The organism is Patescibacteria group bacterium (assembly GCA_028707495.1).
Lineage (GTDB): Bacteria > Patescibacteriota > Patescibacteriia > UBA2591 > JAQWAS01 > JAQWAS01.
In genome coordinates this window covers 1-57,671 of record JAQWAS010000001.1, presented here as the reverse complement: position 1 = coordinate 57,671, position 57,671 = coordinate 1, and the positions used below count along the sequence as shown (strand labels likewise).

Below are 57,671 nucleotides of genomic sequence, written 5' to 3'. Positions count from 1 at the left end.
CGTCTTTTGGCTCAAGAAATTGAAAAAACCCGCCGCCGGGTCAATGCCTTAGAATATGTTTTTATTCCTCAGATGCAATCAACTATTAAATATATTACTAATAAACTTGATGAACAGGAAAGAAGCGCCTTAACTTCTTTAATGCGTGTTAAGGAAAAGATTGCTTAAAATATTTTTAAAACTTGAATAAACAAGGGCCGAGGATTTCCCTCGGCCTTAAAATCGTTGTTATTTTGTTATCCAAGAGCCAATCTTTTTACTAGATTCTACAATAAAACGACTGATCTTTTTGTAGACTCCTTCAATAAAATGACCGATTTTCTTGCAGAATTCTCTAGTAAAAAGATATTTTAGCCCGACACCTATCCCAAAACCCAACCCGGCAACTGGAACCAAGGCTGGCATGTAAAACAACCCTATATTTAGACCGATGCCTAGCATACAAGCTAGGCTGAAGCCTAGCCCGCCAACTGGTCCCCAAAATAGGCCGACAGCTAGTCCGCAAAGTAATCCGACGCCTAGCCCGGCACCTAAATCACACGCACTGCAAATTAGCCCAGCACCCAGCCCGACAATTATCCCGTAAAGAAACCCTACGTACAGAGTGACCACATAATCATATTCCCATTCGATTTCGTCGGCGTAACGCTTGTGCCATCCCTTATTAGTAAACAACAGAACTAATAAACAAGCAAATATGCCGGCTAGGGGAATGTCAGTCCAGCGCGGAATGGCAAAGGGCAGAATGATACTCCAGCCTTCCGTCATCTTGATAGTTTCGACCGAAGGTATGCTACCGGTAATCAAATACCAAGCACCCCAAAACAAAGTAAAGGCAATCATAGCGATCAAAGCTACTTTAATCATGATTCTTAGGATTTTTTTAGCTTCCACTTTTTCCTCCTTTAGGAAAATTTGTTTTGTAAATAATTGCGAAAAGAGTAGACCACTAAGGCAATCAGTCAGATAACCAACCAACCGCATTAACAGTCTGTTCTTTTCGCAATTAAATATGATATTAAAGAACCATAATTATTATCTATCTATATACTAGCATAAATTAAATTTCTTGTCAAGGTATATTGGTAATGTGTACACACATATTGCACTTTTTGTTGATTATCGATGTCATCCTGAATTTTTGTATTGTCATCCTGAATTTATTTCAGGATCTGTAAACACTCATGACGTCTATTTAAAATAACAAATTTTAACTCAACTACAGATGCTGAAACAAGTTCAGCATAACACTTCTTTTGTTAACAGATGCTGAAACATCCTCCGATTTGGCGGACTAGAGTTCAGCATGACATTTATTCTGTCATCCTGAATTTATTTCAGGATCTGTAGTCGAAAAAAAACATTTTTTAAGAATCAACATTTTAGGCGCTAACAGATGCTGAAACAAGTTCAGTATGACACTTTAGGTATGTGTCATTGCGAGGAGGAGTCTGCCGACTCGGCAGACGACGACGCCTGCCCGCCGCAGGCAGGTGGCAATCCCGTAAATCAACGCTTCAATTATATTCTTAACTTTAAAGCTTTTTACAAAAATAACTATATAAAAAAATCCGCTATCTACGGATTTTATTTTTAAAAAAATTTTTAATAACTAAATCTTACTGTCTTCATTACCATTGTTACCATTACCGTTGCCATTGCCATTATTAAACATTTTAATAAATAAATTTTTAATTAATTTAATTCCAAAATGCGATAAGAAAATTAAACCAATGATAACTTCGATAACAAAAAAACAACGAGTTAATAAACTAAAGGCCATACCGACCGAAGCGCTAACTCCAAAAATGATAAAAGCCAAAATATTACCCCCCTCAGAAATACCTAAGGCTGCCGGAATTGGCACTAAAGTCGCCGCCATAGTCATGGCACGTAAAAAAATTAATTGCATCACATTTAAATCATAACCGAGAGCTAAAATTATTATTTTAAATAAAATCAAAGATAAAACTATTTCTAAAGTCATAATTAAAAAAACGACAATTAAATTTTTCCTTTGGTGCCAAAAAAAATTACTTAAATTTTCTTCGATGCGTTGTAAACGATCACTCCGCTCCTGAATATATTTAATTTTGTGCAAGCCAATTAATTTGGTAAATTTACTAATAAATCTTTTTCTATTTTTTAAACTTTTAAAAAACCAGAAAACAACAGCTACGATGCCAGCTAAAATTAAAATACTAATAATTAATAATTGGGCTGAAATGGGTCGAGTAATTAAATAAAAAAAAGAAATTAAAAATAACAAAGCTCCCATTAATAAATCGATAATTTTTTCAATAAAAATTGAGCTTAAACTTTGATGAATAGCTATCCCCTCTTCTTGCTTTAAAAAATAAGCTCGCCAAGGTTCACCGCCAAAAAAACTCATGGGAGTTAAATATGAAACCGAAAAACCAGATGTTCTTGCCATAAAAATTTTTCCAAAACTAACAAGGTAACCCATATTTTTTAGAATTATTTTCCAACGTAAACTCTGCAAACACACCATAATAAAAAAAACGATACCCGCTGATAAGGCAGGGATAGGCTTTAATAAAGTCAACGTGTCAATAATGTTGCCAGCGCCAATTTTAATTAAAATAAAAACAAATAAAAAAATTCCAATAACCGTTGAAAAAATAAAGGGTAAAAGTTTAACTTTTTTCATAACCTGTATATAATTTTATTTTTTTAACTTAAAACGCTTAACCCGAATCAAACCAGAAACTGGAATAATTTCAATACCTTTTTGCTCTAATTGATCTAAAAATAAATTCATCCCAATTGAATCTGAAGCGATATGACCAGCGATAACCACATTAATATGAGCTTTGTAGGCTTCTTTACGATGCTCCTCGCCAATGTGCATACCGACTACCGTGCCTACCCCAGCTTGAGCTAATTTAGTATAAACTTTGGGTGAACTTTCAGTACCACCCGTAATCTCTAATAAACCGATTTTACCGGTACGGTTACCCATTTTTCCACTAAATAATTTTGGACCAGCTCCGATTTGAATAGCTTGTTTATACTCTGGAACTTCTTTAAGTAAATCGATTAAATCTTCAACATAAGTTGGTTTATTTTTAGCAATTAATTTATCTAAAAAATTAGCCACTAAATTGTCACAAGGCGTATGTACGCACATATAATTTATATGCAACATTTTTGCCATATCCACCGCTCGATTATGATTAACAGCTGATATGCCCCTACCAACTTCTTCTAATCTTTCAGTAATTAAAGCTTCAGCAATGTTAATTGGCACACCATATTGACTCATCACATCAGCCTGCAAACGCATCACATCATCTAAACAAGCCAAAGCCTTACCCTGGGGATGATGAGCTAAAACCAAATCAATATCGCCCAACTTATCAGCTAACATTAATTCTGCCACATCCATATCAATGCCAGTTAAAATTTTCTTAATTTGTTTGCCATTGTCATTTAAAATCCGTGTATCTGAAAAAGGATTAACTAATCTTTCTTGATCAAATTCCTGTTTTTGTCTAACTGACATTTTACTATATCGACTCTTTAAACGTCGTAGCATTTCTTGAATATCTTTTTGACCACGAAAATCAGCTCGAATTCCTTCCTTAATAGCTAAATCGTAAATTTGTTTAACGGTCATATATTTAGTTAATTTAAATTGATAATACTATATTTTAACTTATCTAAAAAAATTTATCAAGACAAAAAAATAACACCCAAGTTAGATGTCTTACTTAAAAAATTAAATTTGAATAGAACGTTTTAAAAAATTTATTTAATTTATGTAAAATGACTCTAGATTAAAAATTTAATTGTTCTAAAATTTTTAATTCGGCCTGACCTGTTTGTGTGTCATAAATAGCGAAACTAGCCTTATAAAACATGCCTGCCAAAGTACCAGGATTTAACAATAAACAATTATTAATTTTTTCCTCCCAGGGTTTATGAGTGTGGCCATAAAAAACCAAATTATAATCTCCTGTCTGAGCCAAAGCCTTGGCAAAGTCTGGCATATGGCAAAAAGCTATTTTTTGATTGTCTAGTTCTATTTTACCTAATTCACCGTGAATTTTAAATTTATCTTCATAGCGCTGTGCTAAATTGGTTATTCTAAATTCATCGCCATCAACATTACCAAAAACCAAATCCAATCGACCGTCGAATTGACAATCTTCTATTATAAATTTTATAACCGCTGGCGCACACACATCACCGCAATGAATTACATTTTTAATATCATGTTGCTTAAGCCACTCAAAACATTTTTTAATATTAACTAAATTATCATGAGTATCTGAAATAATAGCTATGCGCATAGATTTATAAATTAATTATCTTTATTCTTTATTATATCAAGTTTTTGCTTTAAAACCAAAAGACGATTCTATGAATCGTCTTTTGTAAAAACATTATTTTATAAATGCTTTAAAATCTAGCGTTCTTCGCGTGGACGAGCTTCATTGACTTTAATGGTACGTCCATCCATGTCCTGACCATTAAACATTTCAATTGCTTTCTGAGCTTCTTCTTCGGTTGACATTTCGACAAAACCAAAACCTTTTGAACGGCCTGACATTTTGTCAATAATAATGGTGGCTGATTCAACTGTTCCAGCTTGAGAAAAATGATTTTTCAAGCTATCGTCTGTAGCTGAATAAGAGATTCCACCAACATATAATTTCTTTGCCATAGTAACTAATGTTTACACAATTTAAATACGCAAGTCGACCCTTTGGCTTTTCTTGACTCACACATTAAAACTGTGTAAGAAGCATAGAAAAATACTTGCTTTAATATCTTAGCATAGTTTTAAAAAATAAGCAATAGCCCAACTGTTGATATTTTTTTATTAAGATTTTTATGCTATAATACATTAACTATTTTTAAAATTAGTTATGAAAAAAATATCATTATCTTGGTTTTTTATAATTTTATGTGCTGTTGTCGGCGGTGGAGTTATTTTATTAAATTTATATTTTAAAATTATAAGATTTAAAACAACTCCTATAATTAATTCCAGCGAATCACTCATTGTTGAAAATAATAATTTTTTAATCGCCTCGCCAGCAGAAAATTCCGCTCCGGCGGAAAATTTATTTTTACCTACACCCCAAAAAGTCAAAGCTATCTATATGACCGGTTATTCCTTTACTCATTCAGATCTAAGACAAAACTTAATCGACCTAGTCGAAACCTCTGAATTAAATTCACTCGTGATTGATGTTAAAGATCCAAATAATAAATTTATTTTTTATCCGCAATCTGAAATTTTAAAAAATCAACCCATCTCTCCCACCGCCATTAGCAATCAGGATGTTAAAAATATTTTAAAAGATTTACAAGATAAGGATATTTATACCATTGCCCGAATAGTCACCTTTCAAGATAACACTATCGCCGAAGTCTTACCTCAATACGCCTTAAAGGCCAAAAATGGACGTTTATGGCGTGACTATGGTGGACATGCCTGGCTAGATATGACTAATCCTCAAGTTTGGCAATTACCAGTAAATCAAGCTAAAGAAGCTTTTGATTTGGGCTTTGATGAAGTTCAATTTGATTATATTCGCTTTCCTTCTGATGGTAATATTAATAATATAGACTATCATCAACTTTCTGATAATCGCAAACGTTATCAAGTTTTAAACGAATTTTTTAAATATCTAAAAACCGAATTAAGTTCTTACAAACAACCAATCTCTCTTGATTTGTTTGGTTTAACTTATAAAAATTGGGCTGACCCAGAATATGACTTAGGTATTGGCCAACGCTTAATTGATGCGCTCCCCTATTTTGATTATATTTCACCGATGGTTTATCCATCGCATTATCCTAATGGCTATTTGGGTTATTCTAATCCAGCCGCTCATCCTTATGAAATAGTTAATGACAGTCTAATTGAGGGTAATCAAATTGTTCAAAATTCTAATTTAGCCAATCCGGCCAGTACTCGTCCCTGGTTGCAAGATTTTGATATGGGTGCCAATTACACCGCCAAGATGATTGATGCGCAAATTAAGGCTTGCGATGAAAACAACACTAATGGCTGGATCTTGTGGAATCCACGCAATCAATATACGGTTGAAGCTTCTGAAATCAAAAATAAAATACAATTATCGGAAAAATAAACAACCCTTGACATTTTTTTTAAAATAAACTAGTATATTAAAAAACAGTTTGTGTTTTTTAAAAATTTTCAACCCAAGGAGGAAAAATGCCAAAAAATCAAGAAATTGAAAGAAAATTTCTGTTGAGAGGTTTGCCACCAGGCCTCGAAAATGACAATGCAATTCTTATTGTTCAAGAGTATCTTCTGACTGGCGACCCTGAAATCCGCATCCGAGCCAAGGGGAAAAAGTTTATGTTAACCCAAAAAACCGGCTCGGGATTAACACGGACAGAAACAGAAATCGAAATTCCTTATGAGGTTTACGAAATTCTCGAAAACCTCTCATCTAGCAGTCGTCTCGTTAAATATCGATACAAAATTCAGGGTGACGACGGGCTAACTTGGGAGATCGACGAATATCAGGGTGCTCTTCTTGAGGATCTTGTCATCGCCGAGGTAGAATTACCATCAGAAGACACCAGTCCACAAATGCCCCAATGCATTTCAGATGTTTTTGTTAAGCAGGTAACCGATGACCCGGCTTACAAAAATCAAAGCTTGGCCACCAACGGCTTACCACTATAACACTAAAAAGCCAGCGCAATGCAATGTGCTGGCTTATTTTTTTATGGAAAAAACTACGATCTTTTAAAATTTTTTAATAAACCCATCAAACCCAAAACACAGATTATCACGCCCAACAACTGCCCGCCAGGACTATCATCATGCCCACCGTATATAAACATAAAAATCCCGAATAAAATGGCAAATATTGCTAAAATAAAAGATAGTATTTTTCTTTTTTTCATAATTAAAAATTACCAACAGATTTTAATCTCTTCTCCTAATTTTTCTTTTAAATATTTTCTAACTTCATATTCATCGCCTATTTGATCAATCAAGCCTTTTTCTAAAGCCATCTCACCCAACATACTTGAACCATCAGCTAATTTTCTAACTTGATCAATATCCATCTGTCTATTCTCGGCCACATCTTTAATAAAATTCTCGTGTAAAATGTTTATATCCCGCATAATTAATGTCTTCTCTTCGGTAGTTAAAGGCTTATCATAATCAAACATATCTTTAAATTTGCCTGAGCTGAGCTGATTATAAGTAATGCCTTCTTGCTGGTTTTGTTGAGAATAATCTAAATATGACGCAGTCGCGCCAATACAGCCAATATCGGAATTTTTAGAAGCAAAAATCACATCCGCGCCGGTGGCCGCGCAATAAGCGGCTGAATCGCCATATCCCCTAATTAAAGCCACTGTGGGCTTGGTTACGCGCTTTAAAGCGTTAGCTACTTCCTCGCCAGCCACTGGATCTCCACCCAATGAATCTATTTCTAAAATAATCGCCTTAACATCCTCGTTTTTTGCTAAATCTTCAAGAGTATAAACAATATTCTCGGAGGTCGTCTGATTACTCTCAGAGTCATCGCTATCTGCGATATATGTCACCAACTCGCCATGCAAGATGACACCAACCACATTACAATCAGACGATAAGTCGTCGCTTTCATAATAATCGTCGCCTATATCTAATTGATATTTTACTTCGTCTTTAATGATAATATAGGCGGCGATGAAGATGATTATGATAAAAATAATTTTAAAAAACTTCTTAAAATTAAAACCCAAGGTTTTAGTAAGAATTTTTTTAAATGTTGGAAAATAGTTAGACATAGAATTTAATTTTTTAAAAAATAATCATCAATAAATAATTTTAAAGCATTTGACATTGTGGATAACTTTATTAAATTTTATCAAATTTAGTCTAATTTAAGCTAAAAAATAAATTGTTGACAGAAAGATATATTTTGCTATAATTAAGTTATTAAGACAAAAGGCTCCCAGCGATCGTAAGATCAAAGGTCGCCTTTTTCATTTTGTCCAATTATACTTTTTAAGTTAATCATATAATCAAAATATATCCTGGTAATACTTTTATACAATGATGACGCAAACTGTTTATTGGGAAAAAGTATCTTTTTAAATCTGTTTTCTTCAATCAAAAAATCAACTAACTTTTTATAGTCTCCGTCTCCAGTCACTAGAACTATTTTATCAAATAGTTCTTTTTTATATATTCTTTTCATCACATCAAAAACAATATCCGTATCAACGTTGCCTTTTTTCTTACTCATCATAACAGAACTATGCTCCTTAAATTTTAAAATAAATCCAGCTTCTTGAATTTGATCATATAAATCTTGATTATCTTCATTCACAAAACCTAAAAAATAATATGCTTTTTGAACAGAATATTTTCTGGTTAAATATTGACGAAATTTGGCCAGATCAACCTCCCAAGCTGGATCTTCTGGGTCTTCTGAATTTGTCCCCATATATAAATTTTGTCCGTCAATAAAAGCTAAATTATTTTCTTGGTTTTTGTTTTGATTCATATTTTATTTTTTTAAATATTGGAAAATAGTTGGACATAGAAATTAATTTTAGTATTTATATTCTTAGCCAGTCATCTCGGCAGACACAATAAGAAAAACCCCCTCAACAGAAGTATCTATCCTTAGTTTAGTATTTTTAGAATGATACCAAAAACATTTATATTTTTCATCAATTTCAAATTCAATATTTTTCTTAATGTAAACATAGTTTCCAAAACCACCACTATAATTAACAAAGAGATCTAAATTTTGTTCAATTCGTTCTACTGCAGAATCAAAAGATTCTTGATCTTTAAATACATTAGTCTCATAAGTAATCAGATTATCTTCACTATTCAATACATAAATTAGAATTCCACCCTCATTGCCCATAGCACCTTTTGGGCTAATTTCACAATAGATTACTTTATCAAAATCAATAGAATTTAAATTCTCAGCCGTAATAATTATGCTTTCAGAAAAAACTATTGGTTTTTCTAATGTTGCTCTGTACAATTTCATAAAATTATTTTAATTTTTTGTTATCATATTTTTATTATTAAAACTTATTATGATTTATCTTTACTTTCATGTGTAAAAATTTTAACTAAAACAGAAACGGTATCTTTATAATCAAGTGTATCTTTTATAATTTTATATGCAAAATTTATAAATACTAGATTATTTTCTTCATTAATATTTTTTGCTATATCTTGGACTACTTTATTGTATGCATCTTTAATAAATTTTTTATTTGCACCTGGGTGCATACTTTCATATTCATTAAAAGTAATAGCAAAATTATTTTTGAATTGATCTATCAGTTCACTTTCAAATTTTTTTTCCTTTTGTAAATCATTGGGTTTCTTAAAAACCGACAAAAAAACTCTAGTAGAATAAGAACTCATTTTATCAACCAAAGCATTAATTATTACAAAAGTGGTCTCTTCTCTAAAATTTAGCTCAAATCTAAGAATTACAGAAAAAATATAAATAAAAAATAGTTCAATTTCGTTAAAAATAACATTAAATTCATCAAACCCCTTTATTTGATCATTAGAATATTTATTATTGATAAAACCAGAAAAAGAACCTAAACATTGGGAAACCTTTGACGGGATTGTTGCATTCAATATTGTTTTTATAAGATTAAATGATTCCAATATATTAGAAATTAAATCTTTATATTCAGACACATTTAAAATCTGCATTACGATACGTATATGCTCCCAAAACAGAAGACCAACCGGATCATCTAAAATTTTAGCTATTTCGTCTTGTAAACAATTCACCAATCCTTTACTGGTCATCTCCGCTGCGCATTTATCCGCGTAAGCAAAATCTTCTTTGTCGCTCACCATAAATGTTGTGCATTTACTATAATTATTAATAGCAATATCAAGCTTATCATTAAAAATGTCTAAAATTTTTAATTTATATTCTTCGCTTGATTCTGTAAATACCATATCAATTAATTTTTTACCAACACGAGAAATCAATTCATCGGGTAAAAATTTTTCGGAATTTTGGTCCATTGATATTGCTAATCTTATCGACTGATCTATAAAAAAATATACAAACTGAAATAAAATATCTAAATATTTCTCTTGAAACTCAGCACTATCTCTTTTAAACTTTTCTTCCAATTTCTTGTTTTCTTCTTTTACACAAAGACGCGCATCTAAAATTATCCTTTCGACAATTTCATTTATTTTATTTTCATATAAATTAATCTTTGCCATATTATTCATAAATTTAATTTAAAATATATTTTTAATATTTATTATATTTTACCATTTTCTTACATAAAACTAAACAATAAATTTTATATTCTATAATAAAAACTCATTAATCTTTATTATTATTATTCGACGATTCATTCTCCAACCTCTTGATATTGTCTGATTCTTGTGGTTTGTTAAAATTTCCCCCGTCTCGACCAAACGGACGAAATACTACGCTTATCTGCGATTCTGTCGTAGATTGTGAGTCCGTCATCCCGTCCGTAACCGATATGCCATGTTTCCCTAGGACCTCTTGAGACCTCTTCAAAAATGTTTCAAAATTCCAAATCTTTGGCGAGTTCTTTTGTTTGTTGTTTAAATTTTTCATATATTTTAAATTAAAAAATCTTTCCCTAAACCAGGAAAGATATTTTATATAAATATAAAAACGACCTTTTATCTTTCCTACCTTAAGGCATGGATTTAGCACCTTCTTGAAGTGTCACCTTCAAGGGTTGCTGGCAAAGTTACGGAGCCATGTCTCTACTTTGCACTCTTGATAATTAATTTTTTCAATTGTATAGTTGCTACTTTTATATTATAACTCAAATTTATTATAACACAAGTGGATAACCTTTAAACAAAGCAAAAACAGAGGTTTTAGCCTCTGTTCGTACATACTTGGCTCGGAGGGAGGGAATCGAACCCCCATTGACAGGACCAGAACCTGCTGTCCTACCATTAGACGACCCCCGAACGTAATTTTAATTTCTAATATCTAATTCCTAATTTCCAATGAATTTCTAATTTTTAAATTTCTAATGTCTAGTTTTAAATGTTTGGTTAAAAATACTAAAATATTAAAAATTAATTCATTAAAAATTCAATAAAAATTTAAAATTGTAAATTGCTAATTGTAGTATTAAACCCTCAAATATCTTCTTATAGCGATCGTACAACTCACCATCCCCAATAAAATTACCAAAATCAATTGCCAACCGAAAACCATACCAAAATTAGCTAAATAATGTTCAAGTAGACTAAAATCTGCATTACCGATAAAAGTACTAATTTGTAGCTGAGTTGTCTTAGCTAAAACAAAAAACAAAGTTGTATTAATCACCCAAGCTATAATAATAAACACTATTGTCTCAACTAAAAAGGGTGCACGAACAAAATTACTTTTAGCCCCAACTAATTTCATTACACCGATTTCCTCTCGATAAGTATAAATACCAATACGAATAGTATTAAAAATAATCAAGAAAGCGATAATCACAAACAAAGCAATAATGAAAAAACCAATCTGTTCAATGCGTGACGAAACCGATTCTAATTTATCAACAATCTCGTTATAATCTTCATCAAACTCTTGATTCCAAATTTTAGCTTCATAATCGGCGTTCCCACTGATATATAAAATAATTTCTTTATAATCCTCAATGTTGCGCGCTTTAATTGTTAAACTGTCTCCCAGTGGATTTTCATCTAATTCCTGAATTGATTTTATAATTAAATCATTTCCTTTTTGTTTTTCTTTTAAATCATTTAAAGCTTGATCTCGGGAAATAAAATTAATACTCTCGACTTCAACTAAATTTTCTAATTCTGATTTAATTTTAACCACTTCTTCCTGTGTCACTTCAGATTTAAAATATAAACTCAAATCAACCTTTTCTTTAATACTCTCAATTGAAACATCCACTAAGATATTTAAATTCACCAACATTGAAATAGAAAACAACGCCAAAAAAATAATAAAAATAGTAATTAATGACAACCAAATATTACGCCAGAAACTTTGAAAAGATAATTTTAAAATTCGTCTTAAAGTGATTAACATGGGTTTATGTTTATATTTATATTTATATTTATATTTAAATTGAATAGCAACCCTTCTCTTGATCAGCTATAATTATGCCATTTTTTAAAGTAATAACTCTCTTTTTTAAATAATTAACAATTTCTGAATCATGACTAACTAAAACCACCGTTGTACCTAATTCATTAATTTTTTCTAATAAATCAACAATCTCCTTGGTATTAATTCCGTCCAAATTACCAGTCGGCTCGTCGGCAATTAAAATTTTAGGTTGATGAACTAATGCTCGAGCAATGGCAGCACGTTGAGCTTCCCCTCCTGACAGTTGATATGGAAAACGTTTTGTTTTGCTTTCCAAACCTACAATCTTTAATAATTCCGGTACAACTTGTTTAATTTCATTATCATTCGCTCCACTAACTTCTAAAGCAAAAGCTACATTTTCAAAAACTGTTTTTTTAGGTAATAATTTTATATCCTGAAAAACTACGCCTAATTGGCGACGCAACAATGGCACGTCATTGTGTTTAATTTTAGTAATATCCCAACCACCAATACTGATTTGACCTTGATCTGGTTTCTCCTCGGCAATTAATAATTTAATAATTGTTGATTTACCTGCCCCACTGCGACCAATAACCGATACAAACTCTCCTGGCTTAATACATAAATTAACATTATTTAAAGCATAGGTGTCTGGCGGATAAAATTTGGTAATATTTTTTAAAGTTATCATGTTTTTATTTTTATTCTAATATTGTACACTTTTTATTCATTTAATTCTAGTTGATCAATTTTTTCAACTTTAACATTAATTACGCCCCAACTTAAAGGTGCTAATTGTTTAAAAGCTTGTGAATCTAAATCAATCACCCGCTCCGGAAAAATAGATCTATCTGGCCCCCAATCATTAACCTTAACCACGACCGATTTATCGTTTTCTAAGTTAGTTACTTTCAAATATGTGCCACGCTCATATTCTGGATGGGCCGCATATAGACCACCCACACAATGATACCAACTGGCTTGACCTTGTTCAACCTTATCTTCCAAAACCGCCACTTGAGCATAAGGAAATTTTAAATTTATACTCATAGTTTGATCTTCTAAATTAATTTTGGATGGTTGAGCCTCTGACCAAGTTTGCATGGCTGGATTATAAAAATAAATACCCTTACGCAAAACGTTGTCGCTGGTATATTTTATTTTTAAAGTGTAAGCGCCTTGAAAATCAGCAAAATCCGTTTGATTAAATTTATAAACGTATAAATTAGAAATTAAACTTTTATCATCCGGTATAACTAAGCCCGCTCGACCCTCATCGTTTAAGCTTAATTTACTTGGTTGGTTTAAAATTTTTGGCCAAACACCAATTTTAAAATTTTGATCATAACTTTCCAAAGTAAAGCCTTTGTCTAAAATTTCCTGTCCTAAATAAACAACTTTACGTGTTAAAACTGCTTTGGCTTGCACACAGTTAAAATTTATAACTAAGCCAATTATAATTAATAAACTAATGACAATTTTTTTATAATATGTTAACATAAATTAATATAAATTATGCGGGATTAGTACAGTGGTAGTACACGACCTTCCCAAGGTTGAAGGACGGGTTCGATTCCCGTATCCCGCTATTTAGCCCCTTTAGTTCAGTGGTAGAACGGTGGTATCGTAAACCACATACGTCAGTTCGATTCTGACAGGGGGCTTTTTTTATTTTTGACAACTTTTGATAAATTCTTTAAATAATGGATGGGGATGAATGGGCCGTGATTTAAATTCCGGATGAAATTGACAAGCCACAAAAAAGGGATGGTTGGGTAATTCAATCATTTCAACTAATTTGCCATCGGGCGAAGTCCCACTAAAAATTAAGCCTTTATTTTCTAATTCTTGCCGATATTTGTTGTTAAATTCATAACGATGACGATGACGTTCAATAATTTCATCTGTTTTATAAACTTGTTGAACTTTAGTTTTAGCCTTTAAAACACAGGGATAATCTCCTAAACGCATTGATCCACCATAATCCTTGTTTTTAATTTTTTCTTTTTGTTCTGGCAAAATATCAATCACCGGATAAGGTGTTTTGGAATTTATTTCAGTTGAATTAGCATTTTTAAAACCAGCTACATTTCTGGCAAATTCAATCGTAGCTAACTGCATACCATAGCATAAACCTAAAAATGGAATTTTATTTTTACGCGCATAACCAATAGCTAAAATTTTACCCTCGACGCCTCGTTTGCCAAAACCACCCGGCACGATTATACCATCAAATTGTTTTAATTCTTTAAGTTCGTTTGGGCTTTTTTCATATTTATCAGAATCAATCCAATTTAAATTAACTTGGCAATTTTGATACCAACCGGCATGCTTAATAGCTTCAATGACTGAAATATATGAATCAGCTAAAACAAATTTGCCTGTAGCAAAATATTTACCAATAATTCCAATATTTAAAATCTGTTTGGAATTTTTTATTTTATTAATAAAAATTTGCCATTCTTTTAAATCTTGTTTTTTGGCTCTTAATTTAAATTTCTTTAAAATTTGCTTAGTTAAACCATCTTGTTCAAAATTTAAAGGAATATCATAGATATATTCCACATCTGGCGCTGAAATAATATCTTGTTTGTTTAAGTTGCAGGTGATAGAAATTTTACGTTTACGTGAATCATCCATCGGCACAGTCGCTCGACCCAAAACAAAGTCAGGTTGGATGCCCATAGAATTTAAAGTCCGGACTGCGTGTTGAGTTGGTTTGGTTTTCATTTCGCCAATTTTGCCGGGAATTGGTAAGTATGAAAGTAAAATAAATAAAACCTGGCGAGGATTATTTAAATGCATTAAACGTGCCGCTTCAAAATAAATTGAATTTTGGTATTCGCCAACCGTTCCGCCAATTTCGATTAAAATAAAATCGGCCTGACTCTTGCGAGCTAAAAGTTTAATCCGTCGAGTAATTTCTTCAACTGTATACGGTACGGGATCAACACATTTACCTTCGTATTCTAAATTTCTTTCTCTTTGAATAACCGAAGCATAAACCTGACCAGTTGTCATGTAGTTATCTTTGGTTAATTCCTGATCTAAAAATCGTTCATAATTGCCAATATCTTGATCACACTCTAAGCCATCTTTAGTCACAAAAACCTCTCCATGCTCAATTGGATTCATCGTACCAGCATCCACGTTTAAATATGGATCAATTTTCATGGCCGTAACTTTATAGCCCTTACTTTGCAATAATTTAGCAATTGAAGCTGTGGCAATGCCTTTACCTAGGCCAGATAAAACTCCGCCCATGACAAAAATATACTTGGTTTTTGAAGCCATATATTTTTTAATTTTTATTTTTTAAAATATATTATTTATTATCTTCTTTAATTTTCGCCTGAGCTGCGGCTAATCTAGCAATTGGCACTCTAAAGGGCGAACAACTCACATAATTCATACCGACTCGATGACAAAATTCAATTGAGCTTGGTTCACCACCATGCTCACCACAAATACCAACTTTTAAATTTGACCGTGTTTGACGACCCTTATTAATACCCATAGTCACCAATTGACCTACGCCATTTTGATCTAAAACTTGAAAGGGATCGTGCTTTAAAATACCTTTTTTAATATAAATTGGTAAAAATTTACCAGCATCATCACGTGAATAACCAAAAGTCATTTGAGTTAAATCATTAGTACCAAAAGAAAAAAATTCGGCCACTTCTGCCATTTCATTAGCTGTCAAAGCTGCTCGTGGAACTTCGATCATCGTACCAACTAAATAATCAACTCTGTCTCCCCTGTTATTAAAAATTTCTTCTACTGTTTGTCGAGTCATCTCTTCTTGCATTTTTAATTCTTCTTTGGTTCCGGTTAAAGGAATCATGATCTCTGGTTTAACTTCAATACCTTCATTTTTAATATTTAAAGCCGCTTCAATTATGGCTCTCACTTGCATTCGGGTAATCTCAGGATAAGTATTACCTAAACGACAACCACGATGACCCAACATCGGGTTAACTTCGTGTAATTCTTTAACTTTATTACGAATAATTTCAACTGCGACTCCCATTTCATTAGCCATTTCTTGTTGATTAGTTTCTTCATGTGGAATAAACTCGTGCAGTGGCGGATCTAATAATCTAACCGTCACAGGGAAACCATTCATGGCTTTAAAAATGCCTTCAAAATCTTCACGTTGGAACGGCAATAATTTATCCAAAGCCTTTTGGCGACCCATTTCATCTGAGGCTAGAATCATTTCGCGCATGGCTTTAATTCTTTCACCTTCGAAAAACATATGTTCAGTCCGACACAAACCAATTCCCTCAGCCCCAAATTCTCTAGCTATTTGAGCGTCTTTAGGCGTATCAGCATTAGTTCTAATATTTAATTTACGATATTTATCAGCTAATTTCATAATTTCACTAAAATCACCATCTAATTCTGGGGTCTGAGTCTTAATTTGACTATGATAAACTTGACCAGTTGAACCATCTAATGACAACCAATCACCTTCTCTTAATTCTACATCTCTGATTTGCATAGTCCTATTTTTATAATCAACTTTAATTTCACCGGCACCAGAAACACAACATTTTCCCATACCCCTGGCGACTACGGCGGCATGCGAGGTCATTCCACCTCGAGCAGTTAAAATCCCCCTGGCAATATTCATCCCCTCTAAATCTTCCGGTGAGGTTTCTATTCTAACTAAAATAGTTTTGTCAAATTTATCAGCTTCATCGGCAAAAAAAATTATTTGACCAGTAGCCGCACCCGGTGAAGCTGGTAAACCCTTAGTTAAAGGTTGGGCTTGTATTAAAGACTGCGATTCAAAAATAGGATGTAAAAGTTCATCTAATTTATTAGGTTCTTGACGTAATAAAGCCGTTGATTCATCAATTTTACCTTCACGTAATAAATCCATGGCAATTTTAACCATCGCCAAACCAGTGCGTTTGCCATTTCGGGTTTGTAATAACCACAATTTACCATCTTGAATGGTAAACTCTAAATCTTGCATATCTTGATAATGCTCTTCTAATTTATTCTGAATTTGATTTAATTCTTGATAAACTTGTGGCATAACTTCTTCCAAAGAGGGATATTTTTTAACCCTATCTTCTTCAGAAATTTGAGCCAATTTAGCCCAACGCAATGAACCTTCCTTGGTGATTTGTTGTGGTGTGCGTGTCCCAGCTACTACATCTTCGCCCTGAGCATTAACTAAATACTCACCGTTAAAAATGTTTTCACCAGTAGCAGCATCACGAGTAAAAGCTACTCCCGTGGCTGAATTATCACCCATATTACCGAAAACCATAGCTTGGACATTAACTGCCGTTCCCCACTCTTCAGGAATGTTGTTAAGTTGACGATAAACCTTGGCACGGGGATTATTCCAACTATCAAAAACTGCCATAATCGCACCCCAAAGCTGTTGCCATGGATCTTCTGGAAAATCATGACCAGTTTTATCTTTAACTAATTGTTTAAATTTATTAACCAATTCTTTTAAATCAACTGTTTCTAATTGTGTATCTAATTCTACATTTTTGGCCTGTTTAACTTCTTCGATAATCTTTTCAAAAGGATCAATATCATCTTTAGATTCTGGTTTTAAACCTAAGACCACGTCACCATACATCTGCACAAAACGTCGATATGAATCCCAAACAAACCTTTCGTTATTGCTTTTTTTAATTAAACCATAAATAGTCTGTTCGTTTAAACCTAAATTTAAAATAGTATCCATCATACCAGGCATAGAAGCTCGAGCGCCAGAGCGGACAGAAACCAACAAGGGATTATCTTGATTATTAAAGCCAGCTTGCATAATTTTTTCTATTTTTTTAATCCCTTCTTCAACTTCAGCTTTAATTAACTTAATTGTTTTCTCCTTACCTAAATCTTTATATTGAGTACAAACCTCAGTTGTAATAGTAAAACCAGCAGGCACTGGAACGCCAATTAAATCCATTTCAGCTAAATTAGCCCCCTTGCCACCTAGTAAATTTTTCATTTGTGCGTTGCCATCGGCTTGCTGACCACCAAAAGAATAAACTGCCTTATTTTGATTCATAAAAACTTTTTTATTAATTATTATTCTTGTGATTTAATGTTTAATTTAATTTTAAATTTAATGTCATGAGCCAATTTTATTTCTATTTCATGTTCGCCAACTTCTTTAATGTTCTGATCAATTTTTATTTTATCACCGGAAATTATATAGCCCTGTTCTTTTAATAACTGACTGATTTCTTTAGCGTGAACCGCACCAAAAAGATGCCCCTCTTTATTGGTTTTAACTTTTAATTCAAAGTTTTGGTTATTTAATTTTTCAGCCACAACTTGCATTTCTTTTTTATTTTTAGATTCTTGTTTGGCTAAAAATTTTTGTTTCGTTTGAATTTCAGCTATCTTTTGTGGTGTAGCCTTAATGGCTAATTTTTGCGGTAGTAAAAAATTAACTGCATGGCCAACTGCCACTTCTTTAATGTCATTTTTATAGCCCAAATTTTTAACATCTTTTAAAAGTATAACTTGCATATTTTTTTAATTTAATTATTATTTAAAATTTCTAAAGCTCGATCCAATTGTGGATCTGCATCATTATTATAATCATCAATAGTTAATTCAACTTCTTCGTCTGGTATAATACCATTTTCTTCAATACAATTACCCTGCGGTGTTAACCAACGTGCCACAGTTAATTTAACGGCTGAACCATCAGCCAAACTTTCTATGGCTTGAACTGAACCCTTACCAAAAGTTTGTTCGCCCAAAATAGTTGCCAAAGCATAATCTTGCAAAGCGCCGGCCACGATTTCAGAAGCCGAAGCTGAACCCTCATTAGCTAACACGATTGTTGGATAATCATTTAAGCGCGGTAGTTTAGCTGTACTTTTGTATTCAAAAATATCATCGTCAGAAAATTTTTCCTTAACGACAACCTGACCACTTTCTATCCAATGCGAAGCCACTTCAACTGAAACATTTAAATAACCACCCGGATTATTGCGTAAATCTAAAATTAAGGCTTTAGGATTATTTTTTAAAATATTATCTAAAGCTGTTACAAATTCTTTTTCAGTCTTATCATTAAAGCTCGACATTTTAATATAGCCCACATCCCCCTTCATTTCGGCTTTAACTGTAATAATTTTAATCACCTCGCGAATAATTTCAAATTCCTGTGGCTGTTCAAAATTGTCGCGCATGATAGTTAAAACTACCGGAGTACCTTTTTCACCACGAATTAATTGCACGGCTTTATCTAATGGCATACCACGCGTATCTAAATTATCAATTGCTAAAATCTGATCACGCGGACGTAACCCAGCACGTTCAGCTGGAGTGTCTGGTAAAGGCGCCACAATCATTAATTGCGATTTTTTAATACCAATTTCAGCCCCAATGCCTTCAAATTTACCCGAAAGTTCTTCTGTAAATTCCTGTGACATTTGAGGATCTAAAAACATAGAATAAGGATCTTCCAAACCCGCCACCATCCCAGCCAAAGCTGAATAAAAAAGTTTAGTCTCGGCCACCGGCTGATCAACATAATTTTCTTGTAACTTATTCCATAACTGCCAAAATAAATCAAAATCCACATCTTCATGTAAATACGCCTCACCGTTATTTTTATTTAAAATCTGACCAAAATCTAGAGGCTGATTCATCTGTTTTCGGCCAATCAAAAAACCAACTATAAAAACAATAATACATAATAAAACAAATAAATAAACCAAAAAACTTTGTTTAATTTTAGAACATTGACGCCAATTTATTTTCATAAAATTATTTTAAAACAATTAGTCTATTGTATCATAATTAAAAATTCAGGTCAAAAAAATCATTCAAATATTTAAACAGCTAAACATCCAAACAAAAAACAAAATTTTTATTTATTATAAACTTTAAATCTGAGTAATGAGTGTTATTACTAGAGAGCCAGCAGTGCCCCGTGGCAATCCCATAAATCAACGCATTAAACTCTAATTCGCAAGGGATTACTTCGTCTGTCTGCCGAATCGGCGGAATCCCTCGCAATGACAATAAAAGGCGACATTCAAAAATGTCGCCTTTAAATAATAGAATGTTGAAATATCTATTCCACCCGCTCAATCTGCGCGCCTAATTTTTGTAAGCGTTCAGCTATGTTTTCATAACCCCGATCTACATTTTCCGCTTCGTTAATTATAGTCTCACCATCCGCAATTAAACCAGCAATAATCAACGTTGCCCCTGCTCGTAAATCAAAACTTTTTATTTCCTGTCCATATAACGGCGTTGGTCCAGTTACGATTATTCTATGTGGATCGGCCACAATCGCGTTGGCACCCATTTTAATTAATTCTTGAACATAATTAAAACGACCCTCATACATTGTTTCTTGAATTAAAGTCGTGCCCTGACATTGAGTTGCTAAAGCCCCAAACGGCGCCTGTAAATCAGTTGGAAAACCAGGATATGGCATGGTTTGTAATTTGAAACCTTGCAATTTTAAGGTTGGTTCAATTTCAACATAATCTTCTCCAATTTTAAAATTTATACCAATTTCTTTCATTTTTAAAAAAATCAATTCTAAATGCTCTGGTATAATATTTTTAATTTTAACTTTACCGGCGGTTAAAGCTGCCATAACCATAAAAGTGCCAGCTTCAATTTGATCAGGAATAATTGTATATTCAGTGCCTTTTAATTTTTCGACTCCTTGAATTTCTAAAGTATGAGTTCCTATGCCACTGATTTGAGCTCCCATGTTATTTAAAAACAAACATAAATCTTGAACGTGCGGTTCAGCAGCAGCCAATTTAATAGTAGTTTTGCCCTGAGCTAAAACCGCAGCCATAATGGCATTTTCTGTGGCTGTCACTGAAAATTCTGGTAAAACAATGTAATTACCTTTTAAACTAGTTGATCTTAAATGAATAATATCTTTAACTTGATTAATTTCAGCCCCTAGTTTTTCTAAAACATACAAATGCGTATCAATTGATCTTTTACCGATAATACATCCACCAGGCTCAGGCACATCGACTTCGTGAAATCTGGCCATCATCGGACCCAAAAGTAAAATAGAAGAACGCATTTGTTTGATGGCTTTTTGATTTAATTCATTAAAACCGACATCTTGGTTGGTAATTTTAAGACTATGTTCCGCCGTCCATTCAATTTGACTTCCTAAACTCTTCAAAATATCTATCATCTTTTCAACATCTGAAATACGTGGTATATTGTGAATAAGACAAGTTTCTTGTGTTAATAAAGTGGCAGCTAAAATTGGCGTGGCTGCATTTTTCATGCCCATCACTTCTATTTCTCCATGTAATTTTTGACCACCTTGGATAATAAATTTAGACATAAATTTATTTTAAAAAATTATTAATTTATTTAATTAATTATAACTTTAAAAATAATTTAAAGCAAACTCTATGACTCTAGGTACTCGACGTTTTTTATATATATTTTTCATTTTACTTTTTTTGTTAATAACCCCCTTGGTTCTTTTACTGAGCAGTGGCTATCGTTTTGATTTTAAAAAACAAAACTTAGTTACGACCGGCGGGTTAGTAATTAATTCTTACCCCAAAGGCGCTAGTGTCACTTTAAACGGTCAAGCTCAAAAGGTTCCATATTTAGAAAAATTCTTTTTGATTTTTAAAAATATTTTTGGTCAACGCAAATATGGTGGTACCACTCCATCTTTATTTAATAATTTACGTGCTGGCCAATACGACATAGATATTTATAAAAATAATTATCAGACTTGGCACAAAAAATTATCTATCGACAATCAAAATATTACTTTTGCTGAAGATATTTATTTATTTTTAGAACACGTCAAAACTGAAAATTTAATTACCGATAAAATGGATTTAATTGCTTTATCAACTGATAAATCTAAACTGGCCTGGACAACTCAAATCGATGATCAATTTCTAGTCAAAATTACTAATTTAAAAAATTACAAAACTCAAGTTTTTTATCAAACAAGCAATCCAATTCAATCTTTATCCTGGTCACTAGAAAATAATCTTTTAATTGCTGAACAAAAAAACACAGAAATTAATTATTTTGTAATTAATTTTTATCGACCACAAGAAATTGTTGATTTGCAAAAATTCCGCATCACTCAATCTTTTTTAGATCCCTACGGTCTGTCTTTTAATAAATTATTTTGGTCAACTGAAGATGAAAACATCCTCTATGGTTTAAATCAAGGTATAATTTATCAAATTGATTTGTACACTTTATCAATCGAGAAAAAAATTAATTTATTTAATTTACAAACCGCTGGTCGACAGGATGTAATTTATTCTAATTTTATAATACAAAACGAAAATTTAATTTATTTAGAAAATTCTTTTGGTCAACTAGCTCTAAAAGAAGTTAATCTCAACGACAAACAACCCAACCCGCAATTAATCACTCTTTTAGATAAAAATGGTGATTATCAATTCATGGATACTCATTTAGATTTAATAACTTTATTTGATAAACATAATCAACAATTGCGCTTAATTAATACTCAAGCTAAGGAAGATAAAATTATTCTTAAAGACGAAGCCCTATATTTAAGCTGGAATAAAAATCATACCCAATTATTGTATTCTAATAATTTTGAAATTAATATCTTCACGCCCGACACAGATTTAACTCAACGCTATCCCAACCATCAACGGCAAACTATCAACCGTTACAGTCAAAATTTACAATATGTTAACTGGCACACTAGTGAAAAATATTTAATCTTAAGTTTAGATAATAATTTACAAGCCCTAGAACTTGATAATCGCAATTTTCAAAATTCTCATCAGCTTCTAGAATCAACATCTATACAACAAATATTTTTCACTGATGACGTTGATTTTTTATATTTAATCGGCACCATAAATTCGAAAACTGGTTTATTTAAAATAAAAATACATTAAACTTTGTCTAAATAAAAAAACACGCTTAATTTTTCAAACGTGTTTTTTTATATAAATAAATTATTCAACCCCAGCTAATTCTTTTTCTTCATCTGTCATAACTTCTTGAGCTACTAATTTACTCGCTCGCATTAGAGATGGTAAGGTGCCGGCATCAGTCCACCAGCCTTTTAAAACTTCGAACTGCATAGTACCTTGCTTTACATAAAAATTATTTACATCAGTGACTTCTAACTCGCCTCGTCCAGAAGGCTTTAAGGTTTTAATTACATTCCAAACTTGTTTGTCATACATATAGATACCCACCACCGCTAAATTACTTTTAGGTTGTTGAGGCTTTTCCTCAATACCAACAATTTTGTCGCCATTAATTTCAGCCACACCAAAACGACTCGCATCATTTACTTCTTTTAAAAATATTTTAGCGCCCTTTTCTTGGTTTCTAAACTTTTCAACCGCGCCAATAATATCATCATAAAAGATATTATCACCCAAAATAACAGCCACTTTTTGTTCATCAGCAAAATCTTCGCACAAACCTAAGGCCTGGGCAATACCACCAGCCTCTTCCTGAACTTCAAACGAAAATTTAGCATTAAAATCTTTGCCCGAACCTAACAAATTAAGGAAATGACCGGCATGACCAGGACCGGAAACAATCATAATTTCTTTAATTCCAGCCTGAGTTAATTTTTCAATTGGATAATAAATCATTGGTTTATTATAAACCGGCAAAAGATGTTTGTTGGTAACTTTAGTGGCTGGCATTAAACGTGTGCCATGGCCACCAGCTAAAATTATACCTTTCATAAATATATTATTTATTATTTAAATAATCTTTTAAAGCCTCTTGCCAATTTCTCATTGGCTCTAATTTAGTGTTTATTAACATTGAATAATGCGGTCGAGGCGCGGGAAGAGGATATTCGTGAGTTAAACACGGTTGTATTTTAACATCTATGTTTGAAATTGCAAGAGCTGTTTTAGCTAATTCATACCAGCTAATTCCCCTTTCTGACGTTTGGTTGGTGATATGATAAATCCCCTTATCTAAATTTTGCTGAATCATTTCTTTAATTTTTTGAGCTAAATCTAAGGTGTAGGTCGGTTTACCAAATTGATCATTAATTACTTTTAATTCATCTCTTTCTTTACCTAATCTCAAGATCGTATCAATAAAATTTTTACCATGCCGGCCGTATAACCATGAAGTGCGAATCAAATAATAGTTTAAATTTTTTTGATTTAAAACGGCTTGTTCTCCCAACCATTTTGAATGACCATAAAAATTAATTGGATCGGGCAAATCTTCTTCTTTATAACCTTGAGAATTTTGACCATTAAAAACATAATCTGTGCTAATATGAATAAATAAAATATCATTATCGGCGCAAGCTTGAGTCAAATATTCAATAGCTTGACCATTAATTAAATTAGCTAAATTTTGATTGCTTTCCGCTCCGTCAACATTAGTATAACCAGTGGCGTTGATAATAATCTCTGGTTTTAATTCTGTAATTTTTTGTTTAACCTCGTTTGCTTGAGTAATGTCCAACTCAGCTTTATCCCAAGCAGTTAAATTATAGTTTTGAAAAATTTTTACTAAATCTGTACCCAACATGCCCTGAGCTCCCAAAATTAAAATTTTTCTTTTTTTATCAATTTGTTCATCCATAAATTAAGTGGTATAATATTTTTATCTTATCATATTTTAGTTTTTAAAACAATAACTTTAAACTTATGTTTAATTTTAAAAAAGATAGAAAAATTGTTCAACTCTCAACCATTGTGGTCTCTATAATTTTAATTTTAATTGCGGTAGGTATTAGTGTCTATATTTATCCGCAACTCCCCAATCAAATGGCCTCCCACTGGAACACTCAGGGCGAAGTTGACGGCTATTTAAATAAATTTTGGGGAGCATTTTTGATGCCTATCATTTCTTTGGCAGTTTTAATTTTATTTATCCTCTTGCCACGTTTAGATCCTAAAAAAGAAAATTTGGAAAAATTTAGTAGCTATTTTAATTTTTTTATTGTGGCGATTACTTTATTTTTCTTATATATGCACATTATTACTTTAGCTTGGAATATTGGCTATAAAATAAACATTAGTGAAATGATGATTCCCGGTCTGGGATTATTAATTTTTTATTGTGGCATTTTAATCAGTCATGCGCAACAAAATTGGTTCATCGGTATTCGCACACCCTGGACATTAAGCTCTAAAAAATCTTGGGAAAAAACACACACACTTGGTGGCATCTTATTCAAACTCTGTGGTGGCCTTATTCTTTTAAGCGCCTTGTTTAATGATAAATATACACCCCTTTTAATTTTAATTCCCTTGATTGTCAGCATTATTTTTTTATTTATTTATTCTTATATTATATACAAAAAGGATCGATTTAAAATATTTTAAAATTCTAAAACACAAAAGATGTCCTAAGCGTAGGACATCTTTTTTTGATTTTTAAACTAAAGTTTAGTTATCATTTTTCTCAATCTTAACTAAATAATCGGCATTAGCTGGAAAAGTTCCGCCTTCTGGAGTTTCTACAACTACATTCCCATCTTCCTGAATTTCGACTACTTTTAATTCCTGACCACCTCTAACCAAAGCAGCATCGTACATGTCTATTTTTCCTTTTTCATTACCAGCGTCAACTCCATTGACGCCTTCCTCTGTCCATGTAACAACATCCCCTACTTTAAATTTTGGTTTTTCGTTTTCTTTTTCTTCTGGCAAAAATTGCCCCTCTCTATTTTCCATAAATTTTATATTAATAATTAATTATCCTCTTTCCTTTATTCTACCCCCCCCCGATTGCTTATGTCAAACAAGTTATTCACAGATGTAAAGAGAATCCCAATGAAAGTCAGGGTCATCTGAAACAAAAAATCTCCCCCTCCTTTTTCAAGAAGGGGGTTAGGGGGTGGTTAATTTTGATTTTTACTTTCAGTCAGAACCACCCCTTTATCCCCTCCTTAGTAAGGAGGGGAAATAAACCCAAAACCTAACACTTATTATTTTTTTCCATACTGCCTTTCATAATATTCCCGACACTCTCCTGATTTAATTCTCTGCCGCCATTCTTGATTATCTTTACACCAATCAATAGTTTTTGTATGGCTTGTTCAAAATTATAATTTTTAAAAAAATAAACGACCTACATATCTTTTGTGAGTCGTTTATTTTAAAGATGAATCTTAATTAATGATTGTTACTTTTTAATTTTTGATTTCTTCTTATTATTTTTCTTGACTATATTTTTAACTGGTTTTTCTATTTTTTCTTTCTTTACAACCTTTCTTTTATTTTCTTTTACAATTGATTTTTTATTTTTTGAGGAAATTGGTTGTGCCTTTTCAATTATCACCTTTGGTTTTAATTCTTTTGATAATAAAGTTGGACATAAAACCTTTAAAATTTTATCAAGTTTAACATTAAGAATATCAAATTGTTCTTTATATTGATTTACCGATGGACTGCTAATATTTTTAATTACAGGATAATTATTACCATCTTTGTTAAAACATTCATTACAATAAACTGGTTTTTCTCCTGTTGGTCTGAATGGTAGCTCAAAATTTTTTCCACATTTACTGCATATCGCATCAAACATCTGTCTATCGGATTTAAATCTCTCGCGACTTCCTCTTTCAGAATGATTATTAGATCTTGAATTTCCTCCATGCTTTGCAAAACATTGGTTACAATAAATTGGTTTGTCACTACTTGGCTTAAAAGGAATTTCACATTTTTTGCCACAATCACTACAAATTGCTTCATGCATTTGTGGTCTTTCTCTATTTCTTCTGTCTCTATTACTAAAACTTCTATTACGATCAAACGTTTTATTAAAACTCACCATATGTTTTGATGTTATTTTTTATTAATCTAATGAGAGCATTATAGAACAAATACAAATATAAAGCAAATAAAAAAATTTAATAGTATTTTTTATACTCTCCCGATTTAATTCTCTGCCACCATTCTTGGTTATCTTTGTACCAATTAATAGTTTTTTGCATGGCTTGTTCAAAATTATATTTTGGCTCCCAGCCAAGTTCATTTTTAATTTTGTTGGCCTCAATAGCATAGCGCCGATCATGTCCTGGTCGGTCTTGAACATATTCAATCATTTCATCGCCAAAACCCATTTGTTGCAAAATTAAATTGGTAATTTCTAAGTTATTCTTTTCTGCATTGCCACCGACACAATAAGTCTCACCTGTTTTGCCTTGATGTAAAACCAAATCAATCGCTTCACAATGGTCCTCCACATACAACCAGTCACGCACATTTAAACCATCGCCATATAAAGGCACTTTTTTATTTTCAATTAAATTAGTCACAAACAAAGGAATTAATTTTTCTGGAAATTGATATGGTCCATAATTGTTCGAACAATTAGTAATGGTTGTCTGTAAATTATAAGTATGTTGATAAGCACGAACCAAATGATCAGAAGCGGCCTTTGAAGCTGAATACGGACTATGTGGATCATACGCAGTCTGTTCATTAAATTTACGATTTTCGTCCAATCCCAACGAACCGAAAACTTCGTCAGTTGAAACATGATGAAAACGTTTATTATGCTTACGCGCGGCGTTTAATAAGGTAACTGTGCCTCCAATGTTAGTTTCAATAAAAGCGCCGGGGTCTAAAATTGATCGATCAACGTGTGATTCGGCAGCCAAATGAATTATAGCATCACAATCTTTAACCAATCCGTCAACCAATTTAGCATCATTAATATCGCCTTTAATAAATTTGTAATTTTGATTTTTCTCTACTTGTTTTAAATTTTCTAAATTTCCAGCATAAGTCAATTTATCTAAATTAACAATTTGATAATCTGGATATTTTTTAAACATGTGGTGGATTAAGTTTGAACCAATAAAACCTGCTCCACCAGTAATTAAAATTTTCATATGATTTTTGATATAAAAATATAAAAAATTAAATCTTAGTAACAGCTCCATAAGTGTGGTAGCAACCAAACATTTTTATCTGTCATCCCGAATTTAATTCAAAATCTATTATATGCTAACCTAGATGCTGAAATAAATTCAGCATGACAATTCTACGGCTTATTTATTTAATTCCTATTTACAATTCTGGATCAAAATTCAACATATCTGGCATATCCATCATTTGCACGCCGACGGGTAATTCAAATAAACTATCATCTATATCATCAAAACTAATATTTTTAACTTCATAGGTGCTACTCATGTCATTGCTTTCCATAATTGACTTAAGCGTTAAACCATATTTTTCCCATAACCACATGGTAATTTTTTGTTCAGGTTGTTGGCATTCAATTACCAAACATTTTTTATCGTCAATTATTTCTTTGCCTGTCTCGCGACAAGTGTCGTCAATCATATTTTTGCGTTCTTCTGGGGTTGATAAATCTTCTGACTGTAAAGCTGTTAATTGTAATTGCATAGCTGTATTTTGATTCGGCATATATAAATAAACTACTTGTGCGTCCTGGTTAATTATCATCACAACTTCCTGACCAAGCATACTCGTTTCTTTACGAATTTTATTATTTTTAACATAACCTTGGGTTATCATTTCTTGCCCGTTAATATTAGCAACTTCTTGGTAACTCATCTGTTGAACTTTTTCAAGATTATTTAAAAAAGAATTCAAATCATTTTGACTATTATTAATCTCAGAATTATTTTTTTTACCACAACCAGCCAAAGTTAAGCTTAAAGCTAAAATTAAAATTAAAATTGTTTTTTTTGACATAAATTTAAATTTAATTATTTTTTAAAAAATTTTTATAAAAAAACCAAGCTACAATACTTAAACCATCTCTAATCTTATTTTCCTGTATCATCTGATCTATTTCTTCAACACTAAATTCTTGAATTTTCATTCCAATTTCACTACTTTCTCTTTTTATTTTTCCAGCCTTTAAATCGGTTGCTAAATAAAAATGAGCTATTTCGTTTGAATATCCCGGTACTAGATCGACTTCACCTAATGATTCTATTTTACCAGCTCGCCAACCCGTCTCTTCCTCTAATTCGCGACAAGCTCCATCTTGGTATCTTTCGCCCTTTTTACAACTACCCATAGTAAAATTCCAAGTCCACCTTTCAACTGGATAGCGGTATTCTTGAGTTAAAAAAATTTTTCCATCGCTTTTCTGTGGAATAATTACTGCGCAATGAATTCTTTCAACAACAACATATTTACCATTTGATTCGTCGGCTTTTATAATTTCGTCTTCACGAATATCTAACCATGAGCTATGATAAATATAATGTGATTTTATTTTTTTAATTGGCCTTTCTTGATCAAACATTTTATCTTCAAAATTTATTTTATCTCTGCTATAATTTTTTGCTGATATTCTTCCATTTCATTATTTTGATATTTTAAAGTTGGCCAAAAACTAGACAAACCATCATCATAATAACGTGGAATTAAATGCACATGAAAATGTAACACATCAATTCCCACAACCGAAAGAGCTACATAATCAGCTCCGGTTGCACGTTTAATTACTAACATGATGTTTTTAGCTTGCAAAAAAATATATTGTAATAATTCATCTGGCATAGCTAACATATTTTCATAATGTTCTTTGGGAATAATTAAAACATGTCCTCGGCTAACCGGATTAATATCTAAAAATGCTAAAACTTTTTCATCTTCATAAACCTTACTAGCCGGTATTTCTCCGGCAACTATTTTACAAAAAAGACAGTCCATAATTTTTATCTAATTATTTTTTAAATCAAAATTAACCTAACCCATTTTAATTTCCCAATTATATGGAATTGAAGGATCGTCATACGATAAACGATATTCATCGGGTTCTTTATAATTATATGCTTCCGTTGGAACACTTACAGCAATGGCCTCGCATTCACCAATATTTTTCCAACCATGATAAATCATTGGTGGAATATGAATTAAAAGTGGATTATGTTCTCCAACAAAAAATTCATTAATTTCTCCCTTAGTTGGGGAGTCTTCTCGATTATCATATAAAACAACTTTGAGCATTCCATGCGCGCAGACTACATTATCAGTTTGAATTTTATGATAATGCCAGGCCTTTATAACACCCGGATAATTAGTGGTCATATAAACTTGACCAAATTTTTCATAACACTCATCATCGTTACGAAGTATTTCCATTACCCTTCCTCTTTCATCTGGAATAATTTTTAACTTTTTAGTTTTGACTCCTTGAATCATAATTTTTATATTTACTAGTTATTAAGCTTATTATAGCACTTGATAAACAAAAAATCAAAAAAAACCTTAAATCTATCCAAACAAAAACAAAACTTCCCCAAGCATCTTTTAATAATAAAAATATAAAAAGTAAAATAGAACTAATTACAAAAATATCGCGACTTATAAAAAATATATAAAATTTGGTGATATTTTTCATTAACTTAAAATTCTATTTAAATAATTTTTAAATCTTGGCCAAAAATCATACCAATGCCAAGGTTCTTTATTTAATTTAACTTCAAGGTGACTAATTTTTATTTGGCCACGATAATAATCAATTTCTGGGGCCGAAATCACAAACTCAATTTTATTGTTTTGGCTAGGTAAACTTTCAAAAATAATCGTTTTTTCTTGCCAAGACGAATTTATTAAATCCATTTCGTTAACAGAATGTTTATCTAAAATTTTTAAATCCACCGCGCCAGTTTCTCTTAAATGTACCACGCCTAAACTAATTTCCGGCTGTCCGATATTTTGATAAATAATTTTAACTTGTGCAGTTTTAAATGCTCGCGGTACGCTTACAAAAAAATAAACTGGTTCACCAACTATAGTTTGATAACATTTTTGATCTGAACATTCAGTTCGCCAAACCCTAACTGCTGGATAAAAATCAGAAATAAAATAAGATTTATGTTTGAAATCTTTAACGCCAACAATCTGACCGCTCGGCACAAAATCTTGAATAATAACAAAAAAAACTAAACCAATAGCGATTAAAACTAAAACACCACGAATAATTTTTAAACTTTTAGACATTATTTCATTTTAACATTTTGCAATATTAAAGCAATAAAAAAATTCCATTGTAAACCCTCTATTTTTGGGTTATAATATTAAAATAAACCATCTTTAATTATGAAAAAAGTTTTAATCATTAGTTATTTTTTTCCGCCCAGTGGTGGTGGCGGTATCCAGCGGACTTTGAAATTTATTAAATATTTACCAAAATTTAATTGGCAACCTTTTGTTTTAACTTCACATCAAAAAGGTTATTGTCATTTACAAAAAGAAGAAGCTAATCAAATTTCTAAAAATATTAAAATTAAGCGTACTTTATGTCCATTTTATAAATTTTTAACTTTCCCTGGTTTTTCTAAGCCTAATTTAAAAAACTTTTTACTGAGAATTTTAAAATGGCCACTCCTCTTTTTTATACCCGATCAATTTATGGGCTGGACACTAACCTCGCGTTTAGCTGGTTTAAAATCAATTCTAGAAGAAAAAATTGATTTAATCTATACCACTGGCCCTCCATTTTCAACTCATCTCTTGGGTAATTTTTTAAAAAAGAAGACTCACTTACCTTGGGTAGCTGATTTTAGAGACAGCTGGGTAACTAACCAACATTTACCGCAAAATATTATTTTTAAAATTCAACGTCAAATTCTAAAAATTTACGAAAAAAAAGTCGTCCAGCGAGCTGATATGATTGTTTGCAACACCGAACCCATGCGTCAAGATTTCATTCAACGCTATTCACATATTAAACAAGATAAATTCGTAACCATCACCAATGGTTTTGACTCGGAAGATTTTGCTAATTTAAAATCCAAAATCAAAAATGCTAAATTTACTTTAACTTATACTGGATCTTTTGCTGGCCTTCAAACTCCTAAATTTTTTGTTCAAGCTTTAAAAAAATTAATTATTGATCAACCTGATTTTAAAAAAAACTTATTAGTTCAATTTATTGGTAATTTTAGTCAAGACGAACAAAATCTTTTTCAGCAACCTGTGTTCAAAAATATTGTTCAAGTTATTCCTGAAACGAATTACCTTTCAACACTAAAATATCAACGCCAAGCTGATGTTTTACTTTTAATTCTTTCCATTTCCACTGATCAAGGTGGTGATAAAATTTATTGTGGCAAAATGTTTGAATATTTAAATCAGCCCAATCCAATCTTAACCCTAGTTCCCCAACCCAGTATTAGCGCTGATTTAATTAAAAATTTACAAGCTGGCCCAGTGGTTGAATTTAATAATATTCAAGGCATCCAACAAGCTATTTTAAATTTATATCAACAATGGCAAAATGATACTTTAATTCGACACTTACCAACAAATAAAATTAAAAAATTCGATCGACGTTATTTAACTCAACACCTCAGCCAAATTTTTGATAATTTATTTTAAATATTAATTTGTATCTGTATTTGTATTTGTATTTTCACATAGATCGAGACGGGGGTCTGGGGGCGGTATTGAGCCCCTTATAAGTCAAGTGAGATTTAAATTGGTGTGAGGCGAATTAGCGCCCCCAGAACTTTTGCTTCTTTTGGTTACAAAAGAAGGTAAAATATTTATAAACTAAATTATGGACAATCAACAAAATTTAACTCCCAAAATCAGTATTATTATTCTTAATTATAATCGTTTGAACGACACGCGAGAGTGTTTAAATTCTTGTCAAAAAATAGATTATCCAAATTTTAATGTTATTCTGGTTGATAATAATTCTAAAAATAATCAAGCTGATATTTTACAAAACGAGTACACTAATTTTGTTCAGGTTATCAAAAATTTTAAAAACTATGGATTTGCCCAAGGTAATAATATTGGCATCACTAAGGCGCTAAAAAATCCCGAAATTGAATATGTTGTGTGCTTAAATAACGACACACGAGTTGAAGCTGATTTTTTAAATCAATTAGTTAAAACCGCCCAACAAGGTTATGATATGATAAACGCCACAGTTTATCAATATGACCAACCAGATAAAATTGATAATTTAGGTATGCAAGTTACCCGTTCAATATTAACTTTTAATCGTTTAAATTCAGATTCTCCTCTCTTCTGTCCCACCGGTTGCGCCGTTCTCTATTCGCGTAAACTTTTAGAAAAAATTAAATTTAATAATCAATTTTTTGATGCTGATTATTTTTGCTACGCTGAAGATTTTGATTTAGGTTTTCGAGCTTTACTCCAAGGCTTTAAACCCGCCGTGGCTGATCAAGCGATTGTTTATCATAAAGGCTCACAAACTGCCGGTCAGATGAGTGATTTTGCCTTATATTATTCCTACCGTAATATTTATTATACTCTGATTAAAAATTTGCCATGGCAATTGCTTTTGAGATTTTTAATTAAAATTAAAATCGGTCACTGGGCTATTATTATTTTAAATATTAAACGTGGACATGGTAAAACTATTTTTAAGGCTTACTTTCATGCCGCCTGTGATATGTTTAAAATACTTAAAAAACGAAAAATTATTCAAAAATATAAAAAAATTAGCAACGCCGAATTACTAACTTATTTTACACCGACAATTTTTTCTAAAGATTATCTTAAAAAATAATTTATTTTAAAAACTATATTTTAAAAATTTATGGTTTTTTTTGTTATTAAAATTATGATAATAATTTTTGATATAACTCAATTAATCCATAGCCAACCCGTGTCCAGTTATATTTTTTTTCAATTAATTGCCTGGCCTGTTGCGCCATTTCCTGACGCTTAATGTTGTGAACTAATAAAAATTCCAATTTTTGAGCTAAATCTTGACTATTATTAATTTTAGATAATAAGCCCGTTTGATAATCATCAATTACTTTTCTAACACCAGGCAAATTAGAAACTACACACGGCTTGGCACACGCCATCGCTTCAAGTAAAACCAAACCAAAAGCTTCTGATTGATCAATTGATGGTAAAACGAAAACATCGCTTAAATTATAATAATTTGGTAAATATCTATCTTGAATATAGCCAGTAAAAATAATGTCTCTATTTAAATCTAAGTTTAAATTAATAACATCTTGCTGATATTTTTGAATTAAATCTCCCCCCCCAACAATCAATAACTTTACCTGGCGATGATAATCTTCTTTTAATTTTTTAATTGCCCTAAACAACACCGGCAAACCCTTGAAATAATGTGCTTTATCTAGTCCTCCCACAAATAAAATAATTTCATCTTCTGGTTTTAAATTATACTTTTTTAATAATTTTTGGTTTTTAAATTTAGGCTTAAAAAATTCAGCGTCAACACCAAAAGCTAGTTCTCTAAATTTATTTTTATTTTTAAAATAAAAATCTTTAACTTGAGAATTTTGAATATAATCCAAAGAAGAAACTAAAATTAAATCAGCGATTTTTAAAACCCGTTGACGCCAAACTAAATTATAAATTTGATAAATTTTACCCAGCCAACCTTTATTTTTAACATCCATGTGATAATAAACCACTAGTTTAAATTTTTTATTAAATAATTTTTTAGCCAGCCAAACAATTTTATCAGTTAAAAAGAAGGGATAATGTAATTGTACTACATCAAATTCTTTTAATTTCCAAATCAAAGAAAATAAAACCGCTGCTTTACGAAATTTAAACAAAGGTTTAATTAAATTAACCTTAACTTTGGAAATTTCTAAAGCTTGAGTTGTTTTATCATAACGTGGAGTAAAAACGGTAACCTTGTGGCCCAAATTAGCCAATTCTTTAACTTGATGATAACAAGCCTTGCCAATACCACCGCCATATGGCGGATAAACACAAGTAATGTGAGCAATTTTCATATTTACCAAAAAATAAATAATTTAATAATTTGCCAATATAAATTAAAAAATATATTAGCTAATTTAATCACTGGCGAATCAAATCCTTCAAATTTAATTACACCGGTCAAAAGATGTTTTAAATCTCTATCTTTTAAAACTCGTTTATTTTGAATTGCACACCTAGCTTTTAGAGTTTTGGGTAATTTAGACAAAAACGAAAAATAACTTTTTATTTTCCAAGTAAACCAACTTGATTTTAAACTAAACAAAACAATGCCAATTTCCATCATCAACAAAGCTGGTAAAATTAAAATCAAAGTGCCAATTTTAAAATTTTTAAGTAAAAACCAAAATCTCGCTCGTTCCATCCAAAAAAACTTTTTTTTATTTTCTGAAAAAGAATATTTATGATACACCACACCACTTGGCACTAATTTAATTTCATAACCCATCATCCAGGTCTGCCAACCCAATTCCAAATCATCATGATACATAAAATAATATTCTGGCAACAATCCCACTCTCTCAAAAACTTCTTTTTTAACCAACATGGCCGCTCCCGAAGCATAAGTTATGTCTTTAATTTCGTTACTCAAATTATCTGGTTGAAAACAATCTCCAGAATAAGCCAAGCCCAAATAATGAATTTTGTTGCCTGATGTTTGAATTTTATCTTTATCGGGCCAGAGCAAAATTTTAGGTTGGACAATACCAATTCTTTCATTGTTTTCCATTGTTGTAATTAAATTGTTCAAACAATTTTCATCAACCATTGTATCTGGATTAAGAATAAAAACATAATCATATTTTTTTTCTAGTGCATATTTGATGCCCACATTATTTCCCGCGCAATAACCTAAATTTTGCCTGTTTTCTATTAAAGTTATGTTTGGGTAATTCTTTTTTATAAATTCAGCTGACTCATCGCTAGAATTATTATCAATTACTATGATTTCTAAACCATCTTTTGGATAATTTAATTTTTGTAAACTCGAAAAACAGTCTTGTAAATATTCAAGGCTATTGTAAAGTAAAATTATGATGGCGACTTTTGGTCTTGACATAAAATTAATAATAAATTAAAATAAACAAATCAATCGAACATTGCAAAAATTAAATTAGGAGGAAAAATGCTTATGGGTCCATTCGGTGATGCACAATATATTCCACATCCTTGGGAAAAAGAAATTGAAGAAGCAACCCGTAAACTTTATCAATTCTTTATGAGAACGTTAGATGAAAAAAACCGCAAGGAATCTTTTTTTAAGGTTCTACGGATTCTTTTAAGTTTTGACCCCGTCCAGCGTAAGGAAGATTTAATGGTGTTAGCTGAAAATGCAATCAGCAAAATCGAAAATAAAGATTGTCCCGTTAAAAGTCCATACGAAAAACAGATACGGGAAATTTATAATTTTTTGGAAAAACAACCAACACCAAAAGTTACCTACGAAAAAATCTTTAAAAATGTTTTTTACTGTCTCGTAGAAAATTCTTCTATCGTTATTATCCATCTTTGGACATGGGACGAAAGAACTATAGAAAAAAGCGTCAAAATAGTCAGAAAAAATAACTAATCTATTAAGCCCCGTACAACGCATTATATATATTATATATTGTTTTGATGGGGGCTTTTTTATTTACCCAAAAACTCTTTTTTAAAAAATTATTTATTTTTTCAAAAAACTCTTTAATTTTTAATAAAACAATTTTAGTTCGATTCTCCCCTCCTTTTTAAGGAGGGGGTTAGGGGGTGATTGATCATATTTTCAAAACCAACCAGAACCACCCCTTTATCCCCTCCTTGGTAAGGAGGGGAAATTATTTCCCCAAAAAACCTTTTAATTTATCAAGAAACTATTTTGGTGCGATTCTCCCCTCCTTTTTAAGGAGGGGGCGGGGGTGGTTGATCGTCAATTACCCCAAATCCAACTTCTTACAAAAATAATATAAATCATCCAAAACATCATCTAAATTATTTAAAACATCTTTATTGGTATAGCGCTTAATATTAAAACCACGTTCTTCAAAAAATTTAAATCTTTTCATATCTTTTCTAACCTGTTTATCTAAACCATGCACGTCTCCTTCCAATTCGACTATCAAATTCAATTTAGGACAATAAAAATCTACAATATACTTACCAACACCATGTTGTCTTCTAAATTTATAACCCGCAGAGCTATTTCTCAACTTTTTCCATAAATTTATTTCTGCTTGCGTCATATTGTTACGCAACCTCTGTCTAGTGCTTTTTTGCCGTTTTTGATTATAAAATGAAGCCATATTTTATAAATTAATTAAGAACCACCCCTTTATCCCCTCCTTGGTAAGGAGGGGAAATTATTTTTTCAAAAAAATTCTCAATTTTTTCAACGACCAAGTATTCACCACGTCTGGCTTTTCTAACCAACCCCGGCGCGCCGTGGCGACTCCAAAATGGATTAAATCTAATCCCTCTTCAGAATGCGCATCAGTATTAATTATAATTTTAGCTCCCATTTCTTTAGCCCGCCGACAATTTATATCATTCAAGTCCAAGCGCATAAAATGGCTATTCAACTCTAAAATCTTATCATTTTTAGCACAAAAAGCCAAGATCTGATTTAAATCAACCTCATAACCTTCACGTTTATTAATTAATCTGCCAGTCGGATGAGCCAATATTTTAACGTACGGATTGGCTAAGGCTGTCAAAATACGTTGAGTCATTTTTTCTCTAGGCATTTTAAACCCCTGATGAACTCCAGCGATAACATAATCTAATTTTTTCAAAACTTCATTTTTAATATACAATTCGCCCGAACTTAAAATATCTACTTCTGTCCCAGCTAAAATAGTAATTTTATTTTTAAACTTTTGGTTTAATTTTCGAATTACCTGAATTTGTTTTAATAAACGTTTGTCATTTAATCCATGAGTAATGCCAATGCCCGAAGCATGATCACTTACGCCAATATATTGATAACCACGCTTAATCCCAGCTTCAGCTAACTCTTGTAAACTCATTTCACCATCGCTCCAATTAGTATGACAATGTAAATCACCTTGAATATCTTTTAATTCTATAATTTTGGGTAATTTATTTCTTAAACTGGCTTCAACTTCTCCCCTATCTTCACGCAATTCGGGAGCTATCCACTTTAAACCAACTTCGCCATAAACACTTTTTTCTGTCCGACTGGTTAATAAATTAAATTTATGATTAGATTTTTTAAAAACACCATATTCGTTAATTTTTAATTTATGACTTATCGCTAATTTGCGCACATGAATATTGTGATTTTTAGAGCCGGTAAAATAATGAAGGGCTGCACCAAAATTTTCTGGCTTGACCACTCGTAAATCAACTTCTAAACCGTTTTTTAAAACCACGCTCGTTTTAGTCTTTCCCTGCGCTCGAATCTGCTTAACTTGAGATAATTTAACAAATTTTTCCATCACTCTTTCCGACTGACGTGAAGTGATTAAAATATCTAAATCACCCACCACCTCTTTCATCCGACGTAAACTACCGGCAATTTCAACTTGATCAACTTCTGACATCTGCGCTAGCTGATTTTTAATGTCTTGGGCAATATAAAAAGCTTCGCCCAATAAAAAGCTTTGCTGATGGTGTTGATAAAAATCAATGGCTTTTAAAATATTCTCTTCTGTTTTTTGACCAAAGCCTTTCAAATCTCTTAAGCCTTTTTTCTGAATAAACTTTTTTAAATCTTGAATATTTTTAATTTTAAAATTGTTATATAAAAAAGAGACCGTCTTAGGCCCCAAACCTTCAAGTTGTAATAATTCCACTACGCCACGCGGAACTTTTTTAATTAATTTTTTTAATTCTTGACAAGTGCCAGTTTGAATAATTTCTCCTGTTTTGTCATTAACTGCCCTGCCTATTCCGGCAATTTTTTGGAGTTCGTTTTTTTTATATAAATCTTGGATATCTTGAGATAAAGATTCAATAATTTGAGCCGCCCGACGATAAGCTTTAATCTTAAATTGATTGTCGTTTAAAATTTCTAAAATATCTGCCAATTGATAAAAGATTTCAGCAACTTCACTATTTTTCATAAATTAAAATTAAATTATTTTCTCCCCTCCTTTTCAAGGAGGGGGCTAGGGGGTGGTTGATTCTATTTTTAAAATAACCAGAACCACCCCGCCCACCGAGTCGGCGGGCACCCCTCATTTATAAGGAAGGGAAGATTATCTCGAGATATCTTTGAATAATTTAAAATTCTATATTATTAAATAATCAAATAAATATACTAAAAACCTTAAATTTGATCGTCGTCTTTCAAACTAATATGTCTAACAATCTGAGCGATGCGTCTTTCGATTTTTTCAATCTTAACTAAAATTTTAAACATTAGATAAAACAACGCCAAAACTGAAAGATAAATTAATAAATTAGCGCCTCTTTCTACGCCCAAAAAATGGGCAATTTCATCAGTTTTATGTGGCCATAAAACGGCCAAACCCACCAAAATCCATAACGCCAACCAAGTGATTAATTCGCGCCAACTTAAATCGCCTTTTTTGAATTTAAGGATAATTAAAAAAATAACTGCGACTACAAAAATTATTAAAGGAATTTGGATTAACATGTTTTTAAATTTAAAAGATTAATAAAATTACATAGCAACAGATATATGGGATTTGGGGTGGTAGCCAAACGTCTTCGATTTGTCATCCTGAACTTGGTTCAGGATCTGTCATACGCCCGCACAGATGCTGAAATAAATTCAGCATGACAGCTTCTTTCTACTAACAGGTGAACAGATGCCAATAATCTACGTTGTGTCTAAAACTTTTTTATTTATTCTTCAATAAACCTCTTTTTTCTAACATTCGCCTAACACCTTCTTCATATGGTGTCATTTGAATTTTAAAATCATTCCACCAAGGATATTCAGGAAAAACATCACCATTAACTAAAGATTTGATTTGGTCTGGCGTAAAGGGCGATTTTAGAATTAAACCATAAATTTTAACCAAAAAAAGAAAAATCGGCACAGGAATATGGATCGTTGTATGCCGACCTTTCATCATTTTTAGAACCGGTTTAATAATTTGATTAAACTCTAAAATTTTATAACCATTAATACTATAGACTCGGTTTTCGTCTGGAAAATCATAAATAAATTTTGAAATTAAACAACACATATCATCCACATAAATTGGCTGACGTGGAAACTTACCCTTGCCTGGAATTGGAAAAATAGGTGTCTTGCGTGCAAAATCAATTAACCAACCGACATTTTTATTATCTAATAAACCATACATTAATGATGGTTGAATAACTACATATTTTAAACCACTATTTTTAACTATCTCTTCGCCTTGTTTTTTAGTTCTGGCATAGTCATCCTGACGCGAAGACAAAACTGCAGCAGAACTAAAATGAATAATTTCTGGAATATTTTTTTCTTGAGCAACTTTAACTATATTTTGAGTGGCTATCACATTATTACGCACAAAAGGTTCCGTTTCCTCAGCTGAAATTTGAGCATGTAAATCAACTATAATATTTTTATCATTAAATTCTGCTTGCCATTCGCCCATCTCAGCTAAATCAGCCAAAACGGCCTTAACGCCTAAATTTTGGCAATGTTTAATGCCATTTTCGTCTTTGTCAATTACCGTAATATTGTAAGGTTTTACTTGTTGATTTAATAAAATTCTGACCAAATTTTTACCGACAAAACCGCCACCACCGGTAATTAAAATATTTTTTTGGTTATATAGCATATATTTATTTAATCTAAAATACGCTTCAAAATTAATTTATATAATGTCTTAGGTCCAGCGCGAAAAAAACCTTGGCCTTTTGATAATGAATAATCCGTATATCTAACGTTAATTGGCTTCTCAATAATTTTTAATTTATTTCTTCTAGCTTCAATTATAATTTCTGAAGAAAATTCAAAGGTGTTTGATTCTAATTTTAACTTTTGTAAACTCTCTCTTGAAAAAGCCCTTAAGCCAGATTGCGAATCAGTAATTTTAGCTCCGAATAAAATAAAGGTAATCAAATTAGCTATTTTATTAGCTAATACTCTATACCAAGGCATATCTAAATTTTCAGAGATAAAACGCGAACCAATCACTAAATCAGCTTGATGGTTCGAAATAGGCTCTATGATCGATTGAATTTGACTAGCGTCATGCTGACCATCAGCATCAAAAGTCACTACAATATCAGCTTGCATTTTTTTAACCGCATAATCTAATCCCGTTTTGATCGCTCCGCCACAACCTAAATTAATTACATGCCGAACAACTTTAACTCCTAAAGCCTGAACTAATTCTGCTGTTTGATCGCTTGAACCATCATCTATCACTAAAATATCTTTAGCTGATATAAATTTTAAAACTTCGTTCAAAGTCTTTTGAATTACCGGAGCTTCGTTATAAGCTGGTATAACTACGACAATTTTAGACTGAATCTGCTCCATAATTATTCATTATTAGACGTATCGTCGTTTATTGATTTTTCTTCAACTCCAACGCCAGTCAATTCGTTAAATGACGGTGCTTTAAATTGATTCAACTTCATTGACTTAATAGTTTCTTGTAATCCATCGGCCAGAGCCACCACTGGTACCCAATTAATTTTTCCTTTGGCTTTAGTAATATCAGGCAAACTCTGTTTAATTGAGTAATTAAATTCTGCTGATTTATCAATTTGTAATTTTGCTTGTGCACCAATTAATTCAATAATTTTTTGTGCTACCTCTTGTAATTTATGTCCCTCTGGGTTGCCTAAATTCAAAACGCCCATGTAGCTATTTTCCATAAATTTAATTAAACCGACAATCAAATCGCTGATATAACAAAAAGAATTAATTTTAGAGACATCACCATAAATTTTTAGATCTTGATTGGAAATAGCTTGGCTAATTAAATCTGGAATCATGCGACCATCAAACATTTTCATCCGCGGACCATAAGTATTCCAAATGCGAGCAATTTTTACTTTTAAATTATATTGCTTACCATAATGATAGGTTAAACTTTCAGCAAAACGCTTACCTTCGTCATAACAACTTTTATCATCTAAATTATTAATAAAGCCCCAATAATCTTCGCTCATTTTTAAATTATTTTCATCACTAGTTTCACCATAAATACTCGAGCTTGAACCCAATAAAAATGTAGTTTGGTATGTTTTGGCTATATCTAAAACATTTTTAGTCGCATAAGCATTGGCCAATAAAGTTTCAATGGGATATTTAGTGTATTCTTTGGGTGAAGTTGGACAAGCTAAATGATAAATTTCCTGCAAACCCTGAAATTCTACTTTGAATTTTTGAGCTTCCCGACTTTGGCTTAAATCCAAAGGCTCGATTAAGTCGTGTCGAATAAATTCAAAATTAGGCAATTGTAAAAGGTGGTCAATATTGGATTCACTACCGGTCAAATAATTGTCCACACAAATCACATTACTAGATTTTACTAATTCGTCGCACAAATGCGAACCAATAAAACCAGCACCACCGGTAACTAAAACATTTTTTTTACCTGATAAATATTCAACTTGAGGCATATGGTTTAATTTAAAAATTTAAATTATTATTTTTATAGAGTCATGACAACCCGTTAAAGTCGACAGGAAAGCAATCTAGTAAATTAACGCACGAAGTGTTGTTTTACGTGATTGCCGCAGTCGCCAGCCTTGGCTGACTCCTTCGCAATGACATTTTTATTTTTTAAAAACTAAATACTTACTCGCCATAAAATTCCAAATTAAAACTAAAATTGTTGCCATAGCTTTAGCTAGTAAATCATACATCCCGACATATTTAACTAAACTAAACAAAATTAATTCGTTTAAAATCAAACCCACGCTCGCCACAAGAATAAACTTACTAAATTTTAAAGAATTGCCTTGCTTAGATTTATCTTGAAAAGTCCAATTTTTATTTAAAATATAACTTGAAATTACAGCGCAAACAAAAGAAATAAAATTAGCTATTAAATAACATTGACTAAAAAAACTTATTAACCGTGTTAAGCCAGTATAAACTAAAAAATCTAAACACGTATTTAAAACCCCAACCAAAGAAAATCTGATAAATTGCTGCAAATTTTTATTTTGCTGTAAATATTGTCTTATGACTTGCATAATAATTTTGTTATCTTGTCATCTCAAGACGGAAACGAAGCGAAATAAATTGAATGTATTGTCATTCCCGCGAAGGCGGGAATCCAGTGTTTAATTGGTATAATAAATTTTTAAAGTAAATCATCGTATAAATCTCTCCAGTGTGAATTAAATTCTTCAATTAATCTAATCTTCCAGGATCTAAACCACTTTTTAAGTTGTTTTTCGCGTTCTAAAGCTAAATTAATATCATTATATTCTTCATAATAAACTAATCTATTGATTTTGTATCTTTTAGTAAAGCTATCTACTACGCCCTGTTTGTGCTGATAAACTCTTTTCTTAATCTCTGAAGTTACTCCTACATATAAAGTACCATTGCGTTGACTAGCTAGTATATATACATAATACTTGTTTGTGAAAAACATTTTAATGTGACTAATTTTTATTTTTTTAAATTAACGTTTAAGTGTGATCCACCCTGGATTCCCGCCTTCGCGGGAATGACATTTAGGTTAATGTGGTCGATTATATGTCTTGTCTACCGGCGGACTCCAGAATGACGGATCTATTAATTATTTTTTAATGAAGCCACATTAACCCCGCCTTTAAAATTCTGATCATAAGCGAAAAATTGAGATTTAACATTACCCTGCATGTCAAAAATTCTAACTTGCGGTCCACCCCCTGCTCCAGCCCCGATAATAATTTCAGCCTGATCATCACTATTCAAATCAACCTGAGCTAAATTAACGCCTCCCAAAAAATTTTCATTAAAACCTAAGAATTGAGATCTTAGATTGGCTTGTTTATCAAAAACTCGAATATAAGGCCCAACGCCAGAAAAAACCGAACTAACTATTTCATCAAAACCACTCCCATCTAAATCACCGCTCACCACATTAATTCCACCGCGAAAAGTTTCTAAAAAGGCCATAAATTGATTTTTAACATTCCCCTGCCAAGTAAAAATTCTGACTTGTGGTCCACCACCAACACCCGCGCCAACCATAATTTCTTCTAAATAACTACCATCGACGTCGCCGGTTGATAAACTCACCCCACCTTTAAAATTTTGATCAAAAGCATACCATTGACTAATCAAGTGTCCATTGGAAGTATAAATTCTAATCAAAGGTGAGCTATTTTTCATTTCAGCCGTAATAATTTCAGCTTGTGCATCGCCATAAACGTTGCCTACAGCTACTTTAACTCCATTGCGATGAGTTTCATCAAAAGCCATGAAATGACCCAACAATTCACCCTGCTGATTAAAAATTTTAACATGCGGTCCTCCGCCAACACCCGCACCAGTTACAATTTCTTCTTGTCCATCACCATTCACATCACCAGTTGCTATATTAACTCCGCCTTTGAAATTTTCTTGATAAGCCATAAACGAACTCACTAAATAACCATTGGATTTAAATAATTTAACTTGCGGTCCACCACCAGCGCCTGGCGCAGTCACAATATATTCGGCCACAGGCTGATTGACAAAATTAGTATAAACTTCCTTGACCGCCTGATAGGTATTTAATAAACCCGTACCCAACTCGCCATTTTTATATTTAGAATTCCATTGATCTATATTGGTCGCTGTTGATAATATTATATCACGAATCTGAACATTAGAAATTTGTGGATTGACTGCTTTCATTAAAGCTACCGTACCCGAAACTAAGGGCGTAGCTAAAGAAGTGCCTGTCCAATAACCATCATATGCTTTTTGAAAATCTTGATAAGCTGGATTTGTATATTGCGTAGCATAAAAACGTGTACCTGGTGCGGAAATATCTACACACTTAGAACCATAATTGGAAAAATCAGCCTTTTGGTTGTTATGATCAACCGCAGACACACCAATCACAATATTTTCTTCTATAGTATCACTACAAACCGGATAAGACGGTTGTTTGTTTAAATTTTCACCCACCTCGGCCGTGTCATTCCCAGATGCTGCCACAATCACTAAGCCAGCATCCCAGGCGCGCTGAATAGCATCTTGCAAACCCTGACTATAATTATGACCCACAAAACTCATGTTAATTATATCTGCACCATTTTGAATAGCATAATCAATCGCTTCAATTACGTCAGTTGTGTCACCTATTCCCAAGCTATTTAAAGCCCGCAAGGGCATAATTTGTGCCTTGTAGGCCACACCAGCCAAACCTAAGCTATTATTCGTTTCAGCCGCTATCACGCCAGCCACCACTGTGCCGTGATTAACACCGCCTTCGTTGTATAAACCCCCAATTTTAGGTCGGGGATCATTATTATTATTCACAAAATCCCAACCATTGACATCATCAACAAATCCATTATTATCATCATCTTTATAATTACCAGCAATCTCTTTAGAATTGGTCCAAATATTATTTTTTAAATCTTCGTGATCAATATCTACCCCAGAATCAATTAAAGCCACGACGACTTTGTCCGATCCCTGAGTCAAATCCCAAGCCTGTGAAACACGAATTTTAGCTAATTGCCATTGTTCATTTAAATAATAGGGATCATTGGGTAAAAAAGCTTGACTAAAATTAATATTAAAAAAGCCTGATATTAAAATCAGCATTAAAATAGCTAAAAATGTTTTTTTAAATTTAAAAATTTTCATAAATAAATTATATATTTGCTTGTATCCTAAATAGGATACAGCGTCCTGGGTGTCATTGCGAGCGCAACGCAGTGAAGCGTGGCAATCCCGCTGGATTTACAAAAGATGTTTATAAACGCCAATTCGTCATCCCGACTGAAATTCTGACGAGAGTCAAGGTCGTTTAAATCAAGGGCTACCTTTTGACTCCCGACTTTCGTCGGGACTCCAAAACTACCACCTAATACCTAATCCCTACCACCTGTCCTACAACGTGCCGAATTCAATCTTGGCTAGATTTTCATCTGTAATACCCAAACCCAACTCACGCATCACATCAAAAGCATCACTTGGCCTTCCTAAATAATAAGCTTTTTTATCAACTGGATTAATATAATACGCTCGGCCTTCGTCATCCACATCAATTAAAATATTACCTAAAACATAATCTGGATAATAAGTATAACTCGTAATAAATTCATGTTTAGCGCCCAAACCCAACTCGCGCATAATAGCAAATGCATCAGCTGGTCGTCCTAAATAAAAACGTTTTAATTGATCAGGGTGAATATAATAAGCCTCTCCCTTAGATTCAACCTGCAATAAAATTCTACCCTTTAATCTTTGAGTTAAAGTTGAATCTAATTCAACATCAAAGTCAACTGTGTCTTGTTGAGTAAATTCTGAAATTTCCTCTTCAGCTTCTTCTTCTGGCTCATCCTGATCTTCTGCCTCTTCTTCGGGTTCATCAATTTCTTCTTCAGGCTCTTGCACTGGTTCTTCTGGTTGCAGTGTTGATTTGATTATAGTTATTTCTGAATTTTCAACTTGATTATTGTTCCAATCACTGGCTTTGACTTTAATGTCATATTGTCCATCTAAGATATTTGTCCAATTATATTCCCAAGTTTCATAGTTTGAACCAGTAGATGTCACCTCCTGCCAAACCACTGCCCCGTTTTCAGATTCAACGCTTATTTTAACCCATGAACAAGTTGAACCGCCCTGATCTCGACACAAACCCTGAATAGTAAAACTATTATCCGTAATTTCCATACCGTCAGTCGCATTAGTTACCACTACTTTAGGATTTAAAGCATCGTAAGTCGCATTTCTAAAACTCTGTATCCCAGAATTAATTATAGCTCCATCAATAGGACCATTATTTTTTGAAGCTACGTAAACTCCTTGATCGCCTAAATCAAACTCTCCATTTTGATTAATATCTTCCATTTGTGGAATTTTAAATTGAACTCCTCGATTATTAGTTGGTGATGAACCAGTTTCAATACTCACAAAAATTCTCAATCCTTCAGCTGGTATATTTTGATTAAGATCTGACAAATACCAACTGCTCGTCAGACCATCCCAGCGAGTTTCTCCTAATTCATTATCAATGCCTAAACCCTGAAATCCAACATCACCAGCATCGCTCCAAACAACCACTTTTGCTATTTCATACATGTCACGTGCAGTTCCATTATTCATAAAAGTAATTGCATTTAAAACATCTTCAGTTCCGTCTGTTTTCTGATTGGGAATAGTTACATCCAGAACCAACTTGTCAAATTCTCGATTATAAAAAGTACTACTCGGAGCATCATGGTTGGTAAAATCAACCACATTTATTGCCCTAACATTAAAACCCATCAGAAAAAAAACTAAAACTAAACCAAAGATAAAAATTGTTTTTTTTGACATAAATTTATAATTTATAAATTTTACAAATATTTATTAATTTTTTAATCTATTTAATTCTCCTTTAACCATTTCATTCTCTGGATCTAATTCTAATATTGCTTGGTATTCTTCAATGGCTTTATTTTTATCTAAAACCATTTCATCATAATACAGTGCCAACTTAGACATTAAATCTATCTTCATTTCGGGATATTTTTCAATGCCGTTTAATAATAAAGGTTCTATTTCAGATTGCTTGTCTTTCAAATGATAGCGGTAAATACTAAATAATTCGTTATATGAATTTGTCCATTTAGGATTAAAATCTAAAATAAATAAATAAATTTCTTCTGCCTTCTCATAATTCTTTAAATTATAGTAGACATTGGCTAAATTATTTAAAACCAAACCATCTTTAGGTTTGATGGTTAATAAATAGTTATAAAGTTCAATCGCGCCATCATAATCCAATAAATCTTGTTTTAATCGTGCTAAATCAATTAAAGCGCTATAATCATCTTTGTCTTTGTTTAATTTTTCTATAATTTCATTATAGGTTGTCTGTTGCTTCTCATCCATTTCTAACCCTGTATTGATTTTAATTAAATCTTTATCAATAGGCTGTTGTTTTACTTTAATTTTAGTAAACAAAAAATAACCTAAAGCTAAAATAACTATTAAAATAATAGCTATAATAAAAACTTTCTTTTTATTCATTGGTTTTAAAATTAATAATTAATTTTTTATAAATCAATTATAGCATATTTAAAAAATAAAACCAATAACAAAAGAGGGCGCCCAAGGCGCCCTCTTTTTATCTATTTCAATCAAACAATCATATTAGTAGACAAATGTACCACCAGTGATTGGTAGATTCTTGGTTAAGGTAGAATCTACATCATTAGCTGTACTATTTTCCCATTCAATACCAGAGGTGATGTCTGAACCATTAACACTAAATTGTAATGTTTCATTCACGGTACAACCAGTTGTATCACCAAAGAATGAAATTGTCTTGGTTTCACCAGCTGGGATTACAATATCAAGAGTAAAGGCGTCTCCACCATTTACACTGACACTAACTGAAGCTTCGTCTAACCAAGCCGTACCAGCAGTAAAGGATTCATAAGTGATAGTCCCATCAGGTGATTTCCAAGTAGCAGCAGTTGTACCAGTTGGGTCACAAGTACCACTTTGAACAACTTCTAAATCTTCGATAGTAATATCATCGCCAGTAGCTGTTAAATCAATTCTAATCATTTCTTTGTTGGTTCCAGCAGTTGCTGTGCCACTAGGACTACTACTATTTAATGAAGCGGTTAATATACCATCATAGAGATAATGGACATATGAAGCAATTACATTACCAGCACTAGTACCCAATGAATCAATAGTGGTGGCAGTTAAAGTAGTACCAGAACTTACACCGGTAGCTACCATACCATAGCTTTCAGCGGCAGCAGCACCATTGGCACCCCAACCAGAATCGTTATAATCTGAATCACCAATACCAATTTCCAATGTACCAGCATCAGTTAAGTTAGCTTTATTAGCTAAATCAACTTTAATATCTAAGGTGATATAATCTGGACTCTTCGGTACGATAAACACACCAGAATTTAAAACAATGTGAGCATCGCCACCATTATCTAAGGTATAACCATTAGTTTGACCAATCTGAACACCATCAAGATAAAGTTTAACTCTATCAACGTTGGCATTGGCACTAGCAGTAGTAGCGATATAGAAATCAGTCACGCCAATTTCTTCATATTCTGCTTGGAATTTATAACTCATCATTGAGTTACCAGTTGTGCCAGCTACAAATTGAGCAGCAGCAGCTCTACCAGCAGCCGCGTTTACTTTTAACAAACCGACTGATTGAATGGTTTGAGCTTGGCCGGTACCAGCTGTTGATTCGGTTACCGCATTACCAGTATCAGCACCAGTAACTATAACATGAGCAGCAGTATTAGCAATCTTAAAGGTATGTGATGTACCTGTAGTAGCAAGTATATCGGCCTTTAATGTTAATCTGCTGGCCACGTCAGTGGCTACTATAATAGGAGTCTTGAAGGTGAAAGCAACCGTGTTAGCATTGGTCGATGTTGAAGAAGTGGTTTCTAATCTAATATTTTGACTTACACCATCGCTGGTATCTGGATCACCCCATAATTCTAGATTGTTAACACCAGAATAATCGGTTCCAGAACCTAAGGTATCAGTGACTGTGATAGATGAAACTCTAACATTTTCACCGCCAGCCGAAGCATCAAGATCAAAATAAGCAAAAGTAGCATCTTGAGCATTAATAACTAAGTTACCAGCAATTGGAGTCGCAGCAGTTACAACAGATAAAGCGCCAGCTTTAACTGTTTGGGTTTTACCAGTCACGGTCGCGGCTGGAGGAACGGTTGAACCACTTGAAGTTGTATAAGTGGTTTTACCCGAATTAGCACCTTTGGCGGTAATAGCACTGGCAGCCATTGAGAAATAAACTTGATCATTAGATGAACAACCAGAATCAATATCAGCCTTAAATGTATATTTATGAGTTCCCGGTTGAACAGTGTAAGAATCAGTTAAGTTGAAAGCTGTACCAGAAGTAACTGGGTCTTGTGGACCAGCTACAATATTGCCATTTTCATCATACATGGTAACGTTAGTAATTTCGCCGATAGCGGCAGTGGTGACAGTAATTTTAACCGCAGTGTTAGTAACATTGACCGGTTCACCATTAGCCACGAAATCTAAAGTAGCTAATTCAACTTGAGAACCGCCCGGAGCAATATAACCGGTTGGAGCTGTGTCGGAAGCTAAATTAACTGTTAAATAACCTTGATTAATGGTTTGAGTCTGACATGTACCAGCGGCAGCACAGAAATTATTTCTACTTGGAGTAATGCCAAAACCATAAGTATCACCAGTAATCATAATAGTGTAAGCAGAACCATCATGTAAATCAAAACCAATTGTTCTACCAGCACCAGAATTATTCATATCAGCTAAAACTGATAATTCTACGTTTTTACCTTTAGCGACATCGATATCGACATTAAATACGGCTCTACCGTTTGCATCTAATGCATCAACTGTAGCTAAAGTCTCACCAGTAGTGTCGTTAACTAATTTAATATTGGTAACATCAGTGTTGGCAGCCGTACCATTTTTAACAGCTGTAATTTGACTGATATTTAAGCCTTCAGCTGAACCAGCTGTAATCTTAATTTGAGTAAACATAATATCAGCGGCATCTGTATCAACGGTTAAGTCGGTAGTATTTCTAGTACCCAAAGAACCATTATATAAAGTAGCTGTACCAATGGTAATACCAGTGTTAATAGTAGCACTGTTGCCATAAATTGGGAATAAACCCGAAACTGTAGCAGTTGTGGTTACATCGCTAGCATTAGCAATACCCAATATAAGAATATTACCATCATAAAGGGCAGAAACTGTCATAGTAGCAGCTAAAGTTAAGGTTTTTGTAGTATTAGCAGCCACTAAAACTGACAAACCACTAAAATTGGCTTGATGTGAAGAATTTAAACTTTGACTGGTACCCAATTGAGTTGCACCATCAAATAATTTAATTACATCAATAGCCGCATCATTACTTAAACCACTGCGAGTAACTTTTAAACCAGTAATAGTTACATCGTTAGTACCAGCTGTGAAAGCAACTTTAGTCATTGCGACATTAGCTGCAGCTGCGGTACCATTAGTTGGAATAGTTTGTTGAGCTGGAGTATCAGCAGCTAAGGAGACTGTTAAATCACCAGTTACGGCTACACTATCCCAAGTACCTGGAGTGGTTAAAGCAGTTTCAACGCCAGTAATAGTGTCGCCTGATGTATAAGTTTCAGTCACAGTTGCTAATGGAACCATATATTCGCCATTGCGCATATAACCATTTGCTTCTAAAGCGGCAGTTGAGCTGAAAGCTCTTTTAACGCCACCGACTAAAACATAAACTGTATCATCACCGGCATACTTAATTAAAGTACCATCGGTGTGTGTATCTGAATTTTCGACCATATCTCCCAATTCATAGTTGAATTGTGATAATAGATTATCAGGTACCCATGTTACAAAGGTCCAAGCTGGATCATTGTAAAGGGCTTGATAAACTGTTGATGAGATAATTGGTCTGACTTTTGTGTCTTCAACTACAAAGACGGCAGATTCATCTGCGCCATGAATTGAAGCATCTGTACCTCTAAACATTGAACCATCTCTGAATGGAACTGGAGCTCCATCAGTATAACCTGAGATTTCGCTTGAGGTAACAGTTTTTACGGTGTGATAATCGGCTGGATAACCCCATGAGTGATAAACAGCTGCATGAGGAAAAACTCTTTTAGTTGAACCTTGGATAAGATAGGTAGCTGATGAACCGGCTACTTTTACTAAATCGCCTTCGGCAATTGTAGTAGCGTGAGCAACTGGAACAAAAGCTGTCAAACCCATGGCCCAACAAAGAACAGCCATTAAAACACCAAGATAAATTCCTTTTTTCATAATAAATTTTGTGTTTTAAAGACCTCATCTCCTCTTGATGTTATTCTGAATACAACGTTGGAATAGTTGTCATTCTGGAAGGAACCTGCCGAATCGGCAGGTGACTGATAGAATCCCGTGAGATAACCAACTGGCGCTTAAAAACTATTTTTCTATTCTCCCCTCCTTTTTATAAGGAGAGGGTTAGGGGGTGGTTGATTCTGTTTTTAAGATAACCAGAACCACCCCACCCGCCGAGTCGGCGGGCACCCCTCCTTCGTAAGGAGGGGAATCTGTTCTAAACGTTTTTTGTAAACATCTCGGGATCCTATCATCCACCCACTGGCGGACTCCAGGATGACACTTTTTTCAACGCTCTATTCAGAACAACATTAGATTTGACGAAATCTTGTTGACCTTTTAAGGTGAATAAGATCCACCTTACGGCGTCGACCTTTCTCGATCTTATTGTTAATTTTGCCTGATTTTTAATTATTTAATTTTTTTTAAATCAGGGTTTATTAATAAATAAATCTAGCTCATTCGACTAAACGAACTAGGTTGTGGAGGTAAGCAGCTGTCATTCTGACCCGCCGATTCGGTGGGGAAGAATCCCGTGAGATTTACAAAAAAACTTTTTAAAACGCTAATTCGTTATCTCTCGGAATCCTTCATCCGCCTTAGGCGGATTCAGGATGACAATCGTTTTACTTTACCATCACAACTTAATTCGTTTATTCTTTTTTAATTCCACCCAAAACCTCATCTGAGTCGATTTTAATCTCTTCAATATCGACTGGCTTGGGTTGAACTATAATTGGTTTTTCAATGATCGGTTCTTCTATTTGTTGACCATCGCCAACAACCGAATCAATACCAGTTGTCGCTTGGTCTATTTTAATTTTGGTTTGCTGAACTTTTTCTAAAGCTCCAGCTAAATTTTCTTCAGCGATTAATTCTTTGGCTGTATTTAAATCTTGTTGCACGTCTAAGACGTTTAATTTTTCATCTAAATTCTTAGCTTCAAGCTTAACTAATTCTTGACTAATTTTATCTAAAATTTGTTGCTTATCACCATTTAATTTATTTTCATCAATATTCGCAATTAAAATTTCTAAAGATTTTAAATTCACCTGACTAGTTGAATCCAACGAACTGACAATTTTTTGATTGATTTCGTCGTTCATAGCCACACTCACCGTCTCATCTTCAACCAAAAATTTGTTTAAAGTTTTTTCATAATTTTCAACTTCTTGACTAGCCATCTTAGCCACTTCTACAATTTTAACCTTATCTTGTGTTTGGTTGGCGACTTGATGAGCTTTTTCTAAACTCAATTTGGCGTCTTGAATATTTTTTTCAAAAGCTGATAAAGACTCAGAAACTCGATTCGGATCTTTGGTTAATAATTGATTGGCTTCATCTAATCTTCGGCCAGCGAATTTTAAACCTAATTCGATTTTATCTTCTTCCTGAGCTAGAGATAATTGAATTTTTTCTGAAGCTAATTTAACCGAATAAAAAGTATCACCCGGCAAAGAATCTTTTGAGGCACTCACTGTAAAAACCGAACCACTCAAAACTACAATTAAAATCGCCATAACGCTGGCGGTCACTCTAACTAAATGTGGTAAGACTTCCCAATCTCTAAAAACTTCTCTAGTCCAATTGAAAAAGAAAAAGCCCTGCTCTTGTGGTTCCAAATCTTTAGCTTGCATAATTATATCATTACGTAAAGATTTTTGCCAATTTTGATCAGGTTGAATGTCTTGGAGTTTTTTCAATTGTTTAATTATGTTCTTCATTTGAATTTAAAATTTGTCTTAATGATTCCAATCCGCGGTGAATGATTTGACGTGTTGCGCCTGGAGTACGATTTACAATTTGGCTAATTTCACCAACAGAAAATTCTTCTAAGTAATAAAGTATAATCGCTTCTTGATAATCTGGGTTAATTTTTTGTAAAGCTTTTTTAACTTGTAAAATGTCTAAGTTTAAAATAACTTTTTTTTCTAAACCTTGACCTTCTTTGTCAGGTAAACTTTCTAATTCCTCTTGATCGATTGATTGAATTTCTTGAGCCCTGCCTTGTTGGCGATAAAAATCAGCGATCGTGTTGCGTGCCACTTGATATAAGAAAGCGTTCAAATTTTCAATTTCTTTGTCTGTTTTTTCAATTAAATAATTCAACGTTTTAATAAAAATCTGACTGGTTAAATCTTCTGCGTTTTCTTTGGTGGAAACTTTTAAAAAAACAAAACGATAAATTTTTTCAATATATTTATCGTAGATAGCTGCAAAAGCTCGAACATTACCACGTTGAATTTGTTTAATGATTCGTTGATCGTTCATTAGAGTAGACGCACAAATTAAATATTTGTTACACCTGAAAGATTTTGTCATCCCGAAAATTATTCAGGATCTACTTTTAGGTATGTGTGTATAAATAAATTATCTTAAATTATAGCACATTTAAAATTTAAATCAAGAGCAGAATAAATATTTTTATACTTGACAAGAAATTTAATATATGATAGAATTATAATAGCAACTTAAAAACAACTTATCCCGAAAGGAATAAAAATGAAAAAGAATGCAATTTGCATTATCTGGGGATTTCTCTGCTTCATTCTGTTTGTTGTAGAGGCTGATCTTATAATCAGCCTCACAAACAACCGATTTGTCACCACGAGTATTCTTGCGGTGGTAAATATTATCCTTTTCCTCGGAGTCGTATATGCGACTCAAGAATACATCCCCAATTCTAGCGAAAAAAATCGCTAAAGAAATAGCCCCTTGTCATTATTGTTTTGATGAGGGGTTTTATAATTTTATTTTTAAAAATAAAATTTAGGGTGTCATTGCGAGGGTACCAAAGGTACCCGTGGCAATCCCGTAAATCAACACTCCGTGCGACAATTTACTGGATTACTTCGTTCGTCCGCCGAGTCGGAATAATGAAGCAATCTCGTAAAATGGCGTGAAGGGTTTTAATTTACGGGATACCTAAATTAAGCTCAATACAGGTTCTATTGTTTCGTTCTGGGGTGACATTTGGGTATTTAGCATAACACAACTCTGTCATGCTGAACTCTAGTCCGCCAAATCGGAGGATGTTTCAGCATCTGTGGACGCCCATAACGTTAATTTTAAATTAAAATGTCTTATTTAATTACAGATCCTGAAATAAATTCAGGATGACAATATAAAAATTTAGGAGGACACTGATGACACTAGGGATTCAGAATGATAGCAAAATTGACGTATATGGCCACCATGTTTCATTTATAATGACATCTTGCCAGCTTTTAAATAAGTAAAAATATATTTATAATTTTATATTAATCAACAGCTCTTTCCCTAAATCTGTGGATAACTTTATTTGCAATAAAAAATGAATATATTATAATAAATTATACAATATACTATAATTAATTATAAGGTTACTTTTTATCTATCCCATTTATTTATACAATATAATATAACTTAATAATAAAACTATGATTAATCAAAATACTACCAATGACTCAATTTTAAGAATTTCTATTTCTGAGGCTAGCCGTTTATTTGGCGTTTCAACTACAACTATTCGCCAAGCTATTAAAAACCAAGAAATTCGTTATGTGGTGGTGCGCGGTAGATATAAGCTTAATTTTCAAAGTGTTTTGGAGTGGTCGCAAAATAGCACCCGCCGACGCAATCAACGCGATCAACAGGGTTTGGGTGCTTTTGTTGACCAATGGAAAATCAATAATAAACTCTATTCCCCCAATCCCAAAGTTGTGGAAAAAGAGTAATCTTATAAATTTTACAACCACCCCTTAATCCCCTCCTTACTTAAGGAGGGGAAATATTTTTTACCCTGTTTATGGTAGGGATTTTATTTAAAAATAAAATACAATTAGAAAACGATATTTTGGAATATTCCCTTTTACGCAAAATAAAAATTATTTAAACTTAAATACATCACATCAACGTATCGATTTATAATAAAAATAAAAAAGCCCGAGTATACACCCGGGTTTTAGTTAGCAATATCAACCCATACCAATTTTAAAGTGACGAAATTTCACTTTAATCTTATTTACCAGATAAAATGGCAATCCTCCTGTTACCCCTCCAATTGCCATGCCAATAATGAATTGGATAATAAACGTTAACATGAAACCAACAACAAATACCATAATTCCAAGGTTCATGCTGTCGAGCACATAAAATGTGTAGCAGAAAGCTAAAAACAAAGGCAATCCGACAAGCCACATTAATGTGTCCAGAAAAGATTGAATACTGACATTAGAAATTTGTTCTTTGATTCGTAGAAGTACCGAAAACATCGCAACGGCAACAACACCGAACACTATAGCTTCCAGATAAGAAATCATGTCTCCTTCTTTCTTTTTGTTTAAATTGATGAAAATCCTTTTATTTAATAGTTTGTAAAGAACAAGTTTGTTTGACTTTATAAGTCTTATCAATTAAATTTTGATATAAATCTTGAATTTGTTGTACAATATTCTGCCAGTTATAATTTTTATTAATTAATTCTTTAGCTGTCTTAGCCTTAACTTTAATAATTTCTGGTTGTTCTAACAATCTTTCTAGTTTATTTTTTAAATCATCAACTTGACTACATTTAAATGAAAAACCACCGATGTCAACTAATTCTAAATTTTCTGGAATATCGCTAGCTAAAACTGGCACTTCATAATTCATAGCTTCTAAAATCACAATTGGCAAACCTTCCGACTCTGATGGTAAAATAAATAAATAAGCATTTCTAAATAAAGTTTCTAACTTATCCCCAGTTTGATTGCCGGTTAAAATAATATCTTTTTCTTGACTAGCTAAATTTTGAATCTCTTGAACATAGTCATCTGTGAAAGCTGATCCACCGACAATAACTAATTTCATGTCTTTTCTATCTTTAAGTTGTTGCCAAGCTTGAATTAAATAATGCGCCCCTTTGTGTCTAACTAAACGCGAAATCATCACAATATATTTTTGAGACGTTAAATTAAATTCTTTCAAAATTTCAGTTTGTTTTTCGTCAGCCAATTTTTCTGTTTGGATATTAACGCCATTAGGAATATAAACTGAATCTTGTTTATAGTTATCTTTAATGTAATTTTGTAAAGTCCGTGAAACACTAATTGTTTCATGTGGAAAAATAGAAGCCGCAATCTCGCCCATTCTTAGAGCTAATTGAGCAAATTTACCCCATTTCTGATGTCTGCGATCAACACAGTGAAAAGTCGCCACCACTTTAGCTTTGGGCTTAAATATACGTGGAATCCAAGCTAATAAAGAAGGACCAACGCCATGATAATGGATAATGTCATAATTTTGAAACAAACTATGAACTGAAGCTAAAAAAGTGTGAACAATCGCGTCCAGATGTTTGGTGTGAATTGAAGGCAAACTAATTAAATTTATTTTTTGATAATTAGTTAAATTTTTATCAGTATAATGTGGTCGAGTATAAACAAAAACTTGATGACCAAAATCAGCCAAGCCTTTACTTAGTTCTTCAACGTGGCGTTCAATACCTCCGTATTGTGCCGGTATTCCTTTTTGACCAATCATGGCAATTCGCATAAAATTATGAAATTTAGTTAAATTGATTTAAATAAAATAAACGTTTTAGTTCTGAGTCTCGCCCCATTACCAATTAGCGTAGCGATTGGTATGTGGGGTCATGGCAATTCGCATAAAATTATGAAATTTAGTTAAATTGATTTAAATAAAATAAACGTTTTAATTTCGCGTCTCGCCCCATTACCAATTAGCGTAGCGATTGGTATGTGGGGTCATGGCGATCTTCATAGTAAAATATTTTATCGAATCATTTTCATTAACCTTAGCATATCTAAAAAATTTTGTCAAGGGCAAAAGGGTGCATTCTACTCCGAAGTGAAACATCAAGACAACTTAAAGGGGCACACGTTTTCAAGTAAAATGATTATTGAGCAATCAATAATTAACTTGATAAACAATATGCCCTACAAACATTTTACCTTA

General features: G+C 32.6%; 56 protein-coding genes, 3 tRNA genes and 1 riboswitch (1 of these 60 running past the window's edge). Of the genes, 12 read left to right on the top strand and 47 right to left on the bottom strand.

Annotation, left to right across the window (positions count from 1 at the left end):
- Positions 1 to 168 carry the final stretch of a V-type ATP synthase subunit D gene (locus PHS07_00295; GenBank protein MDD4606766.1) on the top strand. It extends 444 nt beyond the left edge of the window, so the window shows 168 of its 612 coding nt (coding positions 445–612); its start codon lies off the left edge, out of view; its stop codon occupies positions 166 to 168.
- Positions 169 to 228: 60 nt separating this feature from the next.
- Here the strand turns inward: PHS07_00295 and PHS07_00290 are convergent, their stop codons facing one another.
- The gene (locus PHS07_00290; protein MDD4606765.1) at positions 229 to 894 is read right to left on the bottom strand and encodes a hypothetical protein; all 666 of its coding nucleotides are present in this window, start codon (positions 892 to 894) and stop codon (positions 229 to 231) included.
- Between the two features lie 502 nt (positions 895 to 1,396).
- On the opposite strand from PHS07_00290, the gene PHS07_00285 reads away from it, so the two are divergent.
- Positions 1,397 to 1,597: a hypothetical protein gene (locus PHS07_00285; GenBank protein ID MDD4606764.1), complete on the top strand. Its 201-nt coding sequence runs from the start codon at positions 1,397 to 1,399 to the stop codon at positions 1,595 to 1,597.
- Positions 1,598 to 1,612: 15 nt separating this feature from the next.
- Here the strand turns inward: PHS07_00285 and PHS07_00280 are convergent, their stop codons facing one another.
- The 4 genes from PHS07_00280 to PHS07_00265 form a co-directional block, all read right to left on the bottom strand.
- Positions 1,613 to 2,671: a lysylphosphatidylglycerol synthase transmembrane domain-containing protein gene (locus PHS07_00280; GenBank protein MDD4606763.1), complete on the bottom strand. Its 1,059-nt coding sequence runs from the start codon at positions 2,669 to 2,671 to the stop codon at positions 1,613 to 1,615.
- Positions 2,672 to 2,686: 15 nt separating this feature from the next.
- Positions 2,687 to 3,640: an NGG1p interacting factor NIF3 gene (locus tag PHS07_00275; GenBank protein MDD4606762.1), complete on the bottom strand. Its 954-nt coding sequence runs from the start codon at positions 3,638 to 3,640 to the stop codon at positions 2,687 to 2,689.
- Positions 3,641 to 3,800: 160 nt separating this feature from the next.
- Positions 3,801 to 4,316 (bottom strand): YfcE family phosphodiesterase, encoded by a 516-nt coding sequence (locus tag PHS07_00270; GenBank protein MDD4606761.1) that lies wholly within the window; start codon positions 4,314 to 4,316, stop codon positions 3,801 to 3,803.
- Positions 4,317 to 4,432: 116 nt separating this feature from the next.
- A complete protein-coding gene (locus tag PHS07_00265) occupies positions 4,433 to 4,690 on the bottom strand; it encodes an RNA-binding protein (GenBank protein ID MDD4606760.1) in 258 nt (85 codons plus the stop codon).
- A gap of 205 nt (positions 4,691 to 4,895) precedes the next feature.
- Here PHS07_00265 and PHS07_00260 point away from each other — a divergent pair, with 205 nt between their 5' ends.
- Both PHS07_00260 and PHS07_00255 read left to right on the top strand, forming a co-directional pair.
- Complete coding sequence (locus PHS07_00260; protein ID MDD4606759.1) at positions 4,896 to 6,128, top strand: putative glycoside hydrolase; 1,233 nt, start codon at positions 4,896 to 4,898, stop codon at positions 6,126 to 6,128.
- A gap of 86 nt (positions 6,129 to 6,214) precedes the next feature.
- Entirely contained in the window at positions 6,215 to 6,694 is a 480-nt protein-coding gene (locus PHS07_00255; protein MDD4606758.1) for an adenylate cyclase, read from the top strand.
- A gap of 53 nt (positions 6,695 to 6,747) precedes the next feature.
- Here the strand turns inward: PHS07_00255 and PHS07_00250 are convergent, their stop codons facing one another.
- The 9 genes from PHS07_00250 to PHS07_00210 all read right to left on the bottom strand — a co-directional run bounded on the left by PHS07_00250 (position 6,748) and on the right by PHS07_00210 (position 13,589).
- A complete protein-coding gene (locus tag PHS07_00250; GenBank protein ID MDD4606757.1) occupies positions 6,748 to 6,918 on the bottom strand; it encodes a hypothetical protein in 171 nt (56 codons plus the stop codon).
- A gap of 9 nt (positions 6,919 to 6,927) precedes the next feature.
- Positions 6,928 to 7,797 carry a S49 family peptidase gene (locus PHS07_00245; protein ID MDD4606756.1) on the bottom strand — a complete coding sequence of 290 codons (870 nt, stop codon included), beginning with the start codon at positions 7,795 to 7,797 and terminating at the stop codon, positions 6,928 to 6,930.
- A 182-nt stretch (positions 7,798 to 7,979) separates the two neighbouring features.
- A complete protein-coding gene (locus PHS07_00240) occupies positions 7,980 to 8,519 on the bottom strand; it encodes an NYN domain-containing protein (protein ID MDD4606755.1) in 540 nt (179 codons plus the stop codon).
- A gap of 63 nt (positions 8,520 to 8,582) precedes the next feature.
- Entirely contained in the window at positions 8,583 to 9,020 is a 438-nt protein-coding gene (locus PHS07_00235) for a hypothetical protein (GenBank protein ID MDD4606754.1), read from the bottom strand.
- Between the two features lie 47 nt (positions 9,021 to 9,067).
- A complete protein-coding gene (locus PHS07_00230; protein MDD4606753.1) occupies positions 9,068 to 10,240 on the bottom strand; it encodes a hypothetical protein in 1,173 nt (390 codons plus the stop codon).
- A gap of 435 nt (positions 10,241 to 10,675) precedes the next feature.
- Positions 10,676 to 10,788, bottom strand: a riboswitch (SAM riboswitch).
- Between the two features lie 116 nt (positions 10,789 to 10,904).
- Positions 10,905 to 10,978: transfer RNA gene (locus PHS07_00225), tRNA-Gln, on the bottom strand.
- A 166-nt stretch (positions 10,979 to 11,144) separates the two neighbouring features.
- Positions 11,145 to 12,065 (bottom strand): permease-like cell division protein FtsX, encoded by a 921-nt coding sequence (locus PHS07_00220; protein MDD4606752.1) that lies wholly within the window; start codon positions 12,063 to 12,065, stop codon positions 11,145 to 11,147.
- A gap of 34 nt (positions 12,066 to 12,099) precedes the next feature.
- Positions 12,100 to 12,780: a cell division ATP-binding protein FtsE gene (gene ftsE / locus PHS07_00215; protein MDD4606751.1), complete on the bottom strand. Its 681-nt coding sequence runs from the start codon at positions 12,778 to 12,780 to the stop codon at positions 12,100 to 12,102.
- A gap of 32 nt (positions 12,781 to 12,812) precedes the next feature.
- The gene (locus tag PHS07_00210) at positions 12,813 to 13,589 is read right to left on the bottom strand and encodes a septal ring lytic transglycosylase RlpA family protein (protein ID MDD4606750.1); all 777 of its coding nucleotides are present in this window, start codon (positions 13,587 to 13,589) and stop codon (positions 12,813 to 12,815) included.
- A 17-nt stretch (positions 13,590 to 13,606) separates the two neighbouring features.
- Here PHS07_00210 and PHS07_00205 point away from each other — a divergent pair.
- Both PHS07_00205 and PHS07_00200 read left to right on the top strand, forming a co-directional pair.
- Positions 13,607 to 13,677, top strand: a tRNA-Gly gene (locus tag PHS07_00205).
- Positions 13,678 to 13,682: 5 nt separating this feature from the next.
- Positions 13,683 to 13,753: transfer RNA gene (locus PHS07_00200), tRNA-Thr, on the top strand.
- Between the two features lie 4 nt (positions 13,754 to 13,757).
- Here the strand turns inward: PHS07_00200 and PHS07_00195 are convergent.
- The 5 genes from PHS07_00195 to murA all read right to left on the bottom strand — a co-directional run bounded on the left by PHS07_00195 (position 13,758) and on the right by murA (position 21,420).
- The gene (locus PHS07_00195; GenBank protein ID MDD4606749.1) at positions 13,758 to 15,383 is read right to left on the bottom strand and encodes a CTP synthase; all 1,626 of its coding nucleotides are present in this window, start codon (positions 15,381 to 15,383) and stop codon (positions 13,758 to 13,760) included.
- 31 nt (positions 15,384 to 15,414) lie between these two features.
- Entirely contained in the window at positions 15,415 to 18,135 is a 2,721-nt protein-coding gene (ppdK, locus tag PHS07_00190; GenBank protein MDD4606748.1) for a pyruvate, phosphate dikinase, read from the bottom strand.
- A gap of 20 nt (positions 18,136 to 18,155) precedes the next feature.
- Positions 18,156 to 18,602 carry a 50S ribosomal protein L9 gene (gene rplI, locus PHS07_00185; GenBank protein MDD4606747.1) on the bottom strand — a complete coding sequence of 149 codons (447 nt, stop codon included), beginning with the start codon at positions 18,600 to 18,602 and terminating at the stop codon, positions 18,156 to 18,158.
- 11 nt (positions 18,603 to 18,613) lie between these two features.
- On the bottom strand, positions 18,614 to 19,849 hold the full coding sequence (locus PHS07_00180) for a S41 family peptidase (protein ID MDD4606746.1): 1,236 nt from the start codon (positions 19,847 to 19,849) through the stop codon (positions 18,614 to 18,616).
- 314 nt (positions 19,850 to 20,163) lie between these two features.
- Positions 20,164 to 21,420: a UDP-N-acetylglucosamine 1-carboxyvinyltransferase gene (gene murA, locus PHS07_00175; GenBank protein ID MDD4606745.1), complete on the bottom strand. Its 1,257-nt coding sequence runs from the start codon at positions 21,418 to 21,420 to the stop codon at positions 20,164 to 20,166.
- A 70-nt stretch (positions 21,421 to 21,490) separates the two neighbouring features.
- Here murA and PHS07_00170 point away from each other — a divergent pair, with 70 nt between their 5' ends.
- Positions 21,491 to 22,990 carry a hypothetical protein gene (locus PHS07_00170; protein MDD4606744.1) on the top strand — a complete coding sequence of 500 codons (1,500 nt, stop codon included), beginning with the start codon at positions 21,491 to 21,493 and terminating at the stop codon, positions 22,988 to 22,990.
- 60 nt (positions 22,991 to 23,050) lie between these two features.
- On the opposite strand, the gene PHS07_00165 is transcribed toward PHS07_00170, so the two are convergent.
- Positions 23,051 to 23,800: a sugar phosphate nucleotidyltransferase gene (locus PHS07_00165; GenBank protein MDD4606743.1), complete on the bottom strand. Its 750-nt coding sequence runs from the start codon at positions 23,798 to 23,800 to the stop codon at positions 23,051 to 23,053.
- A gap of 7 nt (positions 23,801 to 23,807) precedes the next feature.
- Positions 23,808 to 24,665, bottom strand: coding sequence for a dTDP-4-dehydrorhamnose reductase (gene rfbD / locus PHS07_00160; protein MDD4606742.1), 858 nt, complete (start codon positions 24,663 to 24,665; stop codon positions 23,808 to 23,810).
- A 65-nt stretch (positions 24,666 to 24,730) separates the two neighbouring features.
- Between rfbD and PHS07_00155 the strand changes: the two genes are divergently transcribed.
- Positions 24,731 to 25,411 (top strand): DUF1648 domain-containing protein, encoded by a 681-nt coding sequence (locus PHS07_00155; protein ID MDD4606741.1) that lies wholly within the window; start codon positions 24,731 to 24,733, stop codon positions 25,409 to 25,411.
- 63 nt (positions 25,412 to 25,474) lie between these two features.
- On the opposite strand, the gene PHS07_00150 is transcribed toward PHS07_00155, so the two are convergent.
- The 8 genes from PHS07_00150 to PHS07_00115 all read right to left on the bottom strand — a co-directional run bounded on the left by PHS07_00150 (position 25,475) and on the right by PHS07_00115 (position 31,024).
- Positions 25,475 to 25,762: a hypothetical protein gene (locus PHS07_00150; protein ID MDD4606740.1), complete on the bottom strand. Its 288-nt coding sequence runs from the start codon at positions 25,760 to 25,762 to the stop codon at positions 25,475 to 25,477.
- Positions 25,763 to 26,213: 451 nt separating this feature from the next.
- Positions 26,214 to 26,864, bottom strand: a complete 651-nt coding sequence (locus PHS07_00145; protein ID MDD4606739.1) for a hypothetical protein — start codon at positions 26,862 to 26,864, stop codon at positions 26,214 to 26,216.
- 76 nt (positions 26,865 to 26,940) lie between these two features.
- Positions 26,941 to 27,927 (bottom strand): dTDP-glucose 4,6-dehydratase, encoded by a 987-nt coding sequence (rfbB, locus tag PHS07_00140; protein MDD4606738.1) that lies wholly within the window; start codon positions 27,925 to 27,927, stop codon positions 26,941 to 26,943.
- A 178-nt stretch (positions 27,928 to 28,105) separates the two neighbouring features.
- Entirely contained in the window at positions 28,106 to 28,759 is a 654-nt protein-coding gene (locus PHS07_00135; GenBank protein MDD4606737.1) for a hypothetical protein, read from the bottom strand.
- A gap of 10 nt (positions 28,760 to 28,769) precedes the next feature.
- Complete coding sequence (locus tag PHS07_00130; GenBank protein ID MDD4606736.1) at positions 28,770 to 29,321, bottom strand: NUDIX hydrolase; 552 nt, start codon at positions 29,319 to 29,321, stop codon at positions 28,770 to 28,772.
- A gap of 14 nt (positions 29,322 to 29,335) precedes the next feature.
- Positions 29,336 to 29,731: an HIT domain-containing protein gene (locus PHS07_00125; protein ID MDD4606735.1), complete on the bottom strand. Its 396-nt coding sequence runs from the start codon at positions 29,729 to 29,731 to the stop codon at positions 29,336 to 29,338.
- Between the two features lie 36 nt (positions 29,732 to 29,767).
- Entirely contained in the window at positions 29,768 to 30,223 is a 456-nt protein-coding gene (locus PHS07_00120; protein MDD4606734.1) for a dTDP-4-dehydrorhamnose 3,5-epimerase family protein, read from the bottom strand.
- 198 nt (positions 30,224 to 30,421) lie between these two features.
- Positions 30,422 to 31,024 (bottom strand): hypothetical protein, encoded by a 603-nt coding sequence (locus PHS07_00115; protein MDD4606733.1) that lies wholly within the window; start codon positions 31,022 to 31,024, stop codon positions 30,422 to 30,424.
- A gap of 99 nt (positions 31,025 to 31,123) precedes the next feature.
- Between PHS07_00115 and PHS07_00110 the strand changes: the two genes are divergently transcribed.
- Together PHS07_00110 and PHS07_00105 are read left to right on the top strand one after the other, a co-directional pair.
- Positions 31,124 to 32,404 (top strand): glycosyltransferase, encoded by a 1,281-nt coding sequence (locus PHS07_00110; protein MDD4606732.1) that lies wholly within the window; start codon positions 31,124 to 31,126, stop codon positions 32,402 to 32,404.
- A gap of 181 nt (positions 32,405 to 32,585) precedes the next feature.
- Positions 32,586 to 33,569 (top strand): glycosyltransferase family 2 protein, encoded by a 984-nt coding sequence (locus PHS07_00105; protein ID MDD4606731.1) that lies wholly within the window; start codon positions 32,586 to 32,588, stop codon positions 33,567 to 33,569.
- Positions 33,570 to 33,621: 52 nt separating this feature from the next.
- On the opposite strand, the gene PHS07_00100 is transcribed toward PHS07_00105, so the two are convergent.
- Together PHS07_00100 and PHS07_00095 are read right to left on the bottom strand one after the other, a co-directional pair.
- Positions 33,622 to 34,788: a glycosyltransferase family 4 protein gene (locus PHS07_00100; protein MDD4606730.1), complete on the bottom strand. Its 1,167-nt coding sequence runs from the start codon at positions 34,786 to 34,788 to the stop codon at positions 33,622 to 33,624.
- Positions 34,789 to 34,790: 2 nt separating this feature from the next.
- Positions 34,791 to 35,834, bottom strand: a complete 1,044-nt coding sequence (locus PHS07_00095; protein ID MDD4606729.1) for a glycosyltransferase family 2 protein — start codon at positions 35,832 to 35,834, stop codon at positions 34,791 to 34,793.
- Positions 35,835 to 35,900: 66 nt separating this feature from the next.
- On the opposite strand from PHS07_00095, the gene PHS07_00090 reads away from it, so the two are divergent.
- Entirely contained in the window at positions 35,901 to 36,344 is a 444-nt protein-coding gene (locus tag PHS07_00090) for a hypothetical protein (GenBank protein MDD4606728.1), read from the top strand.
- A 340-nt stretch (positions 36,345 to 36,684) separates the two neighbouring features.
- Here the strand turns inward: PHS07_00090 and PHS07_00085 are convergent, their stop codons facing one another.
- The 14 genes from PHS07_00085 to PHS07_00020 all read right to left on the bottom strand — a co-directional run bounded on the left by PHS07_00085 (position 36,685) and on the right by PHS07_00020 (position 54,005).
- The gene (locus tag PHS07_00085; protein MDD4606727.1) at positions 36,685 to 37,053 is read right to left on the bottom strand and encodes an endonuclease domain-containing protein; all 369 of its coding nucleotides are present in this window, start codon (positions 37,051 to 37,053) and stop codon (positions 36,685 to 36,687) included.
- Between the two features lie 57 nt (positions 37,054 to 37,110).
- Entirely contained in the window at positions 37,111 to 38,835 is a 1,725-nt protein-coding gene (gene polX / locus PHS07_00080) for a DNA polymerase/3'-5' exonuclease PolX (protein MDD4606726.1), read from the bottom strand.
- Between the two features lie 206 nt (positions 38,836 to 39,041).
- Positions 39,042 to 39,371: a DUF2304 domain-containing protein gene (locus PHS07_00075; protein MDD4606725.1), complete on the bottom strand. Its 330-nt coding sequence runs from the start codon at positions 39,369 to 39,371 to the stop codon at positions 39,042 to 39,044.
- A 208-nt stretch (positions 39,372 to 39,579) separates the two neighbouring features.
- Positions 39,580 to 40,515 (bottom strand): NAD(P)-dependent oxidoreductase, encoded by a 936-nt coding sequence (locus PHS07_00070; protein MDD4606724.1) that lies wholly within the window; start codon positions 40,513 to 40,515, stop codon positions 39,580 to 39,582.
- An 8-nt stretch (positions 40,516 to 40,523) separates the two neighbouring features.
- Positions 40,524 to 41,222: a glycosyltransferase family 2 protein gene (locus tag PHS07_00065; protein MDD4606723.1), complete on the bottom strand. Its 699-nt coding sequence runs from the start codon at positions 41,220 to 41,222 to the stop codon at positions 40,524 to 40,526.
- 2 nt (positions 41,223 to 41,224) lie between these two features.
- Positions 41,225 to 42,313 carry a GDP-mannose 4,6-dehydratase gene (locus PHS07_00060; protein ID MDD4606722.1) on the bottom strand — a complete coding sequence of 363 codons (1,089 nt, stop codon included), beginning with the start codon at positions 42,311 to 42,313 and terminating at the stop codon, positions 41,225 to 41,227.
- Positions 42,314 to 42,469: 156 nt separating this feature from the next.
- On the bottom strand, positions 42,470 to 42,892 hold the full coding sequence (locus tag PHS07_00055; protein ID MDD4606721.1) for a GtrA family protein: 423 nt from the start codon (positions 42,890 to 42,892) through the stop codon (positions 42,470 to 42,472).
- A gap of 110 nt (positions 42,893 to 43,002) precedes the next feature.
- Positions 43,003 to 43,299, bottom strand: a complete 297-nt coding sequence (locus PHS07_00050; GenBank protein ID MDD4606720.1) for a GIY-YIG nuclease family protein — start codon at positions 43,297 to 43,299, stop codon at positions 43,003 to 43,005.
- Positions 43,300 to 43,442: 143 nt separating this feature from the next.
- Positions 43,443 to 45,494, bottom strand: a complete 2,052-nt coding sequence (locus PHS07_00045; protein MDD4606719.1) for a S8 family peptidase — start codon at positions 45,492 to 45,494, stop codon at positions 43,443 to 43,445.
- Between the two features lie 246 nt (positions 45,495 to 45,740).
- Positions 45,741 to 47,174: a hypothetical protein gene (locus PHS07_00040; protein ID MDD4606718.1), complete on the bottom strand. Its 1,434-nt coding sequence runs from the start codon at positions 47,172 to 47,174 to the stop codon at positions 45,741 to 45,743.
- Positions 47,175 to 47,207: 33 nt separating this feature from the next.
- Entirely contained in the window at positions 47,208 to 47,870 is a 663-nt protein-coding gene (locus PHS07_00035; protein MDD4606717.1) for a tetratricopeptide repeat protein, read from the bottom strand.
- Positions 47,871 to 47,993: 123 nt separating this feature from the next.
- Positions 47,994 to 51,674, bottom strand: a complete 3,681-nt coding sequence (locus PHS07_00030; GenBank protein MDD4606716.1) for a hypothetical protein — start codon at positions 51,672 to 51,674, stop codon at positions 47,994 to 47,996.
- 713 nt (positions 51,675 to 52,387) lie between these two features.
- On the bottom strand, positions 52,388 to 53,458 hold the full coding sequence (locus tag PHS07_00025; GenBank protein ID MDD4606715.1) for a DUF5667 domain-containing protein: 1,071 nt from the start codon (positions 53,456 to 53,458) through the stop codon (positions 52,388 to 52,390).
- Positions 53,442 to 54,005 carry an RNA polymerase sigma factor gene (locus PHS07_00020; protein MDD4606714.1) on the bottom strand — a complete coding sequence of 188 codons (564 nt, stop codon included), beginning with the start codon at positions 54,003 to 54,005 and terminating at the stop codon, positions 53,442 to 53,444. Before PHS07_00020 ends, PHS07_00025 begins: the two co-directional genes overlap by 17 nt.
- Before the next feature lie 1,148 nt (positions 54,006 to 55,153).
- Between PHS07_00020 and PHS07_00015 the strand changes: the two genes are divergently transcribed.
- A complete protein-coding gene (locus PHS07_00015; protein ID MDD4606713.1) occupies positions 55,154 to 55,450 on the top strand; it encodes an excisionase family DNA-binding protein in 297 nt (98 codons plus the stop codon).
- Between the two features lie 240 nt (positions 55,451 to 55,690).
- On the opposite strand, the gene PHS07_00010 is transcribed toward PHS07_00015, so the two are convergent.
- Together PHS07_00010 and PHS07_00005 are read right to left on the bottom strand one after the other, a co-directional pair.
- Complete coding sequence (locus tag PHS07_00010; GenBank protein MDD4606712.1) at positions 55,691 to 56,035, bottom strand: hypothetical protein; 345 nt, start codon at positions 56,033 to 56,035, stop codon at positions 55,691 to 55,693.
- Between the two features lie 40 nt (positions 56,036 to 56,075).
- On the bottom strand, positions 56,076 to 57,236 hold the full coding sequence (locus PHS07_00005; GenBank protein MDD4606711.1) for a glycosyltransferase family 4 protein: 1,161 nt from the start codon (positions 57,234 to 57,236) through the stop codon (positions 56,076 to 56,078).
- Positions 57,237 to 57,671 lie beyond the last annotated feature (435 nt).

Excerpts from the sequence above, each read along its gene's own strand:
- PHS07_00285 (MDD4606764.1), top strand. The coding sequence starts at position 1,397 with ATGCTGAAACAAGTTCAGTATGACACTTTAGGTATGTGTCATTGCGAG.
- PHS07_00280 (MDD4606763.1), bottom strand. The coding sequence starts at position 2,671 with ATGAAAAAAGTTAAACTTTTACCCTTTATTTTTTCAACGGTTATTGGA.
- PHS07_00275 (MDD4606762.1), bottom strand. The coding sequence starts at position 3,640 with ATGACCGTTAAACAAATTTACGATTTAGCTATTAAGGAAGGAATTCGA.
- PHS07_00270 (MDD4606761.1), bottom strand. The coding sequence starts at position 4,316 with ATGCGCATAGCTATTATTTCAGATACTCATGATAATTTAGTTAATATT.
- PHS07_00265 (MDD4606760.1), bottom strand. The coding sequence starts at position 4,690 with ATGGCAAAGAAATTATATGTTGGTGGAATCTCTTATTCAGCTACAGAC.
- PHS07_00260 (MDD4606759.1), top strand. The coding sequence starts at position 4,896 with ATGAAAAAAATATCATTATCTTGGTTTTTTATAATTTTATGTGCTGTT.
- PHS07_00255 (MDD4606758.1), top strand. The coding sequence starts at position 6,215 with ATGCCAAAAAATCAAGAAATTGAAAGAAAATTTCTGTTGAGAGGTTTG.
- PHS07_00250 (MDD4606757.1), bottom strand. The coding sequence starts at position 6,918 with ATGAAAAAAAGAAAAATACTATCTTTTATTTTAGCAATATTTGCCATT.
- PHS07_00245 (MDD4606756.1), bottom strand. The coding sequence starts at position 7,797 with ATGTCTAACTATTTTCCAACATTTAAAAAAATTCTTACTAAAACCTTG.
- PHS07_00240 (MDD4606755.1), bottom strand. The coding sequence starts at position 8,519 with ATGAATCAAAACAAAAACCAAGAAAATAATTTAGCTTTTATTGACGGA.
- PHS07_00235 (MDD4606754.1), bottom strand. The coding sequence starts at position 9,020 with ATGAAATTGTACAGAGCAACATTAGAAAAACCAATAGTTTTTTCTGAA.
- PHS07_00230 (MDD4606753.1), bottom strand. The coding sequence starts at position 10,240 with ATGGCAAAGATTAATTTATATGAAAATAAAATAAATGAAATTGTCGAA.
- PHS07_00220 (MDD4606752.1), bottom strand. The coding sequence starts at position 12,065 with ATGTTAATCACTTTAAGACGAATTTTAAAATTATCTTTTCAAAGTTTC.
- ftsE (MDD4606751.1), bottom strand. The coding sequence starts at position 12,780 with ATGATAACTTTAAAAAATATTACCAAATTTTATCCGCCAGACACCTAT.
- PHS07_00210 (MDD4606750.1), bottom strand. The coding sequence starts at position 13,589 with ATGTTAACATATTATAAAAAAATTGTCATTAGTTTATTAATTATAATT.
- PHS07_00195 (MDD4606749.1), bottom strand. The coding sequence starts at position 15,383 with ATGGCTTCAAAAACCAAGTATATTTTTGTCATGGGCGGAGTTTTATCT.
- ppdK (MDD4606748.1), bottom strand. The coding sequence starts at position 18,135 with ATGAATCAAAATAAGGCAGTTTATTCTTTTGGTGGTCAGCAAGCCGAT.
- rplI (MDD4606747.1), bottom strand. The coding sequence starts at position 18,602 with ATGCAAGTTATACTTTTAAAAGATGTTAAAAATTTGGGCTATAAAAAT.
- PHS07_00180 (MDD4606746.1), bottom strand. The coding sequence starts at position 19,849 with ATGAAAATAAATTGGCGTCAATGTTCTAAAATTAAACAAAGTTTTTTG.
- murA (MDD4606745.1), bottom strand. The coding sequence starts at position 21,420 with ATGTCTAAATTTATTATCCAAGGTGGTCAAAAATTACATGGAGAAATA.
- PHS07_00170 (MDD4606744.1), top strand. The coding sequence starts at position 21,491 with ATGACTCTAGGTACTCGACGTTTTTTATATATATTTTTCATTTTACTT.
- PHS07_00165 (MDD4606743.1), bottom strand. The coding sequence starts at position 23,800 with ATGAAAGGTATAATTTTAGCTGGTGGCCATGGCACACGTTTAATGCCA.
- rfbD (MDD4606742.1), bottom strand. The coding sequence starts at position 24,665 with ATGGATGAACAAATTGATAAAAAAAGAAAAATTTTAATTTTGGGAGCT.
- PHS07_00155 (MDD4606741.1), top strand. The coding sequence starts at position 24,731 with ATGTTTAATTTTAAAAAAGATAGAAAAATTGTTCAACTCTCAACCATT.
- PHS07_00150 (MDD4606740.1), bottom strand. The coding sequence starts at position 25,762 with ATGGAAAATAGAGAGGGGCAATTTTTGCCAGAAGAAAAAGAAAACGAA.
- PHS07_00145 (MDD4606739.1), bottom strand. The coding sequence starts at position 26,864 with ATGGTGAGTTTTAATAAAACGTTTGATCGTAATAGAAGTTTTAGTAAT.
- rfbB (MDD4606738.1), bottom strand. The coding sequence starts at position 27,927 with ATGAAAATTTTAATTACTGGTGGAGCAGGTTTTATTGGTTCAAACTTA.
- PHS07_00135 (MDD4606737.1), bottom strand. The coding sequence starts at position 28,759 with ATGTCAAAAAAAACAATTTTAATTTTAATTTTAGCTTTAAGCTTAACT.
- PHS07_00130 (MDD4606736.1), bottom strand. The coding sequence starts at position 29,321 with ATGTTTGATCAAGAAAGGCCAATTAAAAAAATAAAATCACATTATATT.
- PHS07_00125 (MDD4606735.1), bottom strand. The coding sequence starts at position 29,731 with ATGGACTGTCTTTTTTGTAAAATAGTTGCCGGAGAAATACCGGCTAGT.
- PHS07_00120 (MDD4606734.1), bottom strand. The coding sequence starts at position 30,223 with ATGATTCAAGGAGTCAAAACTAAAAAGTTAAAAATTATTCCAGATGAA.
- PHS07_00115 (MDD4606733.1), bottom strand. The coding sequence starts at position 31,024 with ATGTCTAAAAGTTTAAAAATTATTCGTGGTGTTTTAGTTTTAATCGCT.
- PHS07_00110 (MDD4606732.1), top strand. The coding sequence starts at position 31,124 with ATGAAAAAAGTTTTAATCATTAGTTATTTTTTTCCGCCCAGTGGTGGT.
- PHS07_00105 (MDD4606731.1), top strand. The coding sequence starts at position 32,586 with ATGGACAATCAACAAAATTTAACTCCCAAAATCAGTATTATTATTCTT.
- PHS07_00100 (MDD4606730.1), bottom strand. The coding sequence starts at position 34,788 with ATGAAAATTGCTCACATTACTTGTGTTTATCCGCCATATGGCGGTGGT.
- PHS07_00095 (MDD4606729.1), bottom strand. The coding sequence starts at position 35,834 with ATGTCAAGACCAAAAGTCGCCATCATAATTTTACTTTACAATAGCCTT.
- PHS07_00090 (MDD4606728.1), top strand. The coding sequence starts at position 35,901 with ATGCTTATGGGTCCATTCGGTGATGCACAATATATTCCACATCCTTGG.
- PHS07_00085 (MDD4606727.1), bottom strand. The coding sequence starts at position 37,053 with ATGGCTTCATTTTATAATCAAAAACGGCAAAAAAGCACTAGACAGAGG.
- polX (MDD4606726.1), bottom strand. The coding sequence starts at position 38,835 with ATGAAAAATAGTGAAGTTGCTGAAATCTTTTATCAATTGGCAGATATT.
- PHS07_00075 (MDD4606725.1), bottom strand. The coding sequence starts at position 39,371 with ATGTTAATCCAAATTCCTTTAATAATTTTTGTAGTCGCAGTTATTTTT.
- PHS07_00070 (MDD4606724.1), bottom strand. The coding sequence starts at position 40,515 with ATGCTATATAACCAAAAAAATATTTTAATTACCGGTGGTGGCGGTTTT.
- PHS07_00065 (MDD4606723.1), bottom strand. The coding sequence starts at position 41,222 with ATGGAGCAGATTCAGTCTAAAATTGTCGTAGTTATACCAGCTTATAAC.
- PHS07_00060 (MDD4606722.1), bottom strand. The coding sequence starts at position 42,313 with ATGCCTCAAGTTGAATATTTATCAGGTAAAAAAAATGTTTTAGTTACC.
- PHS07_00055 (MDD4606721.1), bottom strand. The coding sequence starts at position 42,892 with ATGCAAGTCATAAGACAATATTTACAGCAAAATAAAAATTTGCAGCAA.
- PHS07_00050 (MDD4606720.1), bottom strand. The coding sequence starts at position 43,299 with ATGTTTTTCACAAACAAGTATTATGTATATATACTAGCTAGTCAACGC.
- PHS07_00045 (MDD4606719.1), bottom strand. The coding sequence starts at position 45,494 with ATGAAAATTTTTAAATTTAAAAAAACATTTTTAGCTATTTTAATGCTG.
- PHS07_00040 (MDD4606718.1), bottom strand. The coding sequence starts at position 47,174 with ATGTCAAAAAAAACAATTTTTATCTTTGGTTTAGTTTTAGTTTTTTTT.
- PHS07_00035 (MDD4606717.1), bottom strand. The coding sequence starts at position 47,870 with ATGAATAAAAAGAAAGTTTTTATTATAGCTATTATTTTAATAGTTATT.
- PHS07_00030 (MDD4606716.1), bottom strand. The coding sequence starts at position 51,674 with ATGAAAAAAGGAATTTATCTTGGTGTTTTAATGGCTGTTCTTTGTTGG.
- PHS07_00025 (MDD4606715.1), bottom strand. The coding sequence starts at position 53,458 with ATGAAGAACATAATTAAACAATTGAAAAAACTCCAAGACATTCAACCT.
- PHS07_00020 (MDD4606714.1), bottom strand. The coding sequence starts at position 54,005 with ATGAACGATCAACGAATCATTAAACAAATTCAACGTGGTAATGTTCGA.
- PHS07_00015 (MDD4606713.1), top strand. The coding sequence starts at position 55,154 with ATGATTAATCAAAATACTACCAATGACTCAATTTTAAGAATTTCTATT.
- PHS07_00010 (MDD4606712.1), bottom strand. The coding sequence starts at position 56,035 with ATGATTTCTTATCTGGAAGCTATAGTGTTCGGTGTTGTTGCCGTTGCG.
- PHS07_00005 (MDD4606711.1), bottom strand. The coding sequence starts at position 57,236 with ATGATTGGTCAAAAAGGAATACCGGCACAATACGGAGGTATTGAACGC.